Origin of the sequence: Streptomyces sp. NBC_01267, from assembly GCF_036241575.1 — a bacterium.
Taxonomy (GTDB): Bacteria; Actinomycetota; Actinomycetes; order Streptomycetales; family Streptomycetaceae; genus Streptomyces.
Genome location: NZ_CP108455.1, coordinates 1,127,443 through 1,185,113, shown reverse-complemented (window position 1 = coordinate 1,185,113; position 57,671 = coordinate 1,127,443). Strand labels below are relative to the sequence as shown.

At 70.8% G+C, this 57,671-nt stretch carries 53 protein-coding genes (2 of these 53 only partly in view); 43 read left to right on the top strand and 10 right to left on the bottom strand.

Features of this window, described 5'->3' with window-relative positions:
* From secF to OG709_RS05475, 3 genes are all read left to right on the top strand, one after another.
* Nucleotides 1-487: the end of a protein translocase subunit SecF gene (gene secF / locus OG709_RS05485; protein ID WP_250303470.1), read on the top strand. It extends 623 nt beyond the left edge of the window; 487 of the gene's 1,110 nt are visible here — the last part of the coding sequence; its start codon lies off the left edge, out of view; the stop codon is at nt 485-487.
* On the top strand, nt 487-1,026 hold the full coding sequence (locus OG709_RS05480) for an adenine phosphoribosyltransferase (RefSeq protein ID WP_266643954.1): 540 nt from the start codon (nt 487-489) through the stop codon (nt 1,024-1,026). The genes secF and OG709_RS05480 overlap by 1 nt, the downstream gene beginning before the upstream one ends.
* A gap of 160 nt (nt 1,027-1,186) precedes the next feature.
* Nucleotides 1,187-3,709 carry a RelA/SpoT family protein gene (locus tag OG709_RS05475; protein WP_266643955.1) on the top strand — a complete coding sequence of 841 codons (2,523 nt, stop codon included), beginning with the start codon at nt 1,187-1,189 and terminating at the stop codon, nt 3,707-3,709.
* A gap of 70 nt (nt 3,710-3,779) precedes the next feature.
* On the opposite strand, the gene OG709_RS05470 is transcribed toward OG709_RS05475, so the two are convergent.
* The 3 genes from OG709_RS05470 to OG709_RS05460 all read right to left on the bottom strand — a co-directional run bounded on the left by OG709_RS05470 (nt 3,780) and on the right by OG709_RS05460 (nt 6,672).
* Nucleotides 3,780-4,337: a MarR family winged helix-turn-helix transcriptional regulator gene (locus tag OG709_RS05470; protein ID WP_250303481.1), complete on the bottom strand. Its 558-nt coding sequence runs from the start codon at nt 4,335-4,337 to the stop codon at nt 3,780-3,782.
* A gap of 172 nt (nt 4,338-4,509) precedes the next feature.
* Nucleotides 4,510-5,739, bottom strand: coding sequence for a DUF349 domain-containing protein (locus OG709_RS05465; protein ID WP_329165068.1), 1,230 nt, complete (start codon nt 5,737-5,739; stop codon nt 4,510-4,512).
* Nucleotides 5,740-5,892: 153 nt separating this feature from the next.
* Complete coding sequence (locus OG709_RS05460; protein WP_250303492.1) at nt 5,893-6,672, bottom strand: peptidylprolyl isomerase; 780 nt, start codon at nt 6,670-6,672, stop codon at nt 5,893-5,895.
* Nucleotides 6,673-6,807: 135 nt separating this feature from the next.
* Here OG709_RS05460 and OG709_RS05455 point away from each other — a divergent pair, with 135 nt between their 5' ends.
* From OG709_RS05455 to rpsD, 5 genes are all read left to right on the top strand, one after another.
* On the top strand, nt 6,808-7,494 hold the full coding sequence (locus OG709_RS05455) for an MBL fold metallo-hydrolase (RefSeq protein ID WP_250303502.1): 687 nt from the start codon (nt 6,808-6,810) through the stop codon (nt 7,492-7,494).
* A gap of 10 nt (nt 7,495-7,504) precedes the next feature.
* The gene (hisS, locus tag OG709_RS05450; RefSeq protein ID WP_329165062.1) at nt 7,505-8,767 is read left to right on the top strand and encodes a histidine--tRNA ligase; all 1,263 of its coding nucleotides are present in this window, start codon (nt 7,505-7,507) and stop codon (nt 8,765-8,767) included.
* A gap of 373 nt (nt 8,768-9,140) precedes the next feature.
* Nucleotides 9,141-9,767 (top strand): vitamin K epoxide reductase family protein, encoded by a 627-nt coding sequence (locus OG709_RS05445; RefSeq protein WP_250303506.1) that lies wholly within the window; start codon nt 9,141-9,143, stop codon nt 9,765-9,767.
* A gap of 65 nt (nt 9,768-9,832) precedes the next feature.
* Nucleotides 9,833-11,200: a replication-associated recombination protein A gene (locus tag OG709_RS05440; RefSeq protein WP_250303508.1), complete on the top strand. Its 1,368-nt coding sequence runs from the start codon at nt 9,833-9,835 to the stop codon at nt 11,198-11,200.
* A 315-nt stretch (nt 11,201-11,515) separates the two neighbouring features.
* Nucleotides 11,516-12,130, top strand: a complete 615-nt coding sequence (rpsD, locus tag OG709_RS05435) for a 30S ribosomal protein S4 (protein ID WP_250303514.1) — start codon at nt 11,516-11,518, stop codon at nt 12,128-12,130.
* Here rpsD and OG709_RS05430 read toward each other — a convergent pair.
* Nucleotides 12,118-14,280, bottom strand: coding sequence for an ATP-binding protein (locus OG709_RS05430; RefSeq protein WP_329165058.1), 2,163 nt, complete (start codon nt 14,278-14,280; stop codon nt 12,118-12,120). The two genes, rpsD and OG709_RS05430, sit on opposite strands and share 13 nt — an antisense overlap.
* 159 nt (nt 14,281-14,439) lie before the next feature.
* Here OG709_RS05430 and OG709_RS05425 point away from each other — a divergent pair, with 159 nt between their 5' ends.
* From OG709_RS05425 to OG709_RS05400, 6 genes are all read left to right on the top strand, one after another.
* Nucleotides 14,440-14,868 carry a DUF948 domain-containing protein gene (locus OG709_RS05425; protein WP_250303518.1) on the top strand — a complete coding sequence of 143 codons (429 nt, stop codon included), beginning with the start codon at nt 14,440-14,442 and terminating at the stop codon, nt 14,866-14,868.
* 7 nt (nt 14,869-14,875) lie between these two features.
* A complete protein-coding gene (locus tag OG709_RS05420; RefSeq protein WP_250303520.1) occupies nt 14,876-15,187 on the top strand; it encodes a DUF6167 family protein in 312 nt (103 codons plus the stop codon).
* Nucleotides 15,187-17,856, top strand: coding sequence for an alanine--tRNA ligase (gene alaS / locus OG709_RS05415; RefSeq protein WP_250303521.1), 2,670 nt, complete (start codon nt 15,187-15,189; stop codon nt 17,854-17,856). Before OG709_RS05420 ends, alaS begins: the two co-directional genes overlap by 1 nt.
* Nucleotides 17,853-18,326, top strand: a complete 474-nt coding sequence (gene ruvX / locus OG709_RS05410; RefSeq protein ID WP_250303642.1) for a Holliday junction resolvase RuvX — start codon at nt 17,853-17,855, stop codon at nt 18,324-18,326. The genes alaS and ruvX overlap by 4 nt, the downstream gene beginning before the upstream one ends.
* A 100-nt stretch (nt 18,327-18,426) precedes the next feature.
* The gene (mltG, locus tag OG709_RS05405) at nt 18,427-20,238 is read left to right on the top strand and encodes an endolytic transglycosylase MltG (RefSeq protein WP_329165053.1); all 1,812 of its coding nucleotides are present in this window, start codon (nt 18,427-18,429) and stop codon (nt 20,236-20,238) included.
* Nucleotides 20,235-21,062 (top strand): shikimate dehydrogenase, encoded by an 828-nt coding sequence (locus OG709_RS05400; protein ID WP_250303529.1) that lies wholly within the window; start codon nt 20,235-20,237, stop codon nt 21,060-21,062. Before mltG ends, OG709_RS05400 begins: the two co-directional genes overlap by 4 nt.
* Before the next feature lie 22 nt (nt 21,063-21,084).
* On the opposite strand, the gene OG709_RS05395 is transcribed toward OG709_RS05400, so the two are convergent.
* On the bottom strand, nt 21,085-21,456 hold the full coding sequence (locus OG709_RS05395) for a hypothetical protein (protein ID WP_250303531.1): 372 nt from the start codon (nt 21,454-21,456) through the stop codon (nt 21,085-21,087).
* 245 nt (nt 21,457-21,701) lie between these two features.
* On the opposite strand from OG709_RS05395, the gene aroC reads away from it, so the two are divergent.
* From aroC to OG709_RS05355, 8 genes are all read left to right on the top strand, one after another.
* Nucleotides 21,702-22,886, top strand: a complete 1,185-nt coding sequence (gene aroC / locus OG709_RS05390; protein WP_266643966.1) for a chorismate synthase — start codon at nt 21,702-21,704, stop codon at nt 22,884-22,886.
* Nucleotides 22,883-24,532: a 3-dehydroquinate synthase gene (gene aroB, locus OG709_RS05385; RefSeq protein ID WP_329165048.1), complete on the top strand. Its 1,650-nt coding sequence runs from the start codon at nt 22,883-22,885 to the stop codon at nt 24,530-24,532. The genes aroC and aroB overlap by 4 nt, the downstream gene beginning before the upstream one ends.
* Nucleotides 24,529-24,969, top strand: coding sequence for a type II 3-dehydroquinate dehydratase (gene aroQ, locus OG709_RS05380; protein WP_266643970.1), 441 nt, complete (start codon nt 24,529-24,531; stop codon nt 24,967-24,969). Before aroB ends, aroQ begins: the two co-directional genes overlap by 4 nt.
* Nucleotides 24,970-25,071: 102 nt before the next feature.
* On the top strand, nt 25,072-25,878 hold the full coding sequence (locus tag OG709_RS05375) for a Pro-rich N-terminal domain-containing protein (protein ID WP_250303539.1): 807 nt from the start codon (nt 25,072-25,074) through the stop codon (nt 25,876-25,878).
* Nucleotides 25,879-25,938: 60 nt separating this feature from the next.
* Nucleotides 25,939-27,045 (top strand): aminopeptidase P family protein, encoded by a 1,107-nt coding sequence (locus OG709_RS05370; protein WP_250303540.1) that lies wholly within the window; start codon nt 25,939-25,941, stop codon nt 27,043-27,045.
* A 48-nt stretch (nt 27,046-27,093) separates the two neighbouring features.
* On the top strand, nt 27,094-27,660 hold the full coding sequence (gene efp / locus OG709_RS05365) for an elongation factor P (protein ID WP_250303542.1): 567 nt from the start codon (nt 27,094-27,096) through the stop codon (nt 27,658-27,660).
* Nucleotides 27,661-27,662: 2 nt separating this feature from the next.
* Complete coding sequence (nusB, locus tag OG709_RS05360) at nt 27,663-28,103, top strand: transcription antitermination factor NusB (RefSeq protein ID WP_266643975.1); 441 nt, start codon at nt 27,663-27,665, stop codon at nt 28,101-28,103.
* 90 nt (nt 28,104-28,193) lie between these two features.
* Nucleotides 28,194-29,669, top strand: a complete 1,476-nt coding sequence (locus tag OG709_RS05355; protein WP_266643977.1) for a pyridoxal phosphate-dependent decarboxylase family protein — start codon at nt 28,194-28,196, stop codon at nt 29,667-29,669.
* 111 nt (nt 29,670-29,780) lie between these two features.
* On the opposite strand, the gene bldD is transcribed toward OG709_RS05355, so the two are convergent.
* Nucleotides 29,781-30,281: a transcriptional regulator BldD gene (gene bldD / locus OG709_RS05350; RefSeq protein ID WP_014157378.1), complete on the bottom strand. Its 501-nt coding sequence runs from the start codon at nt 30,279-30,281 to the stop codon at nt 29,781-29,783.
* Nucleotides 30,282-30,498: 217 nt separating this feature from the next.
* On the opposite strand from bldD, the gene pyrR reads away from it, so the two are divergent.
* The 13 genes from pyrR (at nt 30,499) to metK (ending at nt 44,990) form a co-directional block, all read left to right on the top strand.
* The gene (pyrR, locus tag OG709_RS05345) at nt 30,499-31,131 is read left to right on the top strand and encodes a bifunctional pyr operon transcriptional regulator/uracil phosphoribosyltransferase PyrR (protein ID WP_250303548.1); all 633 of its coding nucleotides are present in this window, start codon (nt 30,499-30,501) and stop codon (nt 31,129-31,131) included.
* A 95-nt stretch (nt 31,132-31,226) separates the two neighbouring features.
* Entirely contained in the window at nt 31,227-32,243 is a 1,017-nt protein-coding gene (locus OG709_RS05340) for an aspartate carbamoyltransferase catalytic subunit (protein ID WP_329169059.1), read from the top strand.
* Between the two features lie 2 nt (nt 32,244-32,245).
* Complete coding sequence (locus tag OG709_RS05335; protein WP_326695218.1) at nt 32,246-33,532, top strand: dihydroorotase; 1,287 nt, start codon at nt 32,246-32,248, stop codon at nt 33,530-33,532.
* A complete protein-coding gene (locus tag OG709_RS05330; RefSeq protein ID WP_250303551.1) occupies nt 33,529-34,125 on the top strand; it encodes a PH-like domain-containing protein in 597 nt (198 codons plus the stop codon). The genes OG709_RS05335 and OG709_RS05330 overlap by 4 nt, the downstream gene beginning before the upstream one ends.
* Nucleotides 34,122-35,306: a glutamine-hydrolyzing carbamoyl-phosphate synthase small subunit gene (carA, locus tag OG709_RS05325; RefSeq protein WP_250303554.1), complete on the top strand. Its 1,185-nt coding sequence runs from the start codon at nt 34,122-34,124 to the stop codon at nt 35,304-35,306. Before OG709_RS05330 ends, carA begins: the two co-directional genes overlap by 4 nt.
* Complete coding sequence (gene carB, locus OG709_RS05320; protein ID WP_329165041.1) at nt 35,299-38,610, top strand: carbamoyl-phosphate synthase large subunit; 3,312 nt, start codon at nt 35,299-35,301, stop codon at nt 38,608-38,610. The genes carA and carB overlap by 8 nt, the downstream gene beginning before the upstream one ends.
* 114 nt (nt 38,611-38,724) lie before the next feature.
* Entirely contained in the window at nt 38,725-39,834 is a 1,110-nt protein-coding gene (locus tag OG709_RS05315) for a quinone-dependent dihydroorotate dehydrogenase (protein WP_250303644.1), read from the top strand.
* Nucleotides 39,831-40,670 (top strand): orotidine-5'-phosphate decarboxylase, encoded by an 840-nt coding sequence (pyrF, locus tag OG709_RS05310; RefSeq protein ID WP_250303558.1) that lies wholly within the window; start codon nt 39,831-39,833, stop codon nt 40,668-40,670. Before OG709_RS05315 ends, pyrF begins: the two co-directional genes overlap by 4 nt.
* Nucleotides 40,671-40,961: 291 nt before the next feature.
* On the top strand, nt 40,962-41,285 hold the full coding sequence (locus OG709_RS05305) for an integration host factor (protein ID WP_164264567.1): 324 nt from the start codon (nt 40,962-40,964) through the stop codon (nt 41,283-41,285).
* Between the two features lie 38 nt (nt 41,286-41,323).
* Nucleotides 41,324-41,917 carry a guanylate kinase gene (gene gmk, locus OG709_RS05300; RefSeq protein WP_250303560.1) on the top strand — a complete coding sequence of 198 codons (594 nt, stop codon included), beginning with the start codon at nt 41,324-41,326 and terminating at the stop codon, nt 41,915-41,917.
* Nucleotides 41,918-41,942: 25 nt separating this feature from the next.
* Nucleotides 41,943-42,215 (top strand): DNA-directed RNA polymerase subunit omega, encoded by a 273-nt coding sequence (gene rpoZ, locus OG709_RS05295; RefSeq protein WP_003970369.1) that lies wholly within the window; start codon nt 41,943-41,945, stop codon nt 42,213-42,215.
* Nucleotides 42,216-42,316: 101 nt separating this feature from the next.
* Nucleotides 42,317-43,528, top strand: a complete 1,212-nt coding sequence (gene coaBC / locus OG709_RS05290; protein ID WP_250303562.1) for a bifunctional phosphopantothenoylcysteine decarboxylase/phosphopantothenate--cysteine ligase CoaBC — start codon at nt 42,317-42,319, stop codon at nt 43,526-43,528.
* A gap of 238 nt (nt 43,529-43,766) precedes the next feature.
* On the top strand, nt 43,767-44,990 hold the full coding sequence (gene metK / locus OG709_RS05285) for a methionine adenosyltransferase (RefSeq protein ID WP_250303564.1): 1,224 nt from the start codon (nt 43,767-43,769) through the stop codon (nt 44,988-44,990).
* Between the two features lie 124 nt (nt 44,991-45,114).
* Here the strand turns inward: metK and OG709_RS05280 are convergent, their stop codons facing one another.
* From OG709_RS05280 to OG709_RS05270, 3 genes are read right to left on the bottom strand one after another with little or no spacing between them, the layout of a single operon-like run.
* Nucleotides 45,115-45,975 (bottom strand): biotin-dependent carboxyltransferase family protein, encoded by an 861-nt coding sequence (locus tag OG709_RS05280; RefSeq protein ID WP_250303567.1) that lies wholly within the window; start codon nt 45,973-45,975, stop codon nt 45,115-45,117.
* Nucleotides 45,972-46,643: a 5-oxoprolinase subunit B family protein gene (locus tag OG709_RS05275; protein WP_250303569.1), complete on the bottom strand. Its 672-nt coding sequence runs from the start codon at nt 46,641-46,643 to the stop codon at nt 45,972-45,974. The genes OG709_RS05280 and OG709_RS05275 overlap by 4 nt, the downstream gene beginning before the upstream one ends.
* A complete protein-coding gene (locus OG709_RS05270; RefSeq protein WP_250303571.1) occupies nt 46,640-47,389 on the bottom strand; it encodes a LamB/YcsF family protein in 750 nt (249 codons plus the stop codon). The genes OG709_RS05275 and OG709_RS05270 overlap by 4 nt, the downstream gene beginning before the upstream one ends.
* Nucleotides 47,390-47,524: 135 nt before the next feature.
* Here OG709_RS05270 and OG709_RS05265 point away from each other — a divergent pair, with 135 nt between their 5' ends.
* The 5 genes from OG709_RS05265 to OG709_RS05245 all read left to right on the top strand — a co-directional run bounded on the left by OG709_RS05265 (nt 47,525) and on the right by OG709_RS05245 (nt 53,493).
* Entirely contained in the window at nt 47,525-48,238 is a 714-nt protein-coding gene (locus OG709_RS05265) for a GntR family transcriptional regulator (RefSeq protein ID WP_250303573.1), read from the top strand.
* Nucleotides 48,239-48,419: 181 nt separating this feature from the next.
* Nucleotides 48,420-49,151, top strand: a complete 732-nt coding sequence (locus OG709_RS05260; protein ID WP_326695219.1) for a DUF969 domain-containing protein — start codon at nt 48,420-48,422, stop codon at nt 49,149-49,151.
* Nucleotides 49,148-50,116: a DUF979 domain-containing protein gene (locus OG709_RS05255; protein ID WP_250303577.1), complete on the top strand. Its 969-nt coding sequence runs from the start codon at nt 49,148-49,150 to the stop codon at nt 50,114-50,116. The genes OG709_RS05260 and OG709_RS05255 overlap by 4 nt, the downstream gene beginning before the upstream one ends.
* A gap of 50 nt (nt 50,117-50,166) precedes the next feature.
* Entirely contained in the window at nt 50,167-51,279 is a 1,113-nt protein-coding gene (locus tag OG709_RS05250; protein WP_266643988.1) for a DUF2891 domain-containing protein, read from the top strand.
* A 72-nt stretch (nt 51,280-51,351) separates the two neighbouring features.
* Entirely contained in the window at nt 51,352-53,493 is a 2,142-nt protein-coding gene (locus tag OG709_RS05245) for a primosomal protein N' (protein ID WP_329165034.1), read from the top strand.
* A gap of 201 nt (nt 53,494-53,694) precedes the next feature.
* Here the strand turns inward: OG709_RS05245 and OG709_RS05240 are convergent, their stop codons facing one another.
* Nucleotides 53,695-54,249 (bottom strand): hypothetical protein, encoded by a 555-nt coding sequence (locus OG709_RS05240; protein WP_266643991.1) that lies wholly within the window; start codon nt 54,247-54,249, stop codon nt 53,695-53,697.
* Nucleotides 54,250-54,494: 245 nt separating this feature from the next.
* On the opposite strand from OG709_RS05240, the gene fmt reads away from it, so the two are divergent.
* From fmt to rpe, 3 genes are all read left to right on the top strand, one after another.
* Nucleotides 54,495-55,427 (top strand): methionyl-tRNA formyltransferase, encoded by a 933-nt coding sequence (fmt, locus tag OG709_RS05235; protein ID WP_266643993.1) that lies wholly within the window; start codon nt 54,495-54,497, stop codon nt 55,425-55,427.
* A gap of 123 nt (nt 55,428-55,550) precedes the next feature.
* Nucleotides 55,551-56,993, top strand: a complete 1,443-nt coding sequence (locus OG709_RS05230; RefSeq protein ID WP_329165031.1) for an RsmB/NOP family class I SAM-dependent RNA methyltransferase — start codon at nt 55,551-55,553, stop codon at nt 56,991-56,993.
* A gap of 133 nt (nt 56,994-57,126) precedes the next feature.
* Nucleotides 57,127-57,671, top strand: partial view of a ribulose-phosphate 3-epimerase gene (rpe, locus tag OG709_RS05225; RefSeq protein ID WP_250303588.1) — the 5' portion only. 142 nt of this gene lie beyond the right edge of the window; the window shows 545 of its 687 coding nt (coding positions 1-545); the start codon lies at nt 57,127-57,129; its stop codon lies beyond the right edge, outside the window.

The following is a 57,671-nucleotide window of genomic DNA, read 5'->3' as shown; positions in this document are numbered from 1 at the left end:
CACCGTCGTCGTCTTCGACGGTCTCAAGGAAGCGTCCAAGGACCTCAAGAAGCAGACCCGCTTCACCTACAGCGAGATCGCCAACCGCAGCCTCAACGGCACCCTGGTGCGGTCCATCAACACCACGGTCGTCGCACTGCTCCCGGTCGCCGGACTGCTCTTCATCGGCGGTGGCTTCCTGGGCGCGGGGATGCTCAACGACATCTCGCTGGCCCTGTTCGTCGGCCTCGCAGCCGGTGCGTACTCCTCGATCTTCATCGCCACTCCGCTCGTCGCCGACCTCAAGGAACGCGACCCGGCGATGAAGGCCCTCAAGAAGCGGGTGCTCGCCAAGCGGGCCTCCGCCGCCGCGAGGGGCGAGTCCGACGACGACATGTCCGACGGCGGCGACCCGCAGGAGGCGCTCGCCGGTGACGGTGCGGCCTCCCTCGTGGGCCCGCGCCCGTCCGGCACCCGCGGCCGCGGCCGTACCCCGGGGAAGCACTGATGACCGACGTACGGGAGCTGCTGCTCAGCCGGATCCGGGACGTCCAGGACTATCCGAAGCCGGGTGTGGTGTTCAAGGACATCACACCGCTGCTCGCCGACCCGGAAGCCTTCACCGCCCTGACCGACGCCCTCGCGGAACTGTGCCTGCGGCACGGCGCCACCAAGATCGTCGGCCTGGAGGCGCGCGGGTTCATCCTGGCCGCCCCGGTCGCGATCCGGGCCGGTCTGGGCTTCATCCCGGTCCGCAAGGCGGGCAAACTTCCGGGAGCGACGCTCTCGCAGCGCTACGACCTGGAGTACGGGAGCGCCGAGATCGAGCTGCACGCCGAGGACCTCGGCGCCGACGACCGGGTCATGGTCATCGACGACGTCCTCGCCACCGGCGGCACGGCCGAAGCCTCACTGGAGCTGATCCGCCGGGCGGGCGCCCAGGTCACGGGCGTCGCCGTACTGATGGAGCTCGGCTTCCTCGACGGGCGGGCCCGGCTGGAGCCCGCGCTGCGCGGAGCCCCGCTGGACGCACTGATCACCGTCTGATCCGTACACCGCTCCACGGAGGCGGGCACCCTGGAACCACCGGGTGCCCGCCTTTCGCGTACGGTCCCGGCACCGGCCCAGGGCGAGCGGATCGCCGGGGATCGATACCATGGCCTTTCCGGACCTGACCGGGGGACCCGGACCCGCACAAGGAGTGCCCTTGCCAGACGAGGCCCAGTCCGCAGCCGCCGCGCAGCCAGAAAAGCAGGACAAGAAGGCCGTGGCGGACCCAGTGACGCCCGAGAAGCTTCCTGCGGAGCAGCCGAAGTCCGACGCTCCCGTGGTGCGCCCCGGCGGCGCGGCGCCGCTGACGACGCCCAAACCCGCCCCGCAGGGGGCCACGGCCCGGCCGGCCACCCAGGGGTCCACGACGCGGTCCGGCGGTTCCTCGAACCGGGTCAGGGCCAGGCTCGCCCGGCTGGGCGTGCAGCGCTCCTCGCCGTACAACCCGGTTCTCGAACCGCTGCTGCGGGCCGTCCGGGGCAACGACCCCAAGATCGAGTCCTCGACACTGCGGCAGATCGAGCGCGCCTACCAGGTCGCCGAGCGCTGGCACCGCGGGCAGAAGCGCAAGAGCGGCGACCCGTACATCACGCACCCGCTCGCCGTCACCACGATCCTCGCCGAGCTGGGCATGGACCCGGCCACTCTGATGGCGGGTCTGCTGCACGACACCGTCGAGGACACCGAGTACGGCCTGGACACCCTGCGCCGGGACTTCGGCGACCAGGTCGCGCTGCTCGTCGACGGCGTCACCAAACTCGACAAGGTCAAGTTCGGCGAGGCCGCGCAGGCCGAGACCGTACGCAAGATGGTCGTCGCCATGGCCAAGGACCCGCGCGTCCTGGTCATCAAGCTCGCCGACCGGCTGCACAACATGCGCACCATGCGGTACCTGAAGCGGGAGAAGCAGGAGAAGAAGGCCCGCGAGACCCTGGAGATCTACGCGCCGCTGGCCCACCGGCTGGGCATGAACACCATCAAGTGGGAGCTGGAGGACCTCGCCTTCGCGATCCTCTACCCCAAGATGTACGACGAGATCGTGCGGCTGGTCGCCGAACGCGCGCCCAAGCGCGACGAGTACCTCGCCATAGTGACCGACGAGGTCCAGTCCGACCTGCGCGCCGCCCGCATCAAGGCCACCGTCACCGGCCGGCCGAAGCACTACTACAGCGTCTACCAGAAGATGATCGTGCGGGGCCGGGACTTCGCCGAGATCTACGACCTGGTGGGCATCCGCATCCTCGTCGACACCGTCCGCGACTGCTACGCGGCGCTCGGCACCGTCCACGCCCGGTGGAATCCGGTACCCGGACGGTTCAAGGACTACATCGCGATGCCCAAGTTCAACATGTACCAGTCGCTGCACACCACGGTGATCGGTCCCAGCGGGAAGCCCGTCGAGCTCCAGATCCGCACGTTCGACATGCACCGCCGCGCCGAGTACGGCATCGCCGCGCACTGGAAGTACAAGCAGGAGGCCGTCGCCGGCGCCTCCAAGGTGCGCACCGACGCTCCCCGGAGTCCCGGCAAGGGCTCGCGGCAGGACACCGTCAACGACATGGCCTGGCTGCGGCAGCTGCTGGACTGGCAGAAGGAGACCGAGGACCCCAGCGAGTTCCTGGAGTCGCTGCGCTTCGACCTCTCGCGCAACGAGGTCTTCGTCTTCACCCCCAAGGGCGATGTCATCGCGCTCCCCGCAGGCGCGACCCCGGTCGACTTCGCCTACGCGGTCCACACGGAGGTCGGCCACCGCACGATAGGCGCACGGGTCAACGGGCGGCTCGTCCCGCTCGAATCGACCCTCGACAACGGCGACCTGGTCGAGGTCTTCACCTCCAAGGCCGCCGGGGCCGGACCCTCGCGCGACTGGCTGGGCTTCGTCAAGTCACCGCGGGCGCGCAACAAGATCCGCGCCTGGTTCTCCAAGGAGCGCCGCGACGAGGCGATCGAGCAGGGCAAGGACGCCATCGCGCGGGCCATGCGCAAGCAGAACCTGCCCATCCAGCGCATCCTCACCGGCGACTCCCTGGTCACGCTGGCGCACGAGATGCGCTACCCGGACATCTCCTCGCTGTACGCGGCGATCGGCGAGGGGCATGTGGCGGCGCAGGGCGTCGTGCAGAAGCTGGTGCAGGCACTCGGCGGCGAGGAGGCGGCCAACGAGGACATCGCCGAGAGCGCACCGCCGTCCCACGGCCGCAGCAAGCGCCGTGCGAACGCCGACCCCGGTGTGGTGGTCAAGGGGGTCGACGACGTCTGGGTGAAGCTCGCCCGGTGCTGCACGCCCGTCCCGGGCGACCCCATCATCGGGTTCGTCACCCGGGGCAGCGGTGTCTCGGTGCACCGTGCGGACTGCGTCAACGTGGACTCGCTGTCCCAGCAGCCGGAACGGATCCTGGAGGTCGAGTGGGCACCCACCCAGTCCTCGGTCTTCCTGGTCGCCATCCAGGTGGAGGCGCTGGACCGCTCCCGGCTGCTCTCGGACGTCACCCGCGTCCTGTCCGACCAGCACGTCAACATCCTCTCGGCCGCCGTCCAGACGTCCCGCGACCGGGTGGCCACCTCACGGTTCACCTTCGAGATGGGCGATCCGAAGCACCTCGGTCACGTCCTGAAGGCGGTACGGGGCGTGGAGGGTGTCTACGACGTCTACCGGGTGACCTCGGCCCGCAGGCCCTGACCGGCCGCCCGCAGAGCCTGACCGGCCGCTCCAGGCCCGCAGAGCCCGGCGGCAGCAGCCCTTCGCGCACTCACGCGGAGGGCTGCTCCCCGTTTCCGGCCAGGATGCCGATACCGCTACCGCCCGGGACGTCGTCCGGTTCCGAGGCCAGCCGCGCGGCCGAATCGGCGACCAGCGCCTCGATGATCCGCGCGGCGCTGCGGATCTCGTCGTCGCGCACCTCGGCGAGCACCTCGCGGAAGATACGCCGTACGCCCTCGTTCAGCCGGAGCACCACGGTTCGCCCGAGATCGGAAAGCTCCAGCAGCTGTGCTCGTTGATCACTGGGGTCCGGAGCGCGCCGGATCAGACCGTCCTGCTCCAGCCCGGCCGCCTGCCGGGTGACGTGCGGGGTCCGTACGAGCAGCCGCTCCGCGACATCGGTCACCCGCAGCGGTCCGGGGGCGTCGCACAGCACGCGCAGCAGCGCGATCTCCGGGCGTTCGATCTTGACCCCCACGGCCGCCGTGAGCCGGTCATGGACCCTGCTGCGGCCCATCGCGTACGAGAGCGAGGTGACCGCCCGCACCAGGTCGTCCAGGGGATCGCCCACGGGGGCGTCCGGGGCGTCGTGCGACTGCTGAGCCATGGCGATCATCCTGCCTCATCCCGCACTTCCGGCGCAGACGGCTTCGTCAGCCCGATCACGCGCTCGTGGTGGCCCGCAGCAACTTCGCGGTGTCCTACGGCAAAGGGAAGGGCCCACCGTCGAACGGTGGGCCCTTCCCTTCCGATCTGCCGGTCCCGGGACCGCGCGGGTGTCAGCCGCCGAACTCCTCCAGGCCCTTCAGCGCCTGGTCGAGCAGCGCCTGCCGGCCTTCCAGCTCACGGGCGAGCTTGTCGGCCTTGGCGTTGTTGCCCGCTGCACGCGCCGTGTCGATCTGCTTGCGCAGCTTGTCGACAGCGCCCTGGAGCTGGCCCGTCAGACCCGCGGCACGCGCACGCGCCTCCGGGTTGGTGCGGCGCCACTCGGACTCCTCGGCCTCCTGCAGCGCCCGCTCCACCGTCTGCATCCGGCCCTCGACCTTCGGGCGGGCGTCACGCGGTACGTGCCCGATCGCTTCCCAGCGCTCGTTCAGACCACGGAACGCAGCCCTGGCCGCCTTGAGGTCCCGCACCGGGAGCAGCTTCTCGGCCTCGACCGCGAGATCCTCCTTCAGCTTGAGGTTCTCGGTCTGCTCCGCGTCCCGCTCGGCGAAGACCTCCGCACGCGCGGCGAAGAAGACGTCCTGGGCGCCGCGGAAGCGATTCCACAGGTCGTCCTCGGACTCCCGCTGGGCACGCCCGGCGGACTTCCACTCGGTCATCAGGTCGCGGTACCGGGCGGCGGTCGTCCCCCAGTCCGTCGAGCCGGAGAGGGACTCGGCCTCGGCGACCAGCTTCTCCTTGGTCTTACGGGCGTCCTCACGCTGCGCGTCCAGCGACGCGAAGTGCGCCTTGCGCCGCTTGGAGAAAGCCGACCGGGCGTGCGAGAAGCGGTGCCACAGCTCGTCGTCGGACTTCCGGTCGAGCCGGGGCAGGCCCTTCCAGATGTCCACCAGTGCCCGCAGCCGCTCACCGGCGGACCGCCACTGGTCGCTCTGTGCCAGTTCCTCGGCCTCGACGACCAGAGCCTCCTTGGCGTGCTTCGCCTCGTCGGTCTGCTTGGCCTTCTTGACCTTGCGCTCCTCACGGCGCGCGTCGACCGTCGAGACCAGCCCGTCCAGGCGCACCCGCAGGGCGTCGAGATCGCCGACGGCGTGATGCTCGTCCACCTGCCCGAGCAGGTGATCGATGGCGGTCTGGGCGTCCTTGGCCGACAAGTCGGTGGTCTTCACCCGGCGTTCGAGGAGGCCGATCTCGACGACCAGGCCCTCGTACTTGCGCTCGAAGTAGGCCAGGGCCTCCTCGGGCGAGCCTGCCTGCCAGGAACCGGCGACCTTCTCACCATCGGCAGTACGCACGTATACGGTGCCCGTCTCGTCGACACGGCCCCACGGGTCGCTGCTCACAGCGCCTCCATCCACATGATGCCTGCGGGGACTTGTGGGCCCCCGGGCATCGTCCACAGTTTCTTCGGCCGGGCTTCAAGCGCCCCGCACTCCGCCAACATAGGCGAACGGCAGGGTGGCTGTCCGCATCCGGCCCATCCGAATATCGCAGGCTCAGGACTTGGTGACGGTGGCCTTCGAGAGAGTGACCGCCTTCTTGGGCGCTCCGTCCTGCCCCCCGCCGGTAACTCCGGCCTTGGCGACGTCCTTGACCGTCTTCAGCCCTGCGGCGTCCATCGTCCCGAACGGGGTGTACGTCGGAGGCAGTTTGCTGTCCTTGTAGACGAGGAAGAACTGGCTGCCGCCGGTGTGTGCCTGACCGGTGTTGGCCATTGCCACCGAACCCGCCGGGTAGGTCACCGTGCCGTCGCTGCCCGCCTTGCCGAGACCTGTCAGGTTCTCGTCCGGGATGGTGTACCCGGGACCGCCCGAACCGTCGCCCTTGGGGTCACCGCACTGCAGGACGTAGATGCCCTTCGTGGTGAGCCGGTGGCACTTCGTTCCGTCGAAGAAGCCCTTGTCGGCCAGCGCCTTGAAGGAGTTGACCGTGTGCGGGGTCTTCGCCGCGTCCATGACCAGAGAGATCGGGCCCTGGTTCGTCTTGAGCGAGAAGGTGTACTTGGCCTTCTTGTCGATCGTCATCGCGGGCTCGGGCGGAGCACTGCTGCTCGCCGAGGGGGATGCCGCCGCCTTGTCGGCGCTGGGCTTGCTGTCGTCGCTCTTGAAGGCTCCCGCCCCGTAGGCGACTGCGCCGGCCACGACCACCACGGCAACGGCCGAGGCGATCACCGTGTTGCGGCGGCGGGCCTTGCGCCGGGCCGAGATGCGGCGCTCCTGCTGACGCTCGAACTTTTCTCTGGCGAGCTGCCGCCGCCGCTGATCGCTGCTGACCACCGGGTGTTCTCCCTCGTACGTGTCGTATACCTGTCCGGGTTAGGCCGTACCGTATATGGGTTCGCTGTGTGATGAGTGGCGCCGGTAGGCTCTGATCTGCTGGAATCCCCCGCTCCACCGACATTAAGGACGATCGTGCTCATTGCCGGGTTCCCCGCCGGGGCCTGGGGCACCAACTGCTATCTGGTCGCCCCCGCAGCAGGCGAGGAGTGCGTGATCATCGACCCGGGCCACCGAGCGGCCCAGGGCGTCGAGGACGCGCTCAGGAAACATCGGCTCAAGCCCGTGGCGGTCGTTCTCACCCATGGCCATATCGACCATGTGGCATCGGTGGTCCCGGTCTGCGGAGCACACGACGTACCCGCGTGGATCCACCCCGCCGACCGCTTCATGATGAGCGACCCCGAGAAGGGCATCGGCCGGACCATCGGCATGCCGGTGATGGGGGAGCTGACCGTGGGGGAGCCGGACGACGTCAAGGAACTGGCCGACGGCGCCGAGCTGAACCTCGCCGGTCTGGAGTTCTCCGTCGCTCATGCGCCCGGCCATACCAAGGGGTCGGTGACGTTCAGGCTGCCCGAGGCGGAAGACATTCCGCAGATCCTCTTCTCGGGCGACCTGCTCTTCGCCGGCTCCATCGGACGCACCGACATGCCCGGCGGCGACCACGCCGAGATACTCGAGTCGCTGGCCCGTGTGTGCCTGCCGCTCGACGACTCGACCGTGGTGCTGCCCGGCCACAACGAGCAGACGACCATCGGCCGTGAGCGCGCCACCAACCCGTACCTGCGGGGACCGGCCGCTCCCCGACGAGGAATGTGACGACTTTTCCGTGAGTACTTTCCAGGCCCCCAAGGGCACGTACGACCTTCTTCCCCCCTCCTCCGCGACCTTCCTCGCGGTACGTGAGGCGCTTGCGGCGCCGCTGAAGAACTCGGGCTACGGCTACGTCGAGACCCCCGGGTTCGAGGACGTCGCCCTCTTCTCACGCGGTGTCGGCGAGTCCACCGACATCGTGTCCAAGGAGATGTACGCCTTCGAGACGCGCGGCGGCGACAAGCTCGCGCTGCGCCCCGAAGGCACCGCGTCCGTACTGCGCGCGGCGCTGGAGGCCAACCTCCACAAGGCCGGGAACCTGCCGGTGAAGCTCTGGTACTCCGGCTCGTACTACCGCTACGAGCGCCCGCAGAAGGGTCGCTACCGGCACTTCTCCCAGGTCGGCGCCGAGGCGATCGGTGCGGAGGACCCGGTGCTGGACGCCGAGATGATCATCCTGGCCGACCAGGCGTACCGCTCGCTGGGGCTGCGGGAGTTCCGGATCCTGCTCAACTCCCTGGGCGACAAGGAGTGCCGCCCGGTCTACCGCGAGGCGCTCCAGGGATTCCTGCGCGGGCTCGACCTGGACGAGGACACGCAGCGGCGGGCCGAGATCAACCCGCTGCGGGTGCTCGACGACAAGCGGGCCGACGTCCAGAAGCAGCTCGTCGGCGCACCGGTCCTCCGGGACTTCCTGTGCGACGCCTGCAAGGCGTACCACGAGGAGGTGCGCGCGCTGCTCGGCGCGGCGGGAGTGGCGTTCGAGGACGACGAGAAACTGGTCCGAGGTCTCGACTACTACACCCGCACGACCTTCGAGTTCGTCCACGACGGGCTCGGTTCGCAGTCCGCGGTGGGCGGCGGCGGTCGCTACGACGGGCTGTCCGAGATGATCGGCGGCCCCGCGCTGCCGTCGGTGGGCTGGGCGCTCGGCGTGGACCGTACGGTCCTGGCCCTGGAGGCCGAGGGCATCGAGCTCCAACTGCCCGTCACGACCAGCGTGTTCGCCGTGCCGCTCGGCGAGGAGGCCCGACGGGTGCTCTTCGGCGTGGTCACCGAGCTGCGCAGGGCCGGCGTCGCGGCGGACTTCGCGTTCGGCGGTCGCGGCCTCAAGGGGGCGATGAAGTCGGCCAACCGCAGCGGAGCCCGCTTCACCGTCGTCGCCGGGGAGCGGGACCTGTCCGAGGGCAACGTCCAGCTCAAGGACATGGAATCCGGTGAGCAGCAGGCGGTGCCGCTGGACGGCGTCGTCGAGGCGGTCCGGTCCCGGCTCGGCTGAGACCGGCCGGCGAACGAAGCCGACGCGGCCCGGACGGAAGCCTTCCGTCCGGGCCGCAACTTCGGGTACTAACCGGAGAAATCGGGCATTCGACCCGGGGTCGTCAACCCGACGGGTGCGGATTCGCCCTGCCTGACGAATTCCGACGCGTGATCGCCGGGTACGGTCCCCGGCGGCCGGATCGGCGCCCGGTACGGAGACTTCGTGCGCCTCACCGGGTCGGCGGCCCGGGAGCATTCCCGCCGCTGGATGCCTGCCCGCCCTGCCGGGGACGGCCGGAGGCGCATCCTTATGTGCACCGAACGGTGCACACCCCGCGCGGTACGGCACAATGATGCTGCCCAGCAGGCCACCGGAGCGATGGATCGGCACTATGACGACGACAGTGGTTGACGACGTGTCCGTGCAGCAGGACAGCAAGATCGGCGCGAGCCGTGCCTTCGGCTGGTTGCTGGTGATCGCCGGCGCCGCCGGACTACTCGCGGCATGGGTCATCACCCTCGACGAGTTCAAGCTGCTCAAGAACCCGAACTTCACACCCGGGTGCAGTCTCAACCCCGTGGTGTCCTGCGGGAACGTGATGAAGAGCGCACAGGCTTCGGTGTTCGGGTTCCCCAACCCGATGCTCGGCCTGGCCACGTACGCCGTGGTGATCGGCGTCGGGATGAGCCTGATCGCCGGTGGGCGCTACAGCCGCTGGTACTGGCTGACGTTCAACGCGGGCTGCCTCTTCGGTGTCGGCTTCGTCACCTGGCTCCAGTACCAGTCGCTGTACGACATCAACTCGCTCTGCCTCTGGTGCTGCCTGGCCTGGGTGGGCACGATCACCGCGTTCTGGTACGTCACGTCCCACAACATCCGGCACGGCCTGCTCCCCGCCCCGGGCTGGCTGCGGAGCTTCTTCGGCGAGTTCACCTGGGTGCTCCCCGTCCTGCACATCGGCATCATCGGCATGCTGATCCTGACGCGCTGGTGGGACTTCTGGACCGGGGCGCACTGAGCCGCCGGGCCGGGGGCGCAGCCGCCCCGGAGGCGTTGTCAGTGGGGTGACATAGGGTTTTCCGTGTGGAACCCGATCTGTTCACCGCCGCGGCCGAAGAGCGCCAGGAGAAGGACCCGTCCAGCAGCCCCCTCGCCGTACGGATGCGCCCGCGCACGCTCGACGAGGTCGTCGGTCAGCAGCACCTGCTGAAGCGGGGATCGCCGCTGAGGCGGCTGGTCGGTGAGTCCGGCGGTGGCCCCGCCGGACCGTCCTCGGTACTGCTCTGGGGGCCGCCGGGGATCGGCAAGACGACGCTCGCCTATGTCGTCAGCCAGGCCACGCAGAAGCGCTTCGTGGAGCTCTCCGCGATCACCGCCGGTGTCAAGGAAGTGCGCACGGTCATCGACGGCGCGCGCCGCGCCTCCGGTGGGTACGGCAAGGAGACCGTCCTCTTCCTCGACGAGATCCACCGCTTCAGCAAGGCCCAGCAGGACTCGCTGCTCCCCGCGGTGGAGAACCGCTGGGTCACCCTGATCGCCGCGACCACCGAGAATCCGTACTTCTCGATCATCTCGCCGCTCCTCTCGCGGTCCCTGCTCCTCACCCTGGAGTCGCTCACCGACGAGGACCTGCGCTCGCTGCTGCACCGGGCGCTGACGGAGGAGCGCGGACTCGGTGCGGCGGTCACGCTGCAGAAGGAGGCCGAGGCGCACCTGCTGCGGATCTCGGGCGGGGACGCGCGCCGTGCGCTCACCGCGCTGGAAGCGGCGGCGGGCGCGGCCATGGCCAAGTCCGAGACCGAGATCAGCCTCGAAACCGTGGAGGAGACGGTCGACCGCGCCGCGGTGAAGTACGACCGCGACGGCGATCAGCACTACGACGTGGCGAGCGCCCTCATCAAGTCGATCCGCGGCTCGGACGTGGACGCCGCACTGCACTATCTGGCCCGCATGATCGAGGCGGGGGAGGACCCGCGGTTCATCGCCCGACGGCTGATGATCTCCGCCAGTGAGGACATCGGCCTGGCCGATCCCACCGCGCTGCCGACCGCGGTCGCCGCCGCCCAGGCCGTCGCGATGATCGGATTCCCCGAGGCCGCGCTCACCCTCAGCCACGCCACCATCGCCCTGGCGCTCGCGCCCAAGTCGAACGCCGCCACGACGGCGATCACCGCCGCCCGTGCGGATGTCCGCGCCGGTCTGGTCGGTCCGGTCCCGCCACACATACGCGACGGGCACTACCAGGGCGCGGCCAAGCTCGGCCATGCCCAGGGCTATGTCTACCCGCACGATGTGCCGGGCGCCATCGCCGCCCAGCAGTACGCTCCGGACGCCGTCCACGGGAAGCACTACTACGAGCCCACCCGCTACGGCGCGGAGGCGCGCTACGCGGACGTGGTCGAGAAGGTGCGCGGGCGACTGGCCGGGGAAGGCGCCGAAGGCCGTCAGTGACCCGGCAGTCGCGCCGTACCGGACAGGTCCTGGTGTCCTTCCGCCCCGGTGGCAGCCCTGGTGACGAGCAGTGTCGCGGAGCAGGTACTCTGTAGATGAGTTCGTGTGCGCTCGGCTGCTGACGGCATCCGCGCGATTTTCAAGTCCGCTGGGACGCGGCTGACCACGATCTGATCGGACCTCCGTCGTGTCGACGCCCAGAGCGTCGGCCTTCTTTGTGTTGTCCGTGAGGTGATTGGTGTTCCCCGGACGAGACGTACGATCTCCTTGAGTAAGGTGAGCCTAACCTAGCCCAACCATGGAGGTTTGGAGAACGTGCCTAACCAGTCGCGTCCCAAGGTCAAGAAGTCACGCGCGCTCGGTATCGCGCTGACGCCGAAGGCTGTCAAGTACTTCGAGGCCCGTCCGTACCCGCCGGGCGAGCACGGCCGTGGCCGCAAGCAGAACTCGGACTACAAGGTCCGTCTGCTGGAGAAGCAGCGCCTGCGCGCCCAGTACGACATCAGCGAGCGCCAGATGGCGCGCGCCTACGACCGCGCCAAGAAGGCCGGCGGCAAGACGGGCGAGGCGCTGGTCGTCGAGCTCGAGCGTCGCCTCGACGCCCTGGTCCTGCGTTCGGGCATCGCCCGCACCATCTACCAGTCGCGTCAGATGGTCGTCCACGGCCACATCGAGGTCAACGGCCGCAAGGTCGACAAGCCTTCGTTCCGCGTCCGCCCCGACGACGTCGTGACGGTCCGCGAGCGCAGCCGCGAGAAGGTCCCCTTCCAGGTGGCCCGTGAGGGTGGCTACGACACCGACGGTGAGACCCCGCGCTACCTCCAGGTGAACCTGAAGGCCCTGGCCTTCCGCCTGGACCGCGACCCGAACCGCAAGGAAATCCCGGTCATCTGCGACGAGCAGCTGGTCGTCGAGTACTACGCCCGCTGATCCGGACGTACCTCGCGCTTCAGCGTTCCGGCCCGTCGTCCCCTCGCTCCTCGCGGAGCAGGGGGCGGCGGGTCTTCGCATGGGGCGGGGCCGTGCAGCGCCCGGTCGACCGCCACGTCCGTCCCCAGCCGCGCTCCCTCGGCGAGCAGCTTCTCGTACGCTCCGGAGCCCAGCTCCTCCCGGGCCCGCCGCGCGCAGCGCAGATGCGGTGCGTTGTAGTAGGCCGAGCCGAAGAGCGGCAGCCCGACGGATGTCCAGAGCTGCCCGGCGGCGCCTTGCAACAGGGCCGCCTCCGCGGCGTCGCCGTCCTCCAGCGTGAGCAGCGCCATCAGCTCCAGCGCCAGTACCGTGCCGAGCAGGTCATGGAAGGTGTGGCTGGCGGAGAGGCACGCGGCCAGCAGTTCGCGGGCCTGGTCGGGACGGCCGGCGGACCAGGCCTCGAAGGCCAGGACGTACCGCGCGTACGCCTGTGCCCAGCGCTCCCCGTGGTCCTCGCAGACCGCCACGACGTCCTGACAGATCGCGGCTGCCTCGTCGAGCCGGCCGCGGAAGCACACCGCCATCGCCAGCTCCACCTGCCCCATCAGGACATTGCTGTTGAGTTCGCCGATCTCCCGGTACTGGGTGACCGCCGTGCGCAGCAACTCCTCCGCGCGCGGCATGTCGTCGGAGACCAGCGCCAGACAGCCCGTCCGGTGCAGCGCGTAGGCGGCGGCCGTGGCGTCGCCGCACTGTTCGGCCGCCTCGTGGCACTCCTGCAGGGCGGCGACCGCGGCGACCGCGTCGCCCTGGAGCACCGACACGTAACCCAGCACCCACAGGACCTTGAGCCGCGCCGCGCCGTATCCGCTCTCCGCCTCCAGCACCTGGCTCAGCCAGTGCCGGCCCTCGGCCAGCCGCCCGCAGCCCGCCCAGTAGAACCAGAGCGCCCCGGCCAGATGCTGCGCCAGGTGAACGTCCTCCGGTTGCTCCAGCGAGAACTCCATCGCGCCCCGCAGATTGGGCAGTTCGCTCTCGACGCGGGCCGCGATCCCGGCCTGCCGTGCGCTGAACCAGTCCAGCTCGCACCAGGTGGCGAGCCCCAGGAACCAGTCCCGGTGGCGGCGCCGCAGCCGGTCCGTGTCACCCGTCGACCCCAGCCAGTCCGCGCCGTACTCGCTGACCGTGTCCAGCATCCGGTAGCGGATCCCGGCCGCGGCGTCCTCCCGTACCACCACGGACTGCGCCAGCAGCTCGCCGAGTACGTCGAGGATCTGCTCGGACGGCAGATCGGGGCCGCCGCAGATGTACTCGGCCGCCTCCAGGTCGAAGGTGCCCACGAACACGGACAGCCTTGCCCACAGCAGCCGTTGCTCGGGTGTGCACAGCTCGTGGCTCCACCCGATCGCGGTACGGAGGGTCCGATGGCGGGGCAGCACGCCTCTGCCGCCCCCGGTGAGCAGGCGGAAGCGGTCGTCGAGTCTGGCCAGCAGCTGCTCGACCGAGAGTGCCCGCATCCGTGCCGCGGCGAGCTCCAGTGCCAGCGGAATCCCGTCCAGCCTGCCGCACAACTCCCGTACCCGGGCGCTGTTCTGCTCGGTGAGACGGAAGGCGGGGCGCCGGGCCGCGGCGCGGTCGGCGAAGAACTGTTCGGCGTCCGGGGCCCGCATCGGCGGCAGCGTGAGCGTCCGCTCGCCCTCGATGTCCAGGGGGCGCCTGCCGACGGCGAGCACCTTCAGCCGCGGTGCGCCGCGCAGCAGTTCCAGCAGCAGTGCGGCGCAGGCGTCGACGAGGTGCTCGAAGCCGTCGACGACGAGCAGGAGCTGGCGCCCGGCGAGATGGGCGGTCAGTACTTCGCGCGGCGGCCTGCTGGTGTGGTCGGTCAGCCCCAGCGACTCGACGAGTGCGTGCTCCAGCAGTTCGGGGTCGCGCAGAGCCGACAGCCCGGCCAGCCACACCCCGTCGCAGAACCGTTCCTGCAACCTTTCGGCGACGTGCGTGGCAATCCGGGTCTTGCCCACGCCGCCGACACCGGTCACGGTCACCAGGCGGGACGCCGCCAGGAGCCCCTCCAGCTCGGCCAGTTCGGCCGTGCGCCCGATGAACCGGTCGAGCTCTGCCGGAAGGTTTCCCTGGATGGCGCTTGCGCGGCCGGACGAGTCGCTTCGCATAGGGCACGGAGAGTATCCGCAGGTGTGCAGTGCGTACAATCCGATCCCGGAAGTCCGGGCGGGGGCGGCGGTAATGCGGTACGGGGGCCGAGCCCCGGCGCGATAGGCTCGGGGAACCGAAAATCGACGCGACTTCCGATGACCCGAAGGCGGTGCAACGTGTCCGGTGGAGAGGTGGCCGGCATCCTGGTGGCCGTCTTCTGGGCGATCCTGGTCTCCTTCCTCGCCGTGGTGCTGGTGAGGCTGGCCCAGACGCTCAGGGCGACCACCAAGCTCGTGGCGGACGTGACGGATCAGGCCGTTCCGCTGCTCGCCGACGCTTCGACGGCCGTGCGCACCGCGCAGACCCAGCTGGAGCGGGTGGACGCCATCGCGACGGACGTCCAGGAGGTCACCTCCAACGCATCGGCCCTCTCCACCACCGTCGCGTCGACGTTCGGCGGCCCGCTGGTGAAGGTCGCGGCCTTCGGCTACGGCGTACGCCAGGCACTGGGCCGCAAGACCGGAGCGGAGCCGGAGCGGTCCCGTCCGCCGGTGATCGTCGGCCGTACGGTGGAGACCGCACGGCGCAGGAAGCGGAAGGGCTGACGCTGCAATGTTCCGCCGTACGTTCTGGTTCGCCACGGGCGCCGCAGCCGGTGTCTGGGCGACCACCAAGGTCAATCGCAAGATCAAGCAGCTGAGCCCCGAGAGCCTCGCGGCGCAGGCCGCGAACAAGGCCGTCGACGCGGGCCACCGGCTCAAGGACTTCGCCATCGACGTACGGGCCGGGATGGCCCAGCGCGAGGCGGAGCTGGGAGAGGCGCTCGGCATCGAGGCGCCGCCCGCCCCCGGACTTCCCGTGCAGCGTCACCTCGCTGCCATCGAATACACCAAGCATTCGCACAACCGGAATGAGGACCACTGATGGAGTCGGCCGAAATTCGCCGCCGCTGGCTGAGCTTCTTCGAGGAGCGCGGGCACACCGTCGTCCCTTCGGCGTCGCTCATCGCGGACGACCCGACTCTGCTGCTGGTCCCCGCGGGCATGGTCCCGTTCAAGCCGTACTTCCTCGGCGAGGCCAAGCCCCCCGCCCCGCGCGCCACCAGCGTGCAGAAGTGTGTCCGTACCCCGGACATCGAAGAGGTCGGCAAGACCACCCGGCACGGCACGTTCTTCCAGATGTGCGGCAACTTCTCGTTCGGTGACTACTTCAAGGAAGGCGCCATCGCCTACGCCTGGGAGCTGCTCACCAACTCCGTGGCCGACGGCGGGTACGGCCTGGACCCCGAGCGGCTGTGGATCACGGTCTACCTCGACGACGACGAGGCCGAGCAGATCTGGCGCGAGAAGATCGGCGTACCGGCCGAGCGCATCCAGCGGCTGGGCAAGAAGGACAACTTCTGGTCCATGGGCGTCCCCGGACCCTGTGGACCGTGTTCCGAGATCAACTACGACCGCGGTCCGGAGTTCGGCGTCGAGGGCGGCCCCGCCGTCAACGACGAGCGCTACGTGGAGATCTGGAACCTGGTCTTCATGCAGTTCGAGCGTGGTGCCGGGGACGGCAAGGAGGACTTCCCGATCCTCGGTGACCTGCCGTCCAGGAACATCGACACCGGCCTCGGCCTCGAACGCCTCGCCATGATCCTCCAGGGCGTGCGGAACCTGTACGAGATCGACACCTCGCAGGTCGTCATCGACAAGGCCACCGAGCTGACCGGCGTCCGGTACGGCACCGGCGAGGGTTCCGACGTCGCGCTGCGGGTCGTCACCGACCACATGCGTACGTCGGTGATGCTCATCGGTGACGGCGTCACCCCCGGCAACGAGGGCCGTGGCTACGTCCTGCGCCGCATCATGCGCCGCGCCATCCGCAACATGCGCCTGCTGGGCGCCTCGGGCCCGGTCGTCGCCGAGCTGGTCGACGTCGTGATCAACGCCATGGGGCAGCAGTACCCGGAGCTGATCACCGACCGCAAGCGGATCGAGACCGTCGCCCTCGCCGAGGAGGCCGCCTTCGTCAAGACGCTGAAGGCCGGTACCAACATCCTCGACACCGCCGTCACCGAGACCAAGGCCGCGGGCGGTCAGGTGCTCGCCGGTGAGAAGGCCTTCCTGCTCCACGACACCTGGGGCTTCCCGATCGACCTCACCCTGGAGATGGCCGCCGAACAGGGCGTCTCCGTGGACGAGGCCGGGTTCCGCCGGCTGATGAAGGAACAGCGCGAGCGCGCCAAGGCCGACGCCAGGGCCAAGAAGACCGGTCACGCCGATCTCTCCGCCTACCGTGAGGTCGCCGACCGCGCCGGTTCCACCGAGTTCACCGGATACACCGCCACCGAGGGCGAGTCGACCGTCGTCGGTCTGCTCGTCGACGGTGTGCCCTCGCCCGCTGCCACCGAGGGCGACGAGGTCGAGATCGTTCTCGACCGGACCCCCTTCTACGCCGAGGGCGGCGGCCAGCTCGCCGACACCGGCCGGATCAGGCTCGACTCGGGCGCCGTGGTCGAGGTCCGTGACGTCCAGCAGCCGGTCCCCGGCGTCTCCGTGCACAAGGGCTCGGTCCAGGTCGGCGAGGTGACGCTCGGCGCCGCCGCCCACGTCGCCATCGACCTGCGCCGCCGCCGGGCCATCGCCCGCGCCCACAGCGCCACCCACCTCACGCACCAGGCGCTGCGTGACGCCCTCGGCCCGACGGCCGCCCAGGCCGGTTCGGAGAACTCGCCGGGCCGCTTCCGCTTCGACTTCGGTTCGCCCAACGCCGTTCCCGGCACGGTGCTCACCGACGTCGAGCACAAGATCAACGACGTTCTCGCCCGTGAACTGGACGTCCAGGCCGAGGTCATGTCCATCGACGAGGCCAAGAAGCAGGGTGCCATCGCCGAGTTCGGTGAGAAGTACGGCGAGCGGGTGCGAGTCGTCACCATCGGCGACTTCTCCAAGGAGCTGTGCGGCGGTACGCACGTCCACAACACCGCCCAGCTGGGTCTGGTGAAGCTGCTCGGCGAGTCGTCGATCGGCTCCGGGGTACGCCGTATCGAGGCCCTGGTCGGGGTCGACGCGTACCAGTTCCTGGCCAGGGAGCACATGGTCGTCGCTCAGCTCCAGGAGCTGGTCAAGGGCCGTTCCGAGGAGCTCCCGGAGAGGATCTCGGGCATGCTCGCCAAGCTCAAGGACGCCGAGAAGGAGATCGAGAAGTTCCGCGCGGAGAAGGTCCTCCAGGCCGCCGCCGGGCTCGCCGCGGGTGCCAAGGACGTACGCGGCGTGGCCGTCGTGACCGGTCAGGTTCCTGACGGCACGGGCGCCGACGACCTGCGCAGGCTCGTCCTGGACGTCCGGGGCCGCATCCCGGGCGACCGTCCGGCCGTGGTCGCCCTCTTCACCACGGCAAACGGCCGACCGCTGACGGTCATCGCCACCAACGAGGCCGCCCGCGAACGCGGTCTCAAGGCCGGTGAGCTGGTCCGTACGGCTGCCAAGACCCTCGGCGGCGGCGGTGGCGGCAAGCCGGACGTCGCGCAGGGCGGCGGCCAGGACCCGGACGCCATCGGTGACGCCGTGGCCGCCGTCGAGCGCCTCGTCGGCGAAACGGCCTGACCGCCGTGCGCAGAGGCCGCCGACTGGCGATCGACGTGGGGGACGCCCGGATCGGGGTCGCCTCGTGCGACCCCGACGGGGTGCTGGCCACGCCGGTGGAGACCGTGCCGGGACGTGATGTCCCGGCCGCCCACCGGCGGTTGAAGCAGCTGACCGGCGAGTACGAGCCGATCGAGGTGGTCGTCGGCCTCCCTCGCTCCCTCAACGGGGGCGAGGGCCCGGCAGCGGCCAAGGTCCGGGTGTTCGCCCAGGAACTCGCCCGTGGTATCGCTCCCGTTCCGGTGCGGTTGATCGACGAGAGAATGACCACGGTGACGGCCGGCCAGAGTTTGCGCGCATCCGGCGTAAAGTCCAAAAAGGGTCGTTCTGTTATCGACCAGGCTGCGGCTGTCGTCATCCTCCAGAATGCACTTGAGTCCGAACGGGCGTCGGGGGCAGCTCCGGGCGAGGGCGTCGAAGTGGTTGTCTGATCGCGATACGGTAACGTCCGCGCCATGCGGCGGGTTTCGAACAGCTGCCGCACAGTAAAAGAGGCGGACCGTCCGGAGGCCTCGCGGCTCTAGGGGACCGATGACTGAGTATGGCCGGGGCGCAGGCTCCGAACCGTGGCATCCCGAGGACCCGTTGTACGGGGACCAGGGATGGGGAGGTCAGCAGGACGTCTCAGGTCAGCCGGCTTACGACGGGCAGCAGCAGTACCACCAGGGACAGCAGCAGTACGACCAGTACGGCAACCCGGTGTACAGCCAGCCGCAGGACCCCTACCAGCAGCAGTACCAGCAGGGTCAGTACCCGCAGGGGCAGCCGCAGCAGGTGCAGCCGCAGCACGGGCAGTACCAGCAGGGCCCGGATCAGTTCGGTCAGCAGCAGAACCAGTACGGACAGAACCAGTACGGGCAGAACCAGCAGCAGTACCCGCAGGACCCGTACCAGCAGCAGGCCCAGCCGCCGTACGACGGCGGCTGGGACAGCGGTCAGCAGTCCGGCCTGCCGTACGGTGTGGATCCCTCGGCCCCGTACGGCGGCCAGCCCACGCACTACGGTGGCGAGAACCCCGACTACTACCCGACGCCCGACGCCTACCCGCCGCCGCAGCCTCCCGGGCAGCGCGAGGAGTGGCAGCAGCCCCCGGCGCCCGTGGAACCCGAGCCGGAGGCCGAGGCCGAGCCGGAGACGCATCCTTTCTTCACCGGTGAGGAAAGCTCCCTCGGGCCGGACGACCAGGACGAGTACGACGACGATCCGGCCGAGACCCGTCAGGACACCCGCGACCGCCGGGGAAAGTCCAAGAAACCGAAGCGCCGCAGCGGCTGTGCCTGCTTCGTGGTGTCCGCGGTCCTGGTCGGCGGCCTCGGCGGCGTGGGCTACTTCGCCTACAGCTTCTACCAGTCCCGGTACGCGCCGCTGCCCGACTACGAAGGCACCGGCACCTCACCGATCCAGGTCGAGGTTCCCCGGGGCACCGGCACCGGTGGGATCGGCCGTCTCCTGAAGGAGAAGGGCGTCGTCAAGAGCGTCGACGCGTTCGTCGACGCGACGCACAAGAACCCGAAGGCCAAAGTCCTCCAGGCCGGCGTCTACTCCCTGAACCAGCACATGTCCGCGGCGAACGCGGTCATGGCGATGGTGGACAGCAAGAACCTCAACGTGCTCATCGTCCCGCCCGGTACCCGGGACAAGCAGGTCTACTCGGCGATCGACGCGAAGCTCAAACTGAAGGCGGGAACCACCGAGGGGATCGCCAAGGACAAGGCCGACCAGCTGGGCCTGCCGAGCTGGGCCAAGGGACACAAGGAGCTCAAGGACCCGCTGGAAGGATTCCTCTACCCGGCGAGCTATCCGGTCGGCGACGGGATGAAGCCGGAAGACATCTTGAAGAAGATGGTCGCCCAGGCGGACGAGGCGTACAGCAAACAGGACCTCGCGGGGGCGGCTCACAAGCTGGGCCTGGAGAACGAGTTCCAGGTCATCACCGTGGCCAGCCTCGTCCAGGCCGAAGGCAAGTACAAGAACGACTTCGACAAGGTGGCACGCGTCGTCTACAACCGGTTGAAGTCGAACAACACGGAGACGGCCGGGCGGCTCGAATTCGACTCCACGATCAATTACATGCGTAAACAGAGCACACTCGACGTCGGGAGTGTGGACGCGCTCAGGAAGATCAAGGACCCGTACAACACCTACGACATAAAGGGTCTGCCGCCCGGCCCCATCGGCAATCCGGGCACCGACGCCCTGCACTCGGCGATGAATCCCGCTTCCGGTCCCTGGTACTACTTCGTTTCGGTGACGGAGGACAAGACGGTGTTCGCGGCGACCAACGCGGAGCAGAACCGCAACCGCGAAAAGTATCAGAAGCAACAGGAGCAGTCGGGCCAGTGACCTCAGGAAAGCGGGCGGCCGTCCTCGGCTCGCCCATCGCGCACTCGCTGTCCCCGGTGCTGCACCGCGCCGCATACCGTGAACTCGGCCTGGACGACTGGTCGTACGACCGTTTCGAGGTGGACGAGGTGGCGCTCCCCGGGTTCGTCGCGGACCTCGACGCGTCCTGGGCCGGACTCTCGCTGACGATGCCGCTCAAGCGCGCGATCATCCCGCTGCTCGACGAGGTGAGCGCGGCGGCGGCCTCGGTCGAGGCGGTCAACACGGTCGTGCTCACCGATGACGGCCGCAGGCGCGGCGACAACACCGACATCCCCGGAATGGTCGCCGCGCTGCGCGAGCGCGGGGTGGAGAAGACCGGATCGGCGGCTGTCCTCGGCGCCGGCGCCACCGCCTCCTCCGCGCTGGCCGCCCTGTCCACCATCTGTACGGGACGGGTCACCGCCTATGTGCGCAGCGCCGCCCGCGCCGCCGAGATGCGCGGCTGGGGCGAGCGGCTGGGTGTCGACGTGCACACCGCGGACTGGAGCGAAGCATCCCGCGCCTTCGAGGAGCCGCTGATCGTCGCGACCACCCCGGCCGGTGCCACCGACGCGCTGGCGGAGGCGGTCCCGGACGCGCCGGGGACCCTCTTCGACGTGCTGTACGAGCCGTGGCCGACGGCCCTCGCCGCTGCCTGGGCGACCCGTGGTGGCGCCGTGGTCGGCGGTCTCGACCTCCTGGTGCACCAGGCGGTGCTCCAGGTCGAGCAGATGACGGGCCGGGCTCCCGCCCCGCTGTCCGCGATGCGGAAGGCAGGGGAACAGGCGCTCGGCGCACGCTGAGCGGGCCCCCGCGCGGGCGAGGTCAGACGCTCCGGCGGAGACCGATCACGGTGTCCGCCGCGTAGTCCTGGGTCCAGCTGCGGCCGGTGTCCGACTTCCAGGTGACCTGCACACTGTCGCCCAGGACCCGGACCCGGTCCACCGTCATGGAGCGGTCACTGTCCCGGACGTCACCGCGCTGCAGCTCCCGTGCCTCTACGGTGACGTGTTCGGCGGGCCGCACGCGCTCCGCCTCGTCGGCGGCACGGACCAGGGCGGCGGCCAACTCCCTTGCCCGGCCCGGGGAACAGAGCACCGCGGCCCCCTGGTCGGCCGCCGGCCGCACGGCCAGCCGTACCCCGGCCGGGCCGGTCTCCAGCGCCACGCGGGCGCCGCCGTCGAGCTCCAGTTCCATTGCTCTCTCCCAGAGTCTTCCGTCCGGATCAGGCGAAGGGCTCTCGGCCGGTCCGGTGGGACCGCCGTCGGGTCCGCCCGTCAGAATTGCAGCACACGGCACCGCCCGGTGGCGCCCGCAGGAGTCCGTCAGCTGGGACCCCTGACCGGACGGCCGCCCTTCCGTGGGAGGATCGGGGGAGGCGGGCCAGGGCCGCGCACCCGGCCGCGCCGTCGTAGATCGAGGCGCGAGCATGAGGAGCACCGTTGAGCAGGTTGCGTTGGCTGACCGCGGGGGAGTCGCACGGCCCCGCACTGGTGGCGACGCTGGAGGGCCTTCCCGCCGGTGTCCCGATCACGACGGACATGGTGGCTGACGCGCTCGCCCGGCGGCGGCTCGGCTACGGCCGCGGCGCCCGGATGAAGTTCGAGAGGGACGAAGTCACCTTCCTCGGCGGGGTTCGGCACGGCCTCACCATGGGCGGCCCGGTGGCTGTCATGGTCGGCAACACCGAGTGGCCCAAGTGGGAGCAGGTCATGTCGGCCGACCCGGTCGACCCCGAGGAGCTGGCCAAGCTGGCCCGTAACGCCCCGCTGACCCGCCCGCGCCCCGGCCACGCCGACCTCGCGGGCATGCAGAAGTACGCACTGGACGAGGCCCGGCCGATCCTGGAGCGCGCCAGCGCCCGGGAGACCGCGGCCCGCGTCGCGCTGGGCGCGGTGGCCCGCTCGTACCTCAAGGAGACCACCGGGATCGAGATCGTCTCGCACGTCGTGGAGCTGGCCTCGGCGAAGGCGCCGTACGGTGTCGTCCCGGTCCCCACCGACGAGGCGAAGCTGGACGAGGACCCGGTGCGCTGCCTGGACGCGGACGCGTCGAAGGCGATGGTCGCCGAGATCGACCAGGCCCACAAGGACGGCGACACCCTCGGCGGTGTGGTCGAGGTACTGGCCTACCACGTGCCGGTCGGACTCGGTTCGCACGTGCACTGGGACCGCAGGCTCGACGCCAGGCTGGCCGCCGCGCTGATGGGAATCCAGGCCATCAAGGGCGTCGAGGTCGGCGACGGCTTCGACCTCGCCCGGGTGCCGGGATCGAAGGCGCACGACGAGATCGTGCCGACCGAGAACGGCGTCCGCCGCACCTCGGGCCGCTCCGGTGGCACCGAGGGCGGTATGTCCACCGGTGAACTGCTGCGCGTCCGGGCCGCGATGAAGCCGATCGCGACCGTTCCGCGCGCGCTCGCCACCATCGACGTGGCCACCGGAGAGGTCGCCGCCGCCCACCACCAGCGCTCCGACGTCTGCGCCGTGCCGGCCGCGGGCATCGTGGCCGAGGCCATGGTCGCGCTGACCCTGGCGGACGCGGTCGCGGAGAAGTTCGGCGGCGACAGCGTGGGCGAGACCCGCCGCAACGTCCAGTCGTTCCTCGACAACCTCCAGATCCGATGAGCGGCCCGCTGGTCGTCCTGGTCGGCCCGATGGGTGTCGGCAAGTCCACCGTCGGCGAGCTGCTCGCCGAGCGGCTCGGAGTGGTCTACCGCGACACCGACGCCGACATCGTGGCGGCCGAGGGCCGCACCATCGCGGACATCTTCGTCGACGAGGGCGAGGACCACTTCCGCGCCCTGGAGCGGGCGGCGGTCGCCGACGCGGTCGCCGGACACACCGGCGTCCTGTCACTCGGCGGCGGCGCGATCCTCGACGCCGCCACCCGCGAACTGCTCGCCGGGCAGCCCGTCGTCTACCTCTCCATGGACGTGGACGAGGCGGTCAAACGCGTCGGACTGAACACCGCGCGCCCGCTGCTCGCCGTCAACCCGCGCCGTCAGTGGCGTGAGCTGATGGAAGCGCGCCGCCCGCTGTACACCGAGGTCGCCCGCGCATCCGTCGCCACGGACGACCGCAGCCCCGAAGAGGTCGTGCAGGCGGTCCTCGACGCCCTGGAACTGCCGGAACCCCCGGCGGACAGCCGCAGGAATCCCGGCCAGGAGAAGACACGTATGACGCAGGACGCCCCCATCCGCATCCAGGTCGGCGGTACGGACGGCCATGCCCCGTACGAGGTGCTGGTCGGCCACCGTCTGCTGGGCGAACTGCCGTCCCTGATCGGCGAACAGACCCGGCGCGTCGCCGTACTGCACCCCGAGGCGCTCGCCGAGACCGGTGAGGCGGTCCGGCAGGACCTCGCCGACCAGGGCTACGAGGCCATCGCGATCCAGCTGCCCAACGCCGAGGAGGCCAAGACCGTCGAGGTCGCCGCCTACTGCTGGAAGGCGCTGGGCCAGACCGGCTTCACCCGCAGCGACGTCATCGTCGGAGTGGGCGGTGGCGCCACCACCGATGTCGCCGGGTTCGTCGCCGCGACCTGGCTGCGCGGGGTGCGCTGGATCGCCGTACCCACCACCGTGCTCGGCATGGTGGACGCCGCGGTCGGCGGCAAGACGGGCATCAACACCGCGGAGGGCAAGAACCTGGTGGGCGCCTTCCACCCGCCCGCCGGGGTGCTGTGCGACCTGGCCGCACTGGACTCGCTGCCGGTCAACGACTACGTGTCCGGGCTGGCCGAGATCATCAAGGCCGGTTTCATCGCCGACCCGGCCATCCTCGACCTCGTGGAGTCCGACCCCGAGGCGGCCCGTACGCCCGCAGGACCGCACACGGCCGAGCTGATCGAGCGCTCCATCCGGGTCAAGGCCGAGGTCGTCTCCAACGACCTCCGGGAGTCCGGCCTGCGGGAGATCCTCAACTACGGGCACACCCTCGCCCACGCCATCGAGAAGAACGAGCGCTACAAGTGGCGGCACGGCGCCGCCGTCTCGGTCGGCATGGTCTTCGCCGCCGAACTCGGCCGCCTGGCCGGACGCCTCGACGACGCGACCGCGGACCGGCACAGCGCCGTACTGGCCTCGGTCGGGCTGCCGCTCACCTACCGCGGTGACCAGTGGCCCAAGCTGCTGGAGACCATGAAGGTCGACAAGAAGTCCCGCGGCAACGTGCTGCGCTTCGTCGTTCTCGACGGGCTCGCCAAGCCGACCGTCCTGGAGGGCCCCGACCCGTCGGTCCTGCTCGCCGTGTTCGGGGAGGTCTCCGCATGACCCGCCGCGTCCTCGTGCTCAACGGCCCCAACCTGGGCCGTCTGGGCTCCCGGGAGCCCGACGTGTACGGAGCGACGTCCTACGCGGGGCTCGTCGACGCCTGCACGGCGCTCGGCAAGGAGCTCGGCTTCGACGTCGAGGTCCGCGAGACCAACGACGAGGGCGAGCTGATCCGCTGGCTGCACGAGGCGGCGGACGGTTCGATCCCGGTCGTCATCAACCCCGGTGCCTTCACGCACTACTCGTACGGAATGCGCGACGCGGCGGCCCAGCGCACCGCTCCGCTGATCGAGGTGCACATCTCGAACCCGTACGCGCGTGAGGAGTTCCGTCACAACTCGGTCATCGCTGCCGTCGCCAGCGGCACGGTCGCGGGCTTCGGTATCGGCTCGTACCGCCTCGCGCTGCGGGCCGTCGCCGAGGAACTGACCGGCTGACGCGGCACGTTGCCCCTCCCCGGACGTTCACATGGCGGTGGCCGGGGAGGGTACCGTTCGGGGGCGAGGACCAGTCGGCCGAACGAGACGGAGTGGCACCGGATGCAGCACGCTGTGGGGGCTCCGTTCCCGCCGCCCCACGGAAGCGCCGCCGGATGGGCACAGAGCGCCCAGCACCCGGGACAGCCCCCCGGCTGGGTGGCACAGGCGCCGCCCCAGCCGCCGCCGCCCCCGGCGCACCGGCCGACCGCACAACCCTCCGCCGAATCCACCGGCCACGTCCAGCTCCCGCCCGGCGGCCCGGTGCCGCTCCCGGCGCCGCCGTCCGCCACCACCCAGGCGGACACCGGCAACACCACGCTCGCCGTGCTGCTCATAGGCCCCGCGGGTGCGGGCAAGACCACGGTCGCCCGGCACTGGGCGAAGAGCCGCCGGGTGCCCACGTCGCACATCAGCCTCGACGACGTACGGGAATGGGTCTGCTCCGGCTTCGCCGACCCCCGGTCCGGCTGGAACGACCACTCCGAGGCCCAGTACCGCCTCGCCCGCCGCACCTGTGGCTTCGCCGCCCGGAATTTCCTCGCCAACGGCATCTCCTGCATCCTCGACGACGCGGTCTTCCCCGACCGTCCGGTGGTCGGCCTCGGCGGCTGGAAGCGGCACGTGGGCCCCGGTCTGCTGCCGGTCGTCCTGCTGCCGGGCCTGGAGGTCGTACTGGAGCGCAACGCCGCCCGCAGCGGCAACCGCCGCCTCGGCGACGAGGAAGTCGCCCGGATCCACGGCCGGATGGCCGGCTGGTACGGCTCGGGGCTGCCGATCATCGACAACTCGACCTACGACGTGGCCACCACGGCGCAGGTGCTCGACGACGTGCTGGCCCGCTCCATCGCCTCCCCTCCCACCTGGTGAAGCCCCCGGTCGGACGCGCTGAAACGGCCGACACCCGCCCCCGCTCCTACGCTCGGGAGCATGTCCGAGGTGTTCGCGGTCCGCAGGGCCAGGTTGCGTGACCGCTGCCTGGCCGCAGGCAGCGGTGCCGCGCTGGTCTCCCGCCCCGCCAACGTCCGCTACCTCGCTGGAGCCGCCCCGGCGGGCGCGGTGCTGCTGCTGGGCCCCTCCGACGACGTACTGCTCTGCCCCGCCGAACCGACGGACGATCCCGCGGACGGCCGCCCCGACGTGAACCTGCGGCTGACGGTCCTGCCCTCGCCGGGCGGTGACCCGGCGGTGGCCGCGGCGGATCTGCTGGCCGGCGGGAGCGCCGAGTCGCTGGCCGTGGAGGAGCGCCATCTGACCGTGGCCAGGCACCGGGCGCTGGGCTCGGTGGCGCCCCGGCTGCGCCTCGCCGATCTGGCCGGCGCCGTCGAACAGCAGCGGATCATCAAGGACGAGGACGAGATCAGCGCCCTGCGGACCGCTGCGGAGATCACCGACCAGGCCCTGGGCGAACTCCTCGAATCGATTCTCGTCGGGCGTACGGAACGCCATCTCGCCCTGGAACTGGAGCGCAGGCTCATCGACCACGGCGCCGAGGGGCCGTCCTTCCCGACATCGGTGGCCACCGGGCCCAACGCCGGTCTGGGGAGCCACCGCCCGTCCGACCGCCGGGTCGAGGAGGGGCATTTCCTCACCGTGCGGCTCGGGGCCGTGTACCGCGGATACCGATGTGAGATCGGCCGGACGTTCGTCATCGGGACCTCGCCGGCCGACTGGCAGATCGAGCTGTACGACCTGGTGTTCGCCGCACAACGGGCTGGTCGCGAGGCCCTTGTGCCCGGCGCCGCCTGTCGCGACGTGGACCGCGCGGCCCGCCAGATCCTGGACGCCGCGGGCCACGGTGAGGGCCTCGCGGCGGCGACCGGGCACGGTGTGGGACTCGAAATCGACGAGGACCCGCAGCTGGCACCTGCGGCCATGGGTAAACTGGACGCTTGCGTGCCGGTCACCGTCGAACCGGGGGTCCACCTCCCGGGCCGGGGCGGAGTCCGGATCGATGACACGCTCGTCGTACGCCCTGAGGCGGACGGCGGACCCGAGCTACTCACCATTACGACCAAGGAACTGCTCGCGCTCTAGCGAGTACCCGCGGTCCCACACACGCTGCAGTCCAGGAGAACCTCAACCGTGGCTTCCACGAACGACCTCAAGAACGGCCTGGTGCTCAAGCTCGACGGGGGCCAGCTCTGGTCCGTCGTCGAGTTCCAGCACGTCAAGCCCGGCAAGGGCCCGGCTTTCGTGCGCACCAAGCTCAAGAACGTGCTTTCCGGCAAGGTCGTCGACAAGACCTTCAACGCCGGCGTGAAGGTCGAGACAGCCACCATCGACCGCCGCGACATGCAGTTCTCGTACATGGACGGCGAGTACTTCGTCTTCATGGACATGGACACCTACGACCAGCTGATGGTCGACCGCAAGTCGGTCGGCGGCGCGGCCAACTTCCTCATCGAGGGCTTCACCGCCTCCGTCGCCCAGTACGAGGGCGAGGTGCTCTACGTCGAGCTCCCGGCCGCCGTCGAGCTGACCATCCAGCACACCGACCCCGGTGTCCAGGGCGACCGCTCCACCGGTGGCACCAAGCCCGCCACCCTGGAGACCGGTTACGAGATCGGTGTCCCGCTGTTCATCACGACCGGCGAGAAGATCAAGGTCGACACCCGCTCCGGTGATTATCTCGGCCGGGTGAACAGCTAACCGTGGCTGCCCGGAACACGGCGCGCAAGCGCGCCTTCCAGATCCTCTTCGAGGCCGACCAGCGCGCGGCGTCCGTGCAGACGGTCCTCGCGGACTGGATCCGTCACGCCAGGACCGACCCCCGGCAGCCGCCGGTCGGTGAGTACACGATGGAGCTCGTCGAGGGGTACGCGGAACACGCGGACCGCATCGACGACCTCATCGCCACCTACGCGGTGGGCTGGACCCTCGACCGGATGCCGGTCGTGGACCGCAACATCGTCAGGCTCAGCACCTATGAGCTGGTGTGGGTCGACGGGACCCCGGACGCGGTCGTGATCGACGAGGCGGTGCAGCTCGCCAAGGAGTTCTCCACCGACGAGTCGCCGTCCTTCATCAACGGCCTGCTGGGCCGTTTCAAGGACCTCAAGCCGAGTCTGCGCCGCGACACGGACCCGTCCTAGCGGTCGTTCCTACGGGCCCGAAGCAGAAGATGAACAATCTTCTGCTTCGGGCCTGGTGCGTTTCCCGGCAGATGCCCTAGGTTTCGGCGCATGGCCGACCCTCGTGAAGATTCCTGCACGGACCAGCGGATCCTCGACCGGCTCGGCGCGCTGCGCGCCGCCGATCTGCCGGTCAGAGGCGGGCGCACCATGGCGTACGTCTACGACTCGGGCCTGGCGGGCATCGAGGAACTGGCGTCGGCGGCAGCCGCCCGGTTCGCGGGCGTCAACGGCCTCGACATGACGGCGTTCCCCAGTGTGGTGGCGCTGGAGAACGACCTCGTGACGCGTGCCGCCGGACTGCTGGGCGGCGACGCACACACCGCGTCCACCTTCACCAGCGGAGGCACCGAGAGCTGTCTGCTCGCCGTCTCCACGGCCCGTGAGCACGCCCTGCGCACCCGCGGAGTCACCGAGCCCGAACTGGTGCTGCCCGACACCGCGCACGCCGCTTTCCACAAGGCGGCCGGGCTCTTCGGCCTCCGGACCGTGGTGGTGCCGGTCGACCCGGACACCTACCAGGTGCGCGCCGAGGACATGGCGGCTGCGCTCACCGGGCGCACCGCCCTGGTGGTCGTCTCGGCGCCCTCGTACGCGCACGGAGTGATCGACCCGGTGGCGGAGGTCGCCGGAGCGGCGGCCGGGCGCGGTGTGCTCTGCCACGTCGACGCCTGCATCGGCGGCTGGTACCTGGGCCACCTGCGGCTCGCAGCCGAGGCTCCGGAACTGCCGCCATTCGACCTCTCGGTGCCGGGCGTGACCTCGCTCTCGGTGGACCTCCACAAGTACGCGTACACGCCCAAGGGTGCGTCGGTGCTGCTCTTCAAGGACGCCGAGCTGCGCCGGCACGGGTGGTTCGCCCACGCTTCCTGGCCGGGCTACCCGGTCGTCAACGCCACCCTCCAGGGCACGAAGTCAGCAGGCCCGCTGGCCGCCGCCTGGGCGGTGACGGAGCGGATCGGCACCGCCGGCTACACCGCACTCGCGCTGCGCGTCCACCGGGCGACGGCGGCGCTGCGGGCCGGAATCGAGGAGATCGACGGCCTGCGGGTGCTGGGCCGTCCCGAGTCCTCGCTGATCGCCGTCGCCGCGGACGGGCCGGACATCGATCCGTTCGTGGTCGCGGACGAGATGCGTGGCCACGGCTGGTACGTGCAGCCGCAGCCGGCGTTCGGGAGTTCGCCCGCCAACCTGCATCTCACGGTGACGGCGGCGGTGGCGGACGAGGAGACGGTACGACAGCTGCTCGACGCCCTGGCGAAGGCGGTGACCGCCGCCCGGGAGCTGGGTCCGGCCGAGGTCGACCCCGAACTGGCCGCGGCGGCCGGGCTGCTGGACCCGGACACCCTCACACCCGAGGAGGCGGCGCTCGCGCTCACCCTCGCCGGGGTGGGGGCGGACGGCGAGCTTCCCGCGCGGATGGCTCCCGTCCTGGCGGTCCTCCAGGCGCTGCCGCCTGCTCTGGCCGAACGCCTGCTGCCCGAGCTCGTCGGACGGCTCTACCGGACCGCCCCTGCCGGACAGTGACGCGGGCACGTGACCGGGGCACATGCCGTGGAATGCCTGAGGGCGGGCCCGCACCGTGCGGGCCCGCCCTCAGGATGAGACGTTTCTGCTGTTGAGCGGTCCGGAACGGACTCAGCCCTCGTCGTGCGCGACCGCACGGCGGGCGTCCGCGTCGAGCACGCCCCAGCTGATCAGCTGCTCGGTGAGGACCGAGGGGGACTGGTCGTAGATCACGGCGAGCGTGCGCAGGTCGTCCTGGCGGATCGACAGCACCTTGCCGTTGTAGTCGCCGCGCTGGCTCTGGATGGTGGCGGCGTAACGCTGGAGCGGCCCGGCCTTCTCCGGCGGGACGTGGGCGAGGCGCTCCAGGTCCAGGACGAGCTTCGGCGGCGGCTCGGCGGCACCGCCCGGCGTGGTGCCCGGCAGTAGCTCCTGCACGGGGACGCCGTAGAAGTCGGCCAGTTCGGCGAGGCGCTGCACGGTCACGGCGCGGTCGCCGCGCTCGTACGAACCCACCACCACGGCCTTCCAGCGGCCCTGGGACTTCTCCTCGACACCGTGGAGGGAAAGGCCCTGCTGGGTGCGGATGGCACGGAGCTTGGCCCCGAGCTGTTTTGCGTATTCGCTGGACATATGGCTCCCCGGACGCTGTGGCGACGTGCGGCTCCGCCGCGCGGCTGGTAACTCACTGTGAGGTTACGCAGCGTTACTTGGATGCGTCAAGCCGAATGGTCGCGGCCCTGCTCCGGACCGGGTCGCGAGCCCCGTGCGCACCCCTGATACCGTGGGGTTTGTTATTTCGACGTCCTTTAAGGTCCGTCCCGTGAGGCGGAGAAGGAGGTCCGTTTTCATGGACGGCACTGACTCAGGCACTGAAACAGGCATCGACACGGGGGCCGGCACGGCTTCCGGCGCGGATGCCCGCGATTCCGACGCACGCCCCGTACTGGAGGGCCCGGACATCGCGCGGGTACTGACCCGCATCGCCCACGAGATCGTCGAGCGCGCCAAGGGCGCCGAAGACGTCGTACTTCTCGGCATTCCGACCCGCGGCGTCTTCCTGGCCCGCCGGCTGACCGCCAAGCTCGAAGAGATCACCGGCCGTACGATCCCGGTCGGCTCCCTCGACATCACCATGTACCGCGACGACCTGCGGATGCGCCCGGCCCGCGCGCTGGCCCGTACGGACATCCCCGCGGACGGCATCGACGGACGCCTCGTCGTCCTCGTCGACGACGTGCTCTTCTCGGGACGTACGATCCGCGCCGCGCTCGACGCACTGGGCGACATCGGCCGCCCGCGCGCCGTACAGCTCGCGGTCCTCGTCGACCGCGGTCACCGCGAACTCCCGATCCGTGCCGACTACGTCGGCAAGAACCTCCCCACGTCGCTGCGGGAGACGGTCAGGGTCCAGCTCGCCGAGGAGGACGGTCGCGACACCGTTCTGCTCGGTACCCGGACCGCCCCGGCCGGCGGCCGGTAGCTCTCTCTTCGCTGCCCCGCGCCCGGGGCCGCAGAGCTGTGCCCGGCTGTCTGCCCGCCATGCCTGAATCCTCCGCAAACATGGAGAACACCCAGATGAAGCGCCACCTCATCTCGGCCGCCGACCTCACCCGCGACGACGCCGTCCTGATCCTCGACACCGCCGAGGAGATGGCCCGGGTCGCGGACCGGCCGATCAAGAAACTTCCCACCCTGCGCGGCCGTACCGTCGTCAACCTCTTCTTCGAGGACTCAACCCGGACGCGTATCTCCTTCGAGGCCGCCGCCAAGCGTCTCTCCGCCGACGTCATCAACTTCTCCGCGAAGGGCTCGTCGGTCTCCAAGGGCGAGTCGCTCAAGGACACCGCGCTGACCCTGGAGGCGATGGGCGCGGACGCCGTCGTCATCCGCCACGGAGCCTCCGGCGCCCCGTACCGCCTCGCGACCTCGGGCTGGATCGACGGTGCCGTCGTCAACGCGGGCGACGGCACCCACGAGCACCCCACCCAGGCGCTGCTCGACGCCTTCACCATGCGCCGCAGGCTGGTCGGCGCGGACGCCGGGACCGGGCGCGATCTCGAGGGCCGCCGCATCACGATCGTCGGCGACGTACTGCACAGCAGGGTCGCCCGCTCCAACGTCCACCTGCTGCACACGCTCGGCGCGCAGGTGACGCTGGTCGCCCCGCCCACCCTGGTGCCCATCGGCGTGGAGAACTGGCCCTGCGAGGTCTCCTACGACCTCGACCGGGTGCTGCCCGGGTCCGACGCCGTGATGATGCTGCGCGTCCAGACCGAGCGGATGAACGCGGCCTTCTTCCCCACCGAACGCGAGTACGCGCGCCGCTACGGCCTCAACGGCGACCGCATGGCGCGGATGCCCGACGACGCGATCGTCATGCATCCGGGACCGATGAACCGGGGGATGGAGATCACCGCCGAGGTCGCCGACTCCGACCGCTGCACGGCCGTCGAGCAGGTCACCAACGGCGTATCCATCCGGATGGCCGTCCTCTACCTGCTGCTGGGCGGTTCCGAACCGGCCGCCACCGCCCACCCGTCGCCCGCCACCGCCGCGGCGCCTTCCACCGCCCGTACCGAGGAGAACAAGTAATCATGAGCAAGACCCTGATCCGTGGTGCGAAGGTGCTCGGCGGCGAGCCGCAGGACGTCCTGATCGACGGCGAGACGATCGCGGCGGTGGGCCACGGCCTGTCCGCCGACGGCGCCGAGGTCATCGAGGCCGAAGGCCGGATCCTGCTGCCCGGCCTGGTGGATCTCCACACCCACCTGCGGGAGCCCGGCCGTGAGGACTCCGAGACGGTGCTCACCGGTACCAGGGCCGCCGCGGTCGGCGGATTCACCGCCGTCCACGCCATGGCCAACACCTTCCCCGTCGCCGACACCGCCGGGGTCGTCGAGCAGGTGTGGCGCCTCGGCAAGGAGTCCGGCTACTGCGACGTGCAGCCGATCGGCGCCGTCACCGTCGGGCTCGCGGGCAAGCAGCTCGCCGAACTCGGTGCGATGCACGACTCCGCCGCCGCCGTGCGGGTCTTCTCCGACGACGGCAAGTGCGTCGACGACGCGGTGATCATGCGCCGTGCCCTGGAGTACGTGAAGGCGTTCGACGGTGTCGTCGCCCAGCACGCCCAGGAGCCGCGGCTCACCGAGGGCGCCCAGATGAACGAGGGCATCGTCTCCTCCGAGCTGGGCCTCGGCGGCTGGCCCGCCGTCGCGGAGGAGTCGATCATCGCCCGCGACGTCCTCCTCGCCGCCCACGTCGACTCCCGCGTGCACATCTGCCACCTGTCGACCGCAGGCTCGGTGGAGATCGTCCGCTGGGCCAAGTCCAAGGGCTGGAAGGTCACCGCCGAGGTCACCCCGCACCACCTCCTGCTCACCGACGAACTGGTACGCACGTACAACCCCGTCTACAAGGTGAACCCGCCGCTGCGCACCGAGGCCGACGTCATGGCCCTGCGCGAGGCCCTCGCCGACGGCACGATCGACTGCGTGGCCACCGACCACGCCCCGCACCCGCACGAGGACAAGGACTGCGAGTGGGCCGCCGCCGCCATGGGCATGGTGGGCCTGGAGACCGCGCTCTCCGTCGTCCAGCAGACGATGGTCGACACCGGCCTCGTCGACTGGGAGACCGTCGCCGACCGGATGTCCTTCCGCCCCGCGGCCATCGGGCGCCTGACGGGCCACGGCCGCCCCGTGGCGGTGGGCGAGCCCGCGAACCTCACGCTGGTCGACGCGGCTTACCGTGGTGAGGTGGACCCCGCAGGCTTCGCCTCCCGCAGTCGCAACACCCCCTACGAGGGCCGTGAGCTGCCGGGACGTGTCACCCATACCTTCCTGCGGGGCCGGGCAACGGTCGTGGACGGGACACTGGCGTGACACCTCTCATCAATCTCCAACTCGCAGCCGAACAGAAGTCGGCGACAGTCACCGACTGGTCGGACCGCATCGGCTGGATCGTCGGCCTGCTGCTCTTCGTCGCGCTCGTCTACTGGCTGATGCGCGAGGGCTGGAAGTGGCGCGGGACGCTCCAGAGCGACCTGCCCGAGCTGCCCACCGCGCCGGACGACCCCGGTACCGCCAGACTGAGTATGAGCGGTCGCTACCACGGCTCGACGACGGCCGGGCAGTGGCTCGACCGGATCGTCGCGCACGGCCTGGGCACCCGCAGCAGGGCGGACGTGACGCTCACCGACGCCGGTGTGGACGTCGTACGTCCCGGGGCGAGCGACTTCTTCATCCCGGTGGCGCAGCTGCGCGAGGCCAGGCTCGACAAGGGCATCGCGGGCAAGGTCCTCACCGAGGGCGGCATGCTGATCATCACCTGGCAGCACGGCGACGAACTGCTCGACTCGGGCTTCCGCTCCGACCACTCGGCCGGACAGGCCGACTGGGTCGATGCGGTCAACGCCATGACCCGGCCCGTCACCCACTCCACTCACACCAGCACTACGGAAGGCACCGCACGATGACCCTCTCCAGTCCGGGGAACGCCGAGAAGAGGAAAGTGGCGTCTCCCGCCGTACTCGTCCTGGAGGACGGCCGCAGCTTCCGCGGCCGTGCCTACGGGGCCGTGGGGGAGACCTTCGGCGAAGCGGTGTTCAACACCGGCATGACCGGCTACCAGGAAACCCTCACCGACCCGTCGTACCACCGCCAGGTCGTCGTGATGACCGCCCCGCACGTGGGCAACACCGGCGTCAACGACGAGGACGACGAGTCCGCGAAGATCTGGGTGGCGGGCTACGTCGTACGCGACCCCGCACGCATCCCGTCGAACTGGCGTGCGCGGCGCTCCCTCGACGAGGAACTGGTGAAGCAGGGCGTCGTCGGCATCAGCGGCATCGACACCCGCGCACTCACCCGCCACCTGCGCGAGCGCGGTGCGATGCGCGTCGGCATCTTCTCCGGCAACGCCCTCGCCGACGAAGGCGTACTGCTCGCCAAGGTGCGGCAGGCGCCCGAGATGGACGGCGCCGACCTCTCCGCCCAGGTCGCCACCTCCGAGACGTACGTGGTCCCGGCGATCGGCGAGAAGAAGTTCACCGTCGCCGCCATCGACCTCGGCATCAAGGGCATGACCCCGCACCGGATGGCCGAGCGCGGCATCGAGGTGCACGTCCTGCCCGCGACCGCCACCGCCGAGGACGTGTACGCGATCGCCCCCGACGGAGTGTTCCTCTCCAACGGCCCCGGCGACCCCGCCACCGCCGACCTGACCGTCATCAAGACCGTCCTGGAGCGGAAGACGCCGCTCTTCGGCATCTGCTTCGGCAACCAGCTGCTGGGCCGCTCCCTCGGCTTCGGTACGTACAAGCTCAAGTACGGCCACCGCGGGATCAACCAGCCCGTGCAGGACCGTACGACCGGCAAGGTCGAGGTCACCGCGCACAACCACGGCTTCGCCGTCGACGCGCCGCTCGACGAGGTCACCCAGACCCCGTACGGCCGCGCCGAGGTCTCCCACGTCTGCCTCAACGACAACGTGGTCGAAGGCCTCCAGCTGCTCGACCAGCCCGCGTTCAGCGTCCAGTACCACCCCGAAGCGGCCGCGGGCCCGCACGACGCCGCGTACCTCTTCGACCGGTTCGTCGAGCTCATGCGGGACAACAACCAGCACAGCACAGAGCTCATGGAGGGCCAGCGTGCCTAAGCGCACCGATATCCAGTCCGTCCTGGTCATCGGTTCCGGACCGATCGTCATCGGCCAGGCCGCGGAGTTCGACTACTCGGGTACCCAGGCCTGCCGGGTCCTCAAGGCCGAGGGCCTGCGGGTCATCCTGGTCAACTCCAACCCGGCCACGATCATGACCGACCCGGAGATCGCCGACGCCACGTACGTCGAGCCGATCACCCCGGAGTTCGTCGAGAAGATCATCGCCAAGGAGCGCCCCGACACGCTGCTGCCGACCCTCGGCGGCCAGACCGCGCTCAACACCGCCATCTCGATGCACGAGAACGGTGTCCTGGAGAAGTACGGCGTCGAACTGATCGGCGCCAACGTCGAGGCGATCAACAAGGGCGAGGACCGCGACCTCTTCAAGGGCGTCGTCGAGGCCGTGCGCACGAAGATCGGCCACGGCGAGTCCGCCCGCTCGGTCATCTGCCACACGATGGACGACGTCGTCAACGGCGTCGACGTGCTCGGCGGATACCCCGTCGTCGTACGCCCCTCCTTCACCATGGGCGGCGCCGGTTCCGGCTTCGCGCACGACGAGGAGGAGCTGCGCCGGATCGCCGGACAGGGCCTCATGCTCTCGCCGACCACCGAGGTGCTCCTGGAGGAGTCCATCCTCGGCTGGAAGGAGTACGAACTGGAGCTGATGCGCGACAAGCACGACAACGTCGTGGTGGTCTGCTCCATCGAGAACTTCGACCCGATGGGCGTGCACACCGGCGACTCGATCACCGTCGCCCCCGCGATGACGCTGACCGACCGCGAGTACCAGCGGCTGCGTGACATCGGCATCGCCATCATCCGCGAGGTCGGCGTCGACACCGGTGGCTGCAACATCCAGTTCGCCGTCAACCCCGAAGACGGCCGGATCATCGTGATCGAGATGAACCCGCGGGTCTCGCGTTCGTCGGCGCTCGCCTCCAAGGCGACCGGCTTCCCGATCGCGAAGATCGCCGCCCGTCTCGCCGTCGGCTACACGCTGGACGAGATCCCCAACGACATCACCGAGAAGACCCCGGCCTCCTTCGAGCCCACGCTCGACTACGTCGTCGTCAAGGTGCCGCGGTTCGCGTTCGAGAAGTTCCCGGCCGCCGATGCCACCCTCACCACCACCATGAAGTCGGTGGGCGAGGCCATGGCGATCGGCCGGAACTTCTCCGAAGCGCTCAACAAGGCGCTGCGCTCGCTGGAGAAGAAGGGCTCGCAGTTCACCTTCACCGGGGACCCCGGCGACAAGGACACGCTCCTCGAGATCGCCAAGGTGCCCACCGACGGCCGGATCAACTCCGTCATGCAGGCCATGCGGGCCGGTGCCACCCCCGAGGAGGTCTTCGACGCCACGAAGATCGACCCCTGGTTCGTCGACCAGCTGTTCCTGATCAAGGAGCACGCCGACGAACTGGCCGCCGCCGAGAAGCTCGACCCCGAACTGCTCGCCGACGCCAAGCGTCACGGCTTCTCCGACGCCCAGATCGCCGGGATCCGCGGTCTGCGCGAGGACGTCGTGCGCGAGGTCCGGCACGCGCTCGGGGTGCGCCCGGTCTACAAGACGGTCGACACCTGCGCCGCCGAGTTCGCCGCGAAGACCCCGTACTTCTACTCCTCGTACGACGAGGAGAGCGAGGTCGCGCCGCGCGAGAAGCCCGCCGTGATCATCCTGGGCTCGGGCCCGAACCGGATCGGCCAGGGCATCGAGTTCGACTACTCCTGCGTCCACGCCTCGTTCGCGCTCAGCGACGCCGGCTACGAGACCGTGATGGTCAACTGCAACCCCGAGACCGTCTCCACCGACTACGACACCTCCGACCGGCTCTACTTCGAGCCGCTCACCCTGGAGGACGTCCTGGAGATCGTCCACGCCGAGACCCTCGCCGGTCCGGTCGCGGGCGTCGTCGTCCAGCTCGGCGGCCAGACCCCGCTCGGCCTGGCGCAGGCGCTCAAGGACAACGGCGTACCGGTCGTCGGCACCCCGCCGGAGGCGATCCACGCCGCCGAGGACCGCGGCGCCTTCGGCCGGGTGCTCGCCGAGGCCGGACTGCCCGCGCCCAAGCACGGCACGGCCACCACCTTCGACGAGGCCAAGGCCATCGCCGACGAGATCGGCTACCCGGTCCTGGTCCGTCCCTCGTACGTGCTCGGCGGACGTGGCATGGAGATCGTGTACGACGAGACCCGCCTCTCCTCGTACATCGCCGAGTCCACCGAGATCAGCCCCACCCGCCCGGTCCTGGTCGACCGCTTCCTCGACGACGCCATCGAGATCGACGTCGACGCCCTCTACGACGGCACCGAGCTGTACCTCGGCGGCGTCATGGAGCACATCGAGGAGGCCGGTATCCACTCCGGCGACTCCGCCTGCGCGCTGCCCCCGATCACCCTCGGCGGCCACGACATCAAGAGGCTGCGCACCTCGACCGAGGCCATCGCCAAGGGCGTCGGTGTGCGCGGGCTGATCAACATCCAGTTCGCGCTCTCCGGCGACATCCTCTACGTCCTGGAGGCCAACCCGCGCGCCTCGCGGACCGTTCCCTTCACCTCGAAGGCGACCGCGGTCCCGCTGGCCAAGGCCGCCGCCCGCATCTCGCTGGGCGCCACCGTCGCCGAACTCCGCGCCGAGGGCATGCTCCCGGCGGCCGGCGACGGCGGCACCCTGCCGCAGGACGCGCCGATCTCCGTCAAGGAGGCCGTGATGCCGTGGTCGCGCTTCCGCGACATGCACGGCCGCGGGGTCGACACCGTGCTGGGCCCGGAGATGCGCTCCACCGGCGAAGTCATGGGCATCGACTCGGTCTTCGGCACCGCGTACGCCAAGTCGCAGGCCGGCGCCTACGGCCCGCTGCCCACCAAGGGCCGGGCGTTCATCTCGGTCGCCAACCGCGACAAGCGCTCGATGATCTTCCCCGCGCGTGAACTCGTCGCGCACGGCTTCGAGCTGCTCGCCACCTCCGGGACCGCCGAGGTGCTGCGCCGCAACGGCATCAACGCCACGGTGGTCCGCAAGCTCAGCGAGGGCGAGGGCCCGTCCGGCGAGCGGACCATCGTCCAGCTCATCCACGACGGCGAGGTCGACCTCATCGTCAACACCCCCTACGGGACCGGCGGCCGGCTCGACGGCTACGAGATCCGTACGGCGGCCGTGGCCCGCGCCGTCCCGTGCCTCACGACGGTGCAGGCCCTCGCCGCGGCCGTCCAGGGCATCGACGCGCTGAACGGCGGAGACGTCGGCGTCCGTTCCCTCCAGGAACACGCCCGGCATCTGACGGCGGCACGCGAGAGCTAGCAGCCCAAGAGGGGGACACCGGAAACGGTGTCCCCCTCTTCATGAACTCTCCGATTCTTCATGAACTCTCCGACGGAGCTCGCCGTCCCGTCCCGAGGAAAGCCTGAAAGCCTGATGTACAAACTCTTCTTCGACCTGGTCTTCAAGCGGATGGACCCGGAGCGCGCCCACCACCTGGCCTTCCGCTGGATCCGCCTCGCGGCGCGCGTCCCGGTCCTGCGTACGTTCACCGCCGCGGCCCTCGCGCCCCGGTACAAGGAGCTGCGCACCGAGGCCTTCGGCCTGCGGATGCACGGACCGTTCGGTCTCGCCGCGGGCTTCGACAAGAACGCCGTCGCCATCGACGGCATGACCATGCTCGGTTTCGACCACGTCGAGATCGGCACGGTCACCGCGCAGCCGCAGCCGGGCAACCCCAGGAAGCGCCTCTTCCGCCTGGTGGACGACCGGGCGCTCATCAACCGCATGGGGTTCAACAACGAGGGCTCCGCGGCCGTGGCGGCCCGGCTGGCCGTCCGCGTCCCGGTCTTCAGGACCACCGTCGGCGTCAACATCGGCAAGACGAAGGTCGTCCCCGAGGCGGAGGCCGTCGGCGACTACGTCGCGTCGACCGAGCGGCTGGCCCGGCACGCCGACTACCTGGTGGTGAACGTCTCCTCCCCGAACACCCCCGGACTGCGGAACCTCCAGGCCACCGAGGCGCTGCGGCCCTTGCTGACGGCCGTTCGCGAAGCGGCCGACCGTACGGTCACGTCGCGCCGCGTCCCGCTCCTGGTCAAGATCGCCCCCGACCTCGCCGACGAGGACGTGGACGCCGTGGCCGACCTGGCCGTGGAGCTCGGCCTGGACGGCATCATCGCCACCAACACCACGATCGCCCGCGACGGCCTCGGCCTGACATCGTCCCCGGCGCTGACCGCGGAGACGGGCGGCCTCTCCGGCGCGCCGCTCAAGGAGCGCTCCCTGGAGGTTCTGCGCCGTCTGCACGCCCGCGTGGGCGACGACCTCACCCTGATCGGGGTCGGCGGCATCGAGACCGCCGAGGACGCCTGGCAGCGGATCCTGGCGGGTGCCACGCTCGTCCAGGGGTACAGCGCGTTCATCTACCAGGGCCCCTGCTGGGCCCGCGCGATCCACAAGGGCCTGGCCGCCCGGCTGCGCGCCAGTCCGTACGCCACCCTCGCCGAGGCCGTCGGCGCCGAGAACCGGAAGGTCACCCGATGAACGCCCCCGAACCGTTCGGCGCCCGGCTGCGCCGCTCGATGGACACCCGCGGTCCGCTCTGCGTCGGCATCGACCCGCACGCGTCCCTGCTGGCCGACTGGGGCCTCGGCGACGACGTCGCGGGCCTGGAGCGCTTCACCCGTACGGTCGTCGAGGCGCTGGCCGACCGGGTCGCCGTCCTCAAGCCGCAGTCGGCGTTCTTCGAGCGCTTCGGCTCGCGGGGCATCGCGGTACTGGAGAAGGCGGTCGCCGAGGCGCGGTCGGCGGGCGCCCTGGTCCTGATGGACGCCAAGCGCGGCGACATCGGCTCGACGATGGGCGCGTACGCGGCGACCTACCTGGACAAGGACTCGCCGCTCTTCTCGGACGCGGTGACCCTCTCGCCGTACCTCGGCTTCGGTTCGCTGCGGCCCGCCCTGGACGCGGCGGTGCTCAGCGGCGCGGGCGTCTTCGTCCTCGCACTGACCTCCAACCCGGAGGGCGCCGAGGTCCAGCGGGCCACGGCGGCCGACGGGCAGTCGCTCGCCCAGCTGATGCTCGACCACATGGCGGCCGAGAACGAGGGCGCGCAGCCGCTCGGCTCGGTGGGCGCCGTCGTCGGCGCCACGCTCGGCGACGCGGGGGTGCGCCTCGACATCAACGGTCCGCTGCTGGCCCCCGGCATCGGCGCCCAGGGCGCGACGCCCGCGGATCTGCCGGGTGTGTTCGGCCGGGCCGTCGGGAACGTCGTGCCGAGCGTCAGCCGGGGTGTTCTCCGTCACGGTCCGGATCGCACGGCGCTGCGCGATTCGGCCGCCCGTTTCACCGACGAGGTGCGTGCGGCGGTCGCGCCCTAGCGGGACCCGCGAGGTAGGGGGCCGGAGGGTCCGAAAAAGTGAGGGTGTGGTGAGCAGTTTCAGCCAGTTGACGTCCGCGGGGCTGAAAACCGGGGTGTTATGCCCTAAATATCCGCTCCGGCCAAGGCTGACCAGGACTTTTCGTCTGTTCTCGCTGACTGGAGCGGCCGTGGCCGCTAGTCTCCGTCGAGAGCCGACGCGCAACTTCGTTGCACGTCGCTCCGCAGGTGTGGGGCGATCAGTTCCTCACCGGTCCGTATCCGACAGTTCGACATCCGAGGTGACGTAGGCGTGGCTCTTCCGCCCCTTACCCCTGAACAGCGCGCAGCCGCGCTCGAAAAGGCCGCCGCGGCTCGCCGGGAGCGGGCCGAGGTCAAGAATCGACTCAAGCACTCCGGCGCGTCTCTGCACGAGGTCATCAAGCAGGGCCAGGAGAACGGCGTCATCGGGAAGATGAAGGTCTCCGCTCTCCTTGAGTCCCTGCCTGGCGTCGGCAAGGTCCGCGCCAAGCAGATCATGGAGCGGCTCGGCATCTCCGAGAGCCGCCGTGTGCGCGGTCTCGGCTCCAATCAGATCGCCTCTTTGGAGCGCGAGTTCGGTGGCGGCTCTGCCTGACGTCCCAGGCACCCCTGGGAAGCTGGAATAATCGCCGCATGGCTGTAACACCCCGGGGGACGACCCCCGTATCCCCGGACCCCCATCCGCGGTTGACCGTGCTCTCCGGCCCCTCCGGGGTCGGCAAGAGCACGGTCGTCGCCCATATGCGCAAGGTGCACCCCGAGGTCTGGCTCTCGGTGTCGGCGACGACCCGTAAGCCGCGCCCCGGCGAGCGCGACGGCGTCCAGTACTTCTTCGTGGACGACGAGGAGTTCGACAAGCTCGTCGCCAACGGTGAGCTGCTCGAGTGGGCCGAGTTCGCGGGCAACAGGTACGGCACCCCGCGCCGTGCCGTACTCGACCGTCTCGAAGCCGGGGAGCCGGTGCTCCTGGAGATCGATCTCCAGGGCGCCCGGCTGGTGCGCGAGTCGATGCCCGAGGCCCAGTTGGTCTTCCTCGCCCCGCCGAGCTGGGACGAACTGGTCCGCAGGCTCACCGGTCGCGGGACCGAGGCGCCCGATGTCATCGAGCGACGGCTGGCCGTCGCCAAGATCGAACTGGCCGCCGAGTCGGAGTTCGATACGACCCTTGTCAATACCTCCGTCGAAGACGTGGCCCGTGAGCTGCTAGCCTTGGTCAAGGTTCTTTGATATTCACTCCATCGGAAGGCAGAGAGTGTCCTCTTCCATCACCACGCCCGAGGGCATCATCAACCCGCCGATTGATGAGCTGCTTGAGGCAACCGACTCGAAGTACAGCCTCGTGATCTACGCCGCCAAGCGCGCGCGTCAGATCAATGCGTACTACTCGCAGCTCGGCGAAGGCCTGCTGGAGTATGTCGGTCCGCTGGTGGACACTCACGTCCACGAGAAGCCCCTCTCGATCGCGCTCCGCGAGATCAACGCGGGTCTGCTGACCTCCGAGGCCATCGAAGGCCCCGCGCAGTAACAGCAGACAGTTATTTCTTTTCACCACAGGCCCGGCAGCGCGACTGCCGGGCCTGTGGTGTGTCATGGGTGTACGAATCCGAATGCGGGAGCCGGGGAGACATGGACGTGGCGCAGAAGCCGAAGGTCGTTCTGGGGGTCAGCGGAGGCATCGCCGCGTACAAGGCCTGCGAGGTGCTGCGCCGGCTGACCGAGTCCGGACACGACGTACGGGTCGTGCCCACCGAATCCGCGCTCCACTTCGTCGGCGCCGCCACCTGGTCGGCACTCTCCGGCAGCCCGGTGTCGACCGAGGTCTGGTCCGATGTCCACGAGGTCCCGCACGTACGGATCGGACAGGCCGCCGATCTCGTGCTGGTCGCTCCCGCCACCGCCGACATCCTGGCAAGGGCGGCCCACGGCCTCGCCGACGACCTGCTGACCAACACCCTGCTCACGGCCAGGTGTCCGGTCGTCTTCGCGCCCGCGATGCACACCGAGATGTGGGAGCACCCGGCCACCCGGGAGAACGTCGCGACACTCCGCAGGCGCGGAGCCGTGGTGATCGAGCCCGGCGTCGGCAGGCTCACCGGCGTCGACACCGGCAAGGGCAGGCTGCCCGACCCGGGGGAGATCTTCGAGACCTGCCGACGGGTGCTCGCCCGCGGAGTGACGGAACCCGACCTCGCCGGACGCCATGTCGTGATCAGTGCGGGCGGCACCCGTGAGCCGCTCGACCCGGTGCGCTTCCTGGGGAACCGCTCGTCGGGCAAGCAGGGGTACGCCCTCGCCCGTACGGCTGTCGCGCGCGGCGCCAGGGTGACGCTGATCGAGGCCAACACCGGTATGCCGGATCCGGCGGGGGCCGACGTCGTCCATGTGGGAACCGCGGTGCAGCTGCGCGAAGCCGTCCTGGAGGCCGCGGCCGACGCCGACGCCGTGGTCATGGCCGCGGCGGTGGCCGACTTCCGCCCGGCCGCCTACGCCGCGGGCAAGATCAAGAAGCGGGACGGCCAGGAGCCCGCCCCGATCACTCTGGTCCGCAATCCGGACATCCTCGCCGAGATCTCGGCGGAACGCGCCACGCCCGGACAGGTGGTGGTCGGGTTCGCCGCGGAGACCGACGACGTCCTCTCCAACGGCCGTCACAAACTGCGGCGCAAGGGCTGTGACCTGCTCGTCGTCAATGAGGTGGGGGAACACAAGACCTTCGGGTCCGAGGAGAACGAAGCAGTGGTCCTGGCGGCGGGGGGCAGTGAGACCCCGGTGCCGTACGGGACTAAGGAAGCCCTTGCAGATACGGTCTGGGACCTGGTCATACCCGGGCTCGGATGAAAATCTGGTGTCGGCCCACCGGCGGGGCAAGGCCGCAGAACGCGGACTCCCGCCTGTTCGGCGGGCCGATGACCGTACCGCAGTAAGGAGTGCCTCGGGTCACACGGCTCCCACGGAGCGAGACACGTGCCCCGTTGACCGGAGGCGACCGATAAACTGGTCACGGAATGAGCCGGGCGCAGCTCCCGGCCACTCCACCCATGATCAGCCAGCAGCCGCTGCAACCCCAGGGAGCGTTGTGTCCCGTCGTCTGTTCACCTCGGAATCTGTCACCGAGGGCCACCCTGACAAGATCGCTGACCAGATCAGCGACACGATTCTCGATGCGCTTCTGCGCGAGGACCCGACCTCCCGTGTCGCCGTGGAGACTCTGATCACCACAGGCCAGGTACATGTGGCCGGTGAGGTCACGACCAAGGCGTACGCGCCGATCGCGCAGCTCGTGCGCGACAAGATCCTGGAGATCGGCTACGACTCCTCGAAGAAGGGCTTCGACGGCGCTTCCTGCGGCGTGTCGGTGTCCATCGGCGCGCAGTCCCCGGACATCGCGCAGGGTGTCGACACCGCGTACGAGAAGCGGGTCGCGGGTTCCGCCGCCGGCGCGGAGGACGACGAGCTGGACAAGCAGGGTGCGGGCGACCAGGGCCTGATGTTCGGGTACGCGTGCGACGAGACGCCCGAGCTCATGCCGCTGCCGATCTATCTGGCCCACCGGCTCTCGCGCCGTCTCTCGGAGGTCCGTAAGAACGGGACCATCCCTTACCTGCGCCCCGACGGCAAGACGCAGGTCACCATCGAGTACGACGGCGACAAGGCCGTCCGCCTCGACACGGTCGTGGTCTCCTCGCAGCACGCGTCGGACATCGACCTGGAGTCGCTGCTCGCGCCGGACATCCGTGAGTTCGTCGTCGAGCACGTGCTGAACCAGCTCATCGACGACGGGATCAAGCTGGACACCGAGGGGTACCGGCTGCTGGTCAACCCGACCGGGCGGTTCGAGATCGGTGGCCCGATGGGCGATGCCGGCCTGACCGGCCGCAAGATCATCATTGACACCTACGGCGGTATGGCCCGCCACGGCGGCGGTGCCTTCTCGGGCAAGGACCCGTCGAAGGTGGACCGTTCGGCGGCGTACGCGATGCGCTGGGTGGCGAAGAACGTGGTGGCCGCCGGGCTGGCCACGCGCTGCGAGGTCCAGGTCGCGTACGCGATCGGCAAGGCCGAGCCGGTCGGTCTGTTCGTCGAGACCTTCGGCACGGCCGCGACCGATGTCGAGAAGATCGAGCAAGCGATCGCGGAGGTCTTCGACCTCCGTCCGGCCGCGATCATCCGTGACCTCGACCTGCTCCGCCCGATCTACGCGCAGACCGCCGCGTACGGGCACTTCGGCCGCGAACTCCCGGACTTCACCTGGGAGCGCACCGACCGCGTGGACGCCCTGCGCCGGGCCGCCGGTCTGTAAGGCCGACCGCCGCTTCGCGTGCCGCTGCCCGGCACCCCTCGCCAGGGGTGCCGGGCAGCGGCATGTGCAGGGTCGGAAGGGAGTGGATTCCGGGCGGCGGCAGGGGCCGGGCCGCGCGTGCGGCTCACCGCACGGGCACGAACCGCACCGCCGTGCCCGGAGTCGCCTGGGCGGCGGCTGCGAGGGACGCGTGGGGTACGACCCCGATCACCGGGTACCCGCCGGTGGTCGGGTGGTCGTTGAGGAAGACCACGGGGCGGCCGTCGGGGGGCACCTGGACCGCTCCCAGAACGACGCCCTCGCTCGGCAGTTCGCCCTGTCGGGCCCGTTCGAGGGCGGGGCCGTCGGTGCGCAGGCCGATGCGGTTGCTGTGCGGTGAGACCCGGTACCCGGCCGTGGCCAGGGTGCGCAGGGCGGCGGGGGTGAACCAGTCGTGGCGGGGGCCCAGCCGTACCGGCAGAACCAGGGACGCGGGCATGCCCGGCCACGGCACGGCGTCCGCCCGGCCCGGGGCCCCGTGGGGCGTGCCGAGCGGCAGTTCGTCTCCGTCGCGCAGCGGTGCGGGGCCGAGCCCGGAGAGGAGGTCGGCCGATCGGCTGCCGAGCACGGGTTCCGGGAGCAGACCGCCACCGAACGCCAGATAGCTGCGCACGCCCCGCGCGGCCGGATGCGCTTCGAGGACCGCACCGGCCGGGACGTGCACCGGTGCGCCCCAGGCGACGGGACGGCCGTCGACCGTGACGCGGCAGGGCGCGCCCCCGACGACGGCGGTGGACGCCCGGTCCGGGCGGACCGCGCAGCCGGTGAGCGTGGTCTCCAGTACGGCGGCATCGGCCCGGTTGCCCGCCAGCCGGTTCGCCAACTGCCGGGCCGGGGCGTCCAGGGCGCCCGCGTGACCCACACCGAGGTGCGCGTATCCGGGGCGGCCGTCGTCCTGCACGGTGGTCAGGGCGCCGGCCCGGACCACCTGGAGCCGTGCCGTCATCCGCAGGTCTCCCTCGTACTCGCTTCGACGAACCGGACGCGGGTGCCCGGGGTGAGCAGCGCGGCGGGCTCGCGGGCCGGGTCCCACAGGCGGCCGGGGTCCGGCATCCGGCCGATGAGCTGCCAGCCGCCCGGTGAGGCGCGCGGGTACACGCCGGTGTGCGGCCCCGCCAGGGCCAGGGCTCCGGCCGGGACCTGGGTACGGGGGGTGGTGCGGCGAGGCACGTGGAAGCGTTCGGGGAGCCCCGTCAGATAGCCGAAGCCCGGCGCGAAACCGCTGAAGGCGACGCGGAATTCGGCGCCGCTGTGGATCCGGGACACTTCGTCGACGCCCACGCCCCACCGGGCGGCGACATCGGCGAGGTCGGGGCCGTCGTACAGCACCGGGATCTCCACCGCGTCGCCCGCGTCGCGCGGCAGCGGCGGTATCCGCCAGGAGACGAGGTCGGACGCGAGCCGCCCGGCGGCACCCGGGGGTATGTCCGGGATGCCGTCGAGCAGGACGGTCCTGGCGCCGGGAACGATCTCGCGTACGGCGGGGAGCTCACCGCGGGCGCGGCGGCGCAGCAGTTCGGCGTGGAAGGCCTCGGCGTGTGCGCCGGTGGCCAGTTCGACGAGCAGTGCGTGCCGGCCCGCGGGCAGGACCCGGACGTCGTCCCGGCCGCTCATGCGAACGCCCGGACGGTGACGCCGGCTGCTTCCAGGGCTGCTCTGACCCGGCGGGCCAGCTCCGCGGCGCCGGGGGAGTCGCCGTGCACGCACAGGGACCGGGCCCCGACCGGGATCCGGCTGCCGTCGGCGGCGGTGACGGCGCGGTCGACCGCCATGCCGACCGCACGGCGGACGACGGCAGGGGCGTCATGGACGACCGCGTCGGGCTCGCCGCGCGGTACGAGGGTGCCCTGCCGGGTGTACGCACGGTCGGCGAAGGCTTCCTCGACGGCGTCGAGCCCCGCGGCCGACGCGTGCGCGAGCAGCTGCGAACCGGGCAGCCCGAGCACGGCGGGAGAGCCACCGGCCAGCAGCACGCCTTCGACCACCGCCGCGGCCTGGGTCTCGTCCCGGACGGTGCGGTTGTAGAGGGCGCCGTGCGGCTTCACGTACGAGACGACCGACCCGGCGGCCTCGGCGAAGACGCGCAGCGCGCCGATCTGGTAGGCGACCTCGGCGGCCAGCTCGGCGGGCGGTACCTCCATGGAACGCCGTCCGAAACCGGCGAGATCCCGGTACCCGACATGGGCGCCGATCCGAACACCGCGGGCGGCGGCCGTCTCGCACACCCGGCGCATCACCGAGGCGTCGCCCGCGTGGAAACCGCAGGCGACGTTGGCGCTCGTCACGCAGGAAAGCAGGGCGTCGTCATCGGTGAGCTTCCACCGTCCGAAGCCTTCACCGAGATCCGCATTGAGGTCCATCACATGCGCACGCTAACGAATTGTTCAACAATCTGACAAGGGGTTGGCTTGGGAGCGGTCGCGCTCCTGCGATTGACTTGGCCCGGCCGCCCCGAGGGCGGCGCGCGGCGAGCGGCGGAGGAACAGGGGTCGGGCATGGCGGAGACATCGGGCCGGGTTGTTCCGGACCTCACCGAACTGGCGGCGGACGGCGCCGCCCTGGCCGGAGCGGGCACGGCGGAGCGGGTCGCCTCCGTCCTCCGGGAACGGATCACCGAGGGGTACTTCCCGCCCGGGAGCAGGCTCTCCGAGGAGAGCCTCAGCGGTGCGCTCGCCGTTTCCCGGAACACGCTGCGGGAGGCGTTCCGACTGCTCACCCATGAGCGGCTGCTCGAACACCGGCTCAACAAAGGGGTTTTCGTCCGGGTGCTCGCGGTGGCGGACCTGGTGGACATCTACCAGGTCAGGCTGCTGGTCGAGTGCGCGGCGCTACGGGCGCTGGGGGAGCCGCCGTACGCGCTGGAAGCGGCCGAAGCCGCGGTGGCCACCGGTGAGCGGGCCGCCGCGGTGGACGACTGGGCGGCCTGCTCGACCGCCAACATCCGCTTCCACCAGGCGCTGGCGGGGCTGGCCGGCAGTCCCCGGGTGAACGAGCTGATGGGCAATGTGCTGGCCGAGCTGCGGCTGGCCTTCCACGTGATGGCGGACCCGCGCCGTTTCCACGAGCCGTATCTCACCCGGAACCGCGAGCTCGTGGACCGGCTGGCCGCGGGGGACGCGGCAGGCGCCGAACGCATGCTGGGTTTCTATCTGGAGGACTCCCGCCGTCAGCTCGCCGAGGCGTACGCGCAGCGGCTCGCGGCCGAGTGAGGGCGGTGCGCACGGGGTCGGCGGTGTGAGACTTCGGGCGCCGGACGCCCCGTACGGCTCCTGCCGTCCGTTCTGTGATCGACGTCTCTTGTGCGTTTGTTGAACAATCACCTAGGGTCTCGCGCAGCATCCCCCCGTCTGACCGGGACCGCAAGGTCCATGCGCGGAAGAAGGCCGACGCGTGATCGTTCTCCTCGGCGTGCTCGTGGTGATCCTCGGATTCGCCACGCGCCGCAACCCCCTCCTCGTGGTGGGAGCAGCCGGCATCGTGACCGGACTGCTCGGCAAACTGTCCCCGCAGGAAGTGCTGGCCGCGTTCGGCAACAACTTCGCCTCGGCCCGTTCGGTGACCGTATTCGTCATCACGCTGCCGGTCATCGGGCTGCTGGAGCGCTACGGCCTCCAGGAGCAGGCACGCAGCCTCATCGGGAAGCTCGGCAAGCTGACGACCGGCCGCTTTCTCGCGCTCTATCTGCTCATCCGCCAGCTCACCGCTTCCGTGGGGCTGACCAGCATCGGCGGCCCGGCGCAGAGCGTGCGTCCGCTGATCGCCCCGATGGCCGAGGCGGCTGCCGAGGCCAAGGCGGGGGGACCGCTGCCGCAGCGGCTGCGGGAGAAGATCCGCTCGCACGCCTCCGGCGCCGACACCGTCGGCGTCTTCTTCGGCGAGGACTGTTTCATAGCCATCGGCTCGATCCTGCTGATCACCGGGTTCGTGAACTCGACCTACAACCAGCACCTGGAACCGCTGAGTCTGGCGCTGTGGGCCATTCCCTCCGCGGTCTGCGCCTTCGTCATCCATGGCGCCCGGCTGCTGAACCTGGACCGCCAACTGGAGCGTGAACTCGCGGTCGTCGCCGCCGAGAACGAGCTCGCCGCCCACACCGCACGCAGCCCCGAGGACTCCAAGTGATCAAGTCCGAGTACTTCTTCTGGCTGGTGGGCGCCGTCTTCCTGGTGATGGCCGCGCAGATGGCCAACGACCGGACCAACCCCAAACGCCTCGGTTCGGCCTCCTTCTGGGGTCTGCTGGGCGCGTCGTTCTTCTACTCGACCGGTGTGGTCGACACATCGCTTCCTGCCGAGCCGCTCGGCCTCGCCGTCCTCGTACTGATCGTCCTCGGCGGATTCGGCTTCACCGGCAAGGGCGCCTCGCACACCCCGCCCCGCGAGGAGCGCGCCGCCTCGGCCGCCCGCTTCGGCAACAAGCTCTTCCTGCCGGCCCTCACCATCCCCGTCGTCGCGATGATCTGCGCGACGCTGCTGAAGAAGTGGAAGATCGGCGGCGAGCCGGTCCTGGAGCCGGGGTACGAGACCATCCTGGGGCTGGGCATCGGCGCGATCGCCGCGCTGGCCGTCGGCATGGTGGTGCTGCGGGAACGCCGCGTCGCGGTTCCGCTGCACGCGGGCCGCAACATGCTGGAATCCATGGGCTGGGCGCTGATCCTGCCCCAGCTGCTGGCCGTGCTCGGCTCGATCTTCCAACTGGCGGGCGTCGGCGACCAGGTGGGCCGGATCACCGAGGCGATCCTCCCCGAGGGCCAGCGCTTCATCGCCGTGGTCGTCTACTGCTGCGGCATGGTCCTCTTCACCATCGTCATGGGCAACGCCTTCGCGGCCTTCCCCGTCATGACGGCCGCGATCGGCTGGCCCGTGCTCATCCAGCAGATGCACGGCAGCACCCCGGCGATCCTCGCCATCGGCATGCTGTGCGGCTTCTGCGGCACACTCGTCACCCCGATGGCCGCCAACTTCAACCTGGTCCCGGCCGCGCTGCTGGAACTCAAGGACCAGTACGGGCCCATCAAGGCCCAACTGCCCACCGCCGCAGCGCTGCTGGTCTGCAACATCGCCATCCTGGCCCTGTTCGCCTTCTGATCCCCGAGCGCCCCACCGCTGTCCCACCTCCCCCAAGGAGCGACCCCTCCATGCCCCTCGCACCGTCCGTGCTTCCTTCCGAGTACGCGCTGCCGTTCGCCGAGCTGGCGCTCCACAACGTGGTCCGCGAGTACCCCAACGCCCCCGCCCACCTCTACGCGGGCCCCGAGGAGATCGTCGCGCCGCGCACCCTGCACCCGGCCTTCTACGGGTCGTACGACTGGCACTCCACCGTGCACATGCACTGGTTGCTCGTACGGCTGCTGCGCCGCTTCGGGTCCCAGGCCCTGAGCTCCCGGACCTCGGGTGACCAGGCCTCGGGTGACCAGGCCTCGGGCGACCGGATCCCGGACGCCCTGCCCGCGGCCGTCACGGCCCGGATCACCGAGGTGCTCGACACCCATCTGACCCCCGAGAACCTCGCCGTGGAGGCCGCGTACCTGCGCCGTCGCCCGTCGTTCGAGCGGCCGTACGGCTGGGCCTGGTCGGTGGCGCTCGCCGCCGAGTGCCGTGCGCTCGGCGGTCCCGCCGGTGACCGCTGGGCCGACGCCCTGGCCCCGCTGGTGGACGCCGTCGGTGAACTGCTGACGGGCTGGCTGGCCAAGGCGACGTACCCGGTCAGGCACGGGGTCCACAACAACAGCGCCTTCGGTCTCGGACTCGTCCTGGACGCGGGCGCGGAGGCCGGACTGGCCGGTCCGGTGCTGGACGCGGTGACCGACCGGCTGCACGGCTGGTTCGCCGACGATCACGACGCCCCGCTCCACTGGGAGCCGTCGGGCCAGGACTTCCTCTCGCCCGCGCTCACCGAGGCGCACGCCATGCTCCGGGTCCTGCCGCCCGCGGACTTCCCCGGATGGCTCGCCCGGTTTGTACCGTCGCTCACCGACGGCACCCCGTGTTCCCTGCTCACCCCGCCGGTGATCTCGGACCGCTCCGATCCGCAGATCGGACATCTGCTGGGGCTCGCCCTGAGCCGCGCCGCCGGTCTGCGGGCCCTGGCCGGAGCACTGCCCGAGGGCCCGGCCCGCGATGCCCTGGAGCGTTCCGTCGCCGCCCATCTGGCGACGGGCCTCCCGGCCGTCTCCTCCGGCGACTTCACCTCGGACCACTGGCTGGCCTCCTTCGCCACCCTGGCCCTGGACACCGCGCCGGGCCGCTGAGCCCGTTCCCCACGGCGTCCGGCCGCTCGTCCGCCGGGCCGGATGTCAGTGGGGTCTGGTAGGAATTTGGCTGTGAGCAGCGACAACAAGCAGCCAGAGCCTCCTGACCGCGAGGCTCCCGAGCAGCTTGCGCTCATCCGGGAATCGGTGCGTACGGCCAAGGTGCCCCGCGCCAAACCACGCACCTGGCGGGGGGCCGCGCTCGCCAAGGAGCTTCCGGTGGCGCGGGTCGTGGTGAACAAGGGCGTGCTCCACCTCGACCAGTTCTTCGACTACGCGGTACCGGAAGAACTGGACGAGGCGGCTCAGCCGGGTGTCCGGGTGCGGGTGCGGTTCGGCGCGGGGAGCCGCAATGTGCGAGACGGCCGCCGTGAGGGCGGCGGGCTCATCGACGGGTTCGTGGTCGAGCGCCGTGCCGAATCCGACTACGTGGGCCCGCTGGCCGCGCTCGCCGCCGTGGTGTCGCCCGAACCGGTGCTCGGCGCCGACCTGCTGGGGCTCGCCAGGGCAGTGGCCGACCGGTATGCGGGCAGCCTCGCCGATGTTCTGCAACTGGCCGTACCGCCCCGCAACGCACGGGCCGAGGGAAAGCCGTCCCCCGAACCACTGGAGCCACCGCGGCCTCCGGACCCGGAGACCTGGGAGCGGTACGGACAGGGACCGGGATTTCTGCGGGCACTCGCCTCCGGCGCCGCACCGCGCGCCGTATGGAGCGCGCTGCCCGGACCGCACTGGCCGCAGGAACTGGCGCGCGCCGTCGCCGCGGTGCTGTCCTCGGGACGCGGCGCCCTCGTCGTGGTACCCGACGGACGGTCCGCCGCGCGGGTGGACTCCGCGCTCACCGCCGTTCTCGGCGCGGGGCGGCACGCGCTGCTCACCGCGGACGCCGGGCCGGAGAAGCGGTACCGGCAGTGGCTCGCCGTGCGGCGGGGGGCGGTGCGGGCCGTGGTGGGCACCCGCGCCGCGATGTTCGCACCCGTGCAGGACCTCGGCCTGGTCGCCATCTGGGAGGACGGCGACTCCAGCCACAGCGAACCGCACGCACCGCTGCCGCACGCCCGCGAAGTGCTGCTGCTCCGGGCCGCGCACGACAAGTGCGGCTTCCTGCTGGGCAGTACGAGCTGCACGGTGGAGGCCGCCCAGCTCGTCGAGAGCGGCTGGGCCGCGCCCCTGGTGGCCGACCGGGAACAGGTCAGGGCCGCGGCGCCGCTGGTCCGCACCGTCGGCGACCTGGATCTGGTGCGGGACGAAGGGGCGAGGGCGGCCCGCCTGCCGAGCCTCGCCTGGCAGGCGGTGCGGGACGGGCTGAAGAGCGGCCCGGTACTGGTGCAGGTGCCGAGACGGGGGTACGTGCCCCGGCTGTCCTGCGAACGCTGCCGCACCCCAGCCCGGTGCGCGCACTGCGCGGGCCCGCTGGAGGCCCCGGACGAACGGGCCCTGCGCTGCGGCTGGTGCGGGCAGGACGCGACCGGCTGGCACTGCCTCGAATGCGGTCACACGAGGCTGCGCGCGCAGGTCGTCGGCGCCCGGCGTACCGCGGAGGAGCTGGGACGGGCGTTTCCGGCGGTGCCGGTGCGGACATCCGGCCGTGACCAGGTGCTGGACACCGTGGACGGGCGGCCCGCGCTGATCGTCAGCACCCCGGGCGCCGAGCCGGTCGCCGAGGGCGGATACGCGGCGGCGCTGCTGCTCGACGGCTGGGCGATGCTCGGGCGGCCCGACCTGCGTGCGGGCGAGGAGGCGCTGCGGCGCTGGATCGACGCCGCCTCCCTCGTACGGGGCCAGGGAGAGGGGGGCACCGTGGTCGTCGTCGCCGAGCCGACGCTGCGGCCCGTGCAGGCGCTGGTCCGCTGGGACCCGGTCGGGCACGCCGTGCGGGAACTGGCCGAGCGCGCCGAGCTGGGCTTCCCGCCCGTGTCCAGGATGGCCGCGGTGTCCGGGCGGCCGGAGACGCTGAGCGCGTTCCTCGACGCGGTCGACCTGCCGGGCGACGCGGAGGTGCTGGGACCGGTACCGGTGCTGTCCCCCGATCCGAACCGGCCGCGCAGACCGGGCGACGCACCGCCCGGCGAAAGCGTGGAACGGGCGTTGATCCGGGTGCCGCCGGGGAGCGGGGCGGCGCTCGCGGCCGCACTCAAGACGGCGCAGGCGGCGCGGCTGACACGGGGCGGCGAACCCGTACGGATCAGGGTCGACCCGCCGGACATCGGCTGAGCTGAGGCCTCCGGAGCTCAACCGAGCCGCAGTTCTCCGGAGTTCGGCCGGGCCGGGGTCCCCGGGACACCGGCCGGGGCGAAGTGCGCGAGAAACACCGGCCGAGGCATGCCGCACCGTCCACCACCCGCGGCCGGCGGCCGAACGCACGGCTGCCCCCGGCGCGGTCGACGCAGGGGGCAGCGGAGGTGGGGTGACGGGTCAGCCGTTGCGCGGCCCCGGGAGGGCACCCGGGCGGGCTTCCTCCCGCAGGACATGGCTGTTCGCCGTCGGCTGGGGAGGCATGGACCGGGCAGCGGGAACGGTGGGCAGGCCGGGTGCGACGGGCAGGGTACGGGTCGGGGGGCCGCTCTCCACGGCAGCGGCCGGTACGGGTTGTTCCGGCTCGGCCGCCGCAGCAGCAGCCGCCGCTCGCCGGGTGCCGTAACGGCGGTGCACCGCCTGCTTGGTGACCCCGAGCGCCGAGCCCACCGCGTCCCACGAGAATCCCAGCGAACGGTCGAAGTCCACCGCGGCCGTCACCAGGGTTTCGACGCTGTCCCGCAGCTCCTGGGCCAGCCGGACGGTCGGTGCGGGCGCCCTGCCGTAGACGACGAAGCCCGTGGAAGGGCCCGAACGGCGCGGACGGTAGACGTTGCCCAACTGGGCGGTGAGGGTGCGAAGCGCGTCCACCTGTCGGCGGACCCGCTCGATGTCCCGAACCAACAGATGCAGGCTGGCCCGCGCTTGGGCGTCGTGGGTTGCGTGGTCGGCCATGAACAAGCCTCTCGAACCGGCGTTGAAAGGGATCGGACCGCGCGTGCGGCCCATGGTGTCGTGTCGGTCAATCTCTGTTTCGGTCAATCTCTCTTGACCAACGCGCCACCTGCTGTTGTGGTCACGCTGCGGGGGCGTAGGGGCATATGCGAGGGGCGCGCGACTGTGCGTACGCCCCCTGCGTCCACGGCCCATAGACTGGTGCGCTGCTCGTTGTCGTACGTAGTCGGTCCGAGAGGCATCCAGTGAAACTCGTCTTCGCAGGCACCCCCGAGGTCGCCGTACCCGCCCTGGACGCGCTGATCGCATCCGACCGGCACGAGGTGGCCGCCGTCGTCACCCGGCCCGACGCACCGGCCGGTCGCGGTCGCCGGCTGGTCGCGAGCCCGGTCGCGCAGCGCGCGGAGGAGGCCGGTATCGAGGTGCTGAAGCCGGCCAGACCGCGCGACGAGGCCTTCCTCGCCAGGCTCCGGGAGATCGGCCCGGACTGCTGCCCGGTCGTCGCCTACGGCGCGCTGCTGCCCAGGACCGCGCTCGACGTCCCGGCCCGCGGCTGGGTCAATCTGCACTTCTCGCTGCTGCCCGCCTGGCGCGGAGCGGCCCCGGTACAGCATTCGATCATCGCGGGCGACGAGGTGACCGGTGCGTCGACGTTCCTGATCGAGGAGGGGCTCGACTCGGGCCCGGTGTACGGGGTGCTCACCGAGGAAGTACGCCCCACCGACACCAGCGGCGATCTGCTCACCAGGCTCGCCTTCGCCGGGTCCGGGCTGCTCGTGGCGACCATGGACGGCATCGAGGACGGCACCCTGCACGCCGTGCCGCAGCCCGCCGAGGGCATCTCGTCGGCGCCGAAGATCACTGTCGAGGACGCCCAGGTGGACTGGACCGCCCCCGCCATGCGGGTGGACCGCCTGGTGCGCGGCTGCACCCCCGCGCCCGGCGCCTGGACGCTCTTCCGCGGCGAGCGGCTCAAACTGGTCGCGCTGACACCGGTCACCGACCGCACCGACCTGGCCCCCGGCGAACTGTCGGTCTCCAAGAACAGCGTGCACGTCGGCACCGGCTCGCACGCCGTCGAACTGCTCTGGGTCCAGCCCCAGGGCAAGAAGCCGATGCGCGCCGCCGACTGGGCACGCGGGGTACGGATCGCCGCGGGCGAACTGCTCGGCGACTGACGCGCGGTCCGCGGCGGCCGGACAGCCCCGGCCGCCGACCGCGACCGCCGGTGAGCGGTGCGGCGCCGCGGACGTACGCTGAGAGGGTTCGCCCCCTCTCACCACCAGCGGAGCACCTTTCACGTGAACGACCAGCCTCGCCGCCGTCCCGCCCAGCAGTCGAAGCCGTACCGCCGCCCGCAGAAGGACCCGGTGCGGATCCTCGCCTTCGAGGCGCTGCGGGCGGTCGACGACCGGGACGCGTACGCCAACCTCGTGCTGCCGCCGCTGCTGAAGAAGGCGCGCGAGAACCCGCAGTTCGACGGGCGGGACGCGGCGCTGGCCACCGAGCTGGTGTACGGGACCCTGCGCCGTCAGGGCACCTACGACGCGATCATCTCGGCGTGCATCGACCGGCCGCTGCGCCAGGTCGATCCGCCGGTCCTCGACGTGCTGGCGCTCGGCGTGCACCAGCTGCTCGGCACCCGTATCCCCACCCACGCGGCGGTCTCCGCGAGCGTGGAGCTGGCCAGGGTGGTGCTCGGCGACGGGCGGGCCAAGTTCGTCAACGCGGTGCTGCGCAAGGTCGCGGCCGACGACCTGGACGGCTGGCTGGAGCGGGTCGCCCCGCCCTACGACCAGGACGCGGAGGAGCACCTGGCGGTGGTCCACTCGCACCCCCGCTGGATCGTCTCCGCGCTGTGGGACTCGCTGGGCGGTGGCCGCGCCGGTATCGAGGATCTCCTGGAGGCCGACAACGAGCGCCCCGAGGTGACGCTGGTCGCCAGGCCCGGCCGGTCCACCACCGACGAACTGATCGAAACGGTCGGCGCCGACTCCGCGCTGCCCGGACGCTGGTCGCCGTATGCCGTACGGCTCGCCGAGGGCGGCGAGCCCGGCGCGATCGAAGCCGTCCGCGACGGCCGGGCCGGGGTCCAGGACGAGGGCAGCCAGCTCGTTGCCACGGCGCTGGCCAACGCGCCGATCGAGGGCCGCGACGAGCGCTGGCTCGACGGGTGCGCCGGCCCCGGCGGGAAGGCCGCGCTGCTGGCCGCGCTCGCCGCCGGGCGGGGGGCGGCGCTGCTGGCCTCCGAGAAGCAGCCGCACCGGGCCCGTCTCGTCGAGCGGACACTGGCGGGCAACCCGGGCCCGTATCAGGTCATCGCGGCCGACGGCACCCGGCCGCCGTGGCTGCCGGGCTCCTTCGACCGGGTGCTGATGGACGTGCCGTGCACCGGACTGGGCGCGCTGCGGCGCAGGCCGGAGGCGCGGTGGCGGCGGCGCCCCGCGGACCTGGAGGGGTTCGCACCCCTGCAGCGCGGACTGCTCAGGGAGGCACTGAGCGCGGTCCGGGTCGGCGGCGTCGTCGGGTACGCGACCTGTTCCCCGCACCTGGCCGAGACCCGCGTGGTCGTCGAGGACGTGCTGAAGGGGCGGGGCGGCCAGCCGGTCGAGGCCGAGTGGATCGACGTCAGGCCGCTGATGCCGGGCGTGGCCGCGGTCGGTGACGGCCCCGACGTCCAGCTGTGGCCGCATCTGCACGGCACCGACGCGATGTACCTCGCCCTGCTGCGGCGCACGGCCTGACGCTCCGCACGGTCGCGGGGCGCGCCCCGCGACCTCCGTCGCATGCGAGGATTGCGCGGAGTGTACGGATACCCGTACCCCTTCGGTCCGTACCGTGGCAGGCAACTGCGCCGGGGCATGGCAGGCTTGGGGCATGGCCGTGCAGATCAACCCCAGCATCCTGTCCGCCGACTTCTCCCGCCTCGCGGAGGAGGCGAAGGCCGTCGAAGGTGCCGACTGGCTCCACGTCGACGTGATGGACAACCACTTCGTACCCAATCTGACGCTCGGCGTCCCGGTGGTGGAAGCGCTCAGCAGGGCGACGGACACCCCGCTGGACTGCCATCTGATGATCGAGGACGCGGACCGCTGGGCCCCGCAGTACGTCGAGGCGGGCGCGGGCTCCGTCACCTTCCACGCGGAGGCGGCGGCGGCCCCCGTACGGCTGGCACGGGAGATCAGGGCCAAGGGGGCCCGCGCGTCGATGGCGCTGAAGCCCGCGACGCCGATCGAGCCGTACGAGGACCTGCTCCCCGAGCTGGACATGCTGCTGATCATGACCGTGGAGCCGGGCTTCGGCGGCCAGTCCTTCCTGGACATCATGCTGCCGAAGATCCGCCGCACCCGTGAGCTGATCTCCAAGCACGGCCTCGAACTCTGGCTCCAGGTCGACGGCGGGGTCTCGGCGTCGACGATCGA

What these genes read in the sequence shown, in the direction of transcription:
- OG709_RS05340 (WP_329169059.1), top strand. Translation starts at nt 31,227, where the DNA reads ATGAAGCGCCACCTCATCTCGGCCGCCGACCTCACCCGCGACGACGCC.
- OG709_RS05240 (WP_266643991.1), bottom strand. Translation starts at nt 54,249, where the DNA reads ATGGCCGACCACGCAACCCACGACGCCCAAGCGCGGGCCAGCCTGCAT.
- aroQ (WP_266643970.1), top strand. Translation starts at nt 24,529, where the DNA reads ATGACCCGCCGCGTCCTCGTGCTCAACGGCCCCAACCTGGGCCGTCTG.
- OG709_RS05355 (WP_266643977.1), top strand. Translation starts at nt 28,194, where the DNA reads ATGGCCGACCCTCGTGAAGATTCCTGCACGGACCAGCGGATCCTCGAC.
- pyrR (WP_250303548.1), top strand. Translation starts at nt 30,499, where the DNA reads ATGGACGGCACTGACTCAGGCACTGAAACAGGCATCGACACGGGGGCC.
- OG709_RS05265 (WP_250303573.1), top strand. Translation starts at nt 47,525, where the DNA reads ATGGCGGAGACATCGGGCCGGGTTGTTCCGGACCTCACCGAACTGGCG.
- OG709_RS05375 (WP_250303539.1), top strand. Translation starts at nt 25,072, where the DNA reads ATGCAGCACGCTGTGGGGGCTCCGTTCCCGCCGCCCCACGGAAGCGCC.
- coaBC (WP_250303562.1), top strand. Translation starts at nt 42,317, where the DNA reads ATGGACGTGGCGCAGAAGCCGAAGGTCGTTCTGGGGGTCAGCGGAGGC.
- OG709_RS05420 (WP_250303520.1), top strand. Translation starts at nt 14,876, where the DNA reads ATGTTCCGCCGTACGTTCTGGTTCGCCACGGGCGCCGCAGCCGGTGTC.
- OG709_RS05280 (WP_250303567.1), bottom strand. Translation starts at nt 45,975, where the DNA reads ATGACGGCACGGCTCCAGGTGGTCCGGGCCGGCGCCCTGACCACCGTG.
- alaS (WP_250303521.1), top strand. Translation starts at nt 15,187, where the DNA reads ATGGAGTCGGCCGAAATTCGCCGCCGCTGGCTGAGCTTCTTCGAGGAG.
- pyrF (WP_250303558.1), top strand. Translation starts at nt 39,831, where the DNA reads ATGAACGCCCCCGAACCGTTCGGCGCCCGGCTGCGCCGCTCGATGGAC.
- OG709_RS05430 (WP_329165058.1), bottom strand. Translation starts at nt 14,280, where the DNA reads ATGCGAAGCGACTCGTCCGGCCGCGCAAGCGCCATCCAGGGAAACCTT.
- mltG (WP_329165053.1), top strand. Translation starts at nt 18,427, where the DNA reads ATGACTGAGTATGGCCGGGGCGCAGGCTCCGAACCGTGGCATCCCGAG.
- carA (WP_250303554.1), top strand. Translation starts at nt 34,122, where the DNA reads ATGACCCTCTCCAGTCCGGGGAACGCCGAGAAGAGGAAAGTGGCGTCT.
- gmk (WP_250303560.1), top strand. Translation starts at nt 41,324, where the DNA reads ATGGCTGTAACACCCCGGGGGACGACCCCCGTATCCCCGGACCCCCAT.
- OG709_RS05315 (WP_250303644.1), top strand. Translation starts at nt 38,725, where the DNA reads ATGTACAAACTCTTCTTCGACCTGGTCTTCAAGCGGATGGACCCGGAG.
- OG709_RS05270 (WP_250303571.1), bottom strand. Translation starts at nt 47,389, where the DNA reads ATGGACCTCAATGCGGATCTCGGTGAAGGCTTCGGACGGTGGAAGCTC.
- OG709_RS05395 (WP_250303531.1), bottom strand. Translation starts at nt 21,456, where the DNA reads ATGGAACTGGAGCTCGACGGCGGCGCCCGCGTGGCGCTGGAGACCGGC.
- aroB (WP_329165048.1), top strand. Translation starts at nt 22,883, where the DNA reads ATGAGCGGCCCGCTGGTCGTCCTGGTCGGCCCGATGGGTGTCGGCAAG.
- bldD (WP_014157378.1), bottom strand. Translation starts at nt 30,281, where the DNA reads ATGTCCAGCGAATACGCAAAACAGCTCGGGGCCAAGCTCCGTGCCATC.
- OG709_RS05480 (WP_266643954.1), top strand. Translation starts at nt 487, where the DNA reads ATGACCGACGTACGGGAGCTGCTGCTCAGCCGGATCCGGGACGTCCAG.
- OG709_RS05445 (WP_250303506.1), top strand. Translation starts at nt 9,141, where the DNA reads ATGACGACGACAGTGGTTGACGACGTGTCCGTGCAGCAGGACAGCAAG.
- OG709_RS05470 (WP_250303481.1), bottom strand. Translation starts at nt 4,337, where the DNA reads ATGGCTCAGCAGTCGCACGACGCCCCGGACGCCCCCGTGGGCGATCCC.
- OG709_RS05250 (WP_266643988.1), top strand. Translation starts at nt 50,167, where the DNA reads ATGCCCCTCGCACCGTCCGTGCTTCCTTCCGAGTACGCGCTGCCGTTC.
- OG709_RS05335 (WP_326695218.1), top strand. Translation starts at nt 32,246, where the DNA reads ATGAGCAAGACCCTGATCCGTGGTGCGAAGGTGCTCGGCGGCGAGCCG.
- OG709_RS05370 (WP_250303540.1), top strand. Translation starts at nt 25,939, where the DNA reads ATGTCCGAGGTGTTCGCGGTCCGCAGGGCCAGGTTGCGTGACCGCTGC.
- OG709_RS05275 (WP_250303569.1), bottom strand. Translation starts at nt 46,643, where the DNA reads ATGAGCGGCCGGGACGACGTCCGGGTCCTGCCCGCGGGCCGGCACGCA.